The sequence below is a fragment of the Conexibacter stalactiti genome, assembly GCF_033542075.1.
Classification (GTDB): domain Bacteria; phylum Actinomycetota; class Thermoleophilia; order Solirubrobacterales; family Solirubrobacteraceae; genus Conexibacter; species Conexibacter stalactiti.
On sequence record NZ_JAWSTH010000022.1, the window covers coordinates 1 to 56,151 of the forward strand.

At 73.9% G+C, this 56,151-nt stretch carries 50 protein-coding genes (1 of these 50 only partly in view); 16 read left to right on the forward strand and 34 right to left on the reverse strand.

Annotated elements, in window-relative coordinates; genetic code table 11:
* The 3 genes from R7226_RS10500 to R7226_RS10510 all read right to left on the reverse strand — a co-directional run.
* Positions 1 to 1,073 (reverse strand): polysaccharide pyruvyl transferase family protein (locus tag R7226_RS10500; protein WP_318597078.1); only part of this gene is annotated, 1,073 nt, incomplete at its 3' end.
* Positions 1,033 to 2,229 carry a glycosyltransferase gene (locus R7226_RS10505; protein WP_318597079.1) on the reverse strand — a complete coding sequence of 399 codons (1,197 nt, stop codon included), beginning with the start codon at positions 2,227 to 2,229 and terminating at the stop codon, positions 1,033 to 1,035. The genes R7226_RS10505 and R7226_RS10500, both read right to left, overlap by 41 nt.
* The gene (locus R7226_RS10510) at positions 2,216 to 3,034 is read right to left on the reverse strand and encodes a glycosyltransferase (RefSeq protein ID WP_318597080.1); all 819 of its coding nucleotides are present in this window, start codon (positions 3,032 to 3,034) and stop codon (positions 2,216 to 2,218) included. Before R7226_RS10510 ends, R7226_RS10505 begins: the two co-directional genes overlap by 14 nt.
* A 285-nt stretch (positions 3,035 to 3,319) precedes the next feature.
* Here R7226_RS10510 and R7226_RS10515 point away from each other — a divergent pair, with 285 nt between their 5' ends.
* Complete coding sequence (locus R7226_RS10515) at positions 3,320 to 4,096, forward strand: IclR family transcriptional regulator (protein WP_318597081.1); 777 nt, start codon at positions 3,320 to 3,322, stop codon at positions 4,094 to 4,096.
* Here the strand turns inward: R7226_RS10515 and R7226_RS10520 are convergent, their stop codons facing one another.
* The 6 genes from R7226_RS10520 to R7226_RS10545 all read right to left on the reverse strand — a co-directional run bounded on the left by R7226_RS10520 (position 4,097) and on the right by R7226_RS10545 (position 9,478).
* A complete protein-coding gene (locus R7226_RS10520) occupies positions 4,097 to 4,828 on the reverse strand; it encodes an ABC transporter ATP-binding protein (RefSeq protein WP_318597082.1) in 732 nt (243 codons plus the stop codon). It lies immediately after the preceding gene.
* Entirely contained in the window at positions 4,825 to 5,628 is an 804-nt protein-coding gene (locus tag R7226_RS10525) for an ABC transporter ATP-binding protein (RefSeq protein WP_318597083.1), read from the reverse strand. The genes R7226_RS10520 and R7226_RS10525 overlap by 4 nt, the downstream gene beginning before the upstream one ends.
* On the reverse strand, positions 5,621 to 6,580 hold the full coding sequence (locus R7226_RS10530; RefSeq protein WP_318597084.1) for a branched-chain amino acid ABC transporter permease: 960 nt from the start codon (positions 6,578 to 6,580) through the stop codon (positions 5,621 to 5,623). Before R7226_RS10530 ends, R7226_RS10525 begins: the two co-directional genes overlap by 8 nt.
* Complete coding sequence (locus R7226_RS10535; protein ID WP_318597085.1) at positions 6,577 to 7,614, reverse strand: branched-chain amino acid ABC transporter permease; 1,038 nt, start codon at positions 7,612 to 7,614, stop codon at positions 6,577 to 6,579. Before R7226_RS10535 ends, R7226_RS10530 begins: the two co-directional genes overlap by 4 nt.
* Positions 7,615 to 8,946, reverse strand: a complete 1,332-nt coding sequence (locus tag R7226_RS10540; RefSeq protein ID WP_318597087.1) for an ABC transporter substrate-binding protein — start codon at positions 8,944 to 8,946, stop codon at positions 7,615 to 7,617.
* Between the two features lie 70 nt (positions 8,947 to 9,016).
* Complete coding sequence (locus R7226_RS10545; protein WP_318597088.1) at positions 9,017 to 9,478, reverse strand: YtoQ family protein; 462 nt, start codon at positions 9,476 to 9,478, stop codon at positions 9,017 to 9,019.
* Positions 9,479 to 9,594: 116 nt separating this feature from the next.
* On the opposite strand from R7226_RS10545, the gene R7226_RS10550 reads away from it, so the two are divergent.
* The 5 genes from R7226_RS10550 to R7226_RS10570 are packed head-to-tail and all read left to right on the forward strand — an operon-like array spanning position 9,595 to position 14,693.
* Positions 9,595 to 10,788 carry a S1C family serine protease gene (locus R7226_RS10550; protein WP_318597089.1) on the forward strand — a complete coding sequence of 398 codons (1,194 nt, stop codon included), beginning with the start codon at positions 9,595 to 9,597 and terminating at the stop codon, positions 10,786 to 10,788.
* The gene (locus R7226_RS10555; RefSeq protein WP_318597090.1) at positions 10,785 to 11,747 is read left to right on the forward strand and encodes a VWA domain-containing protein; all 963 of its coding nucleotides are present in this window, start codon (positions 10,785 to 10,787) and stop codon (positions 11,745 to 11,747) included. The genes R7226_RS10550 and R7226_RS10555 overlap by 4 nt, the downstream gene beginning before the upstream one ends.
* Positions 11,748 to 11,770: 23 nt before the next feature.
* Positions 11,771 to 12,814 (forward strand): AAA family ATPase, encoded by a 1,044-nt coding sequence (locus R7226_RS10560; protein WP_318597091.1) that lies wholly within the window; start codon positions 11,771 to 11,773, stop codon positions 12,812 to 12,814.
* 8 nt (positions 12,815 to 12,822) lie between these two features.
* A complete protein-coding gene (locus tag R7226_RS10565; RefSeq protein WP_318597092.1) occupies positions 12,823 to 13,731 on the forward strand; it encodes a DUF58 domain-containing protein in 909 nt (302 codons plus the stop codon).
* Positions 13,728 to 14,693, forward strand: coding sequence for a VWA domain-containing protein (locus R7226_RS10570; protein ID WP_318597093.1), 966 nt, complete (start codon positions 13,728 to 13,730; stop codon positions 14,691 to 14,693). Before R7226_RS10565 ends, R7226_RS10570 begins: the two co-directional genes overlap by 4 nt.
* Before the next feature lie 133 nt (positions 14,694 to 14,826).
* Here R7226_RS10570 and R7226_RS10575 read toward each other — a convergent pair whose 3' ends face one another.
* Positions 14,827 to 15,933: an AAA family ATPase gene (locus R7226_RS10575; protein ID WP_318597094.1), complete on the reverse strand. Its 1,107-nt coding sequence runs from the start codon at positions 15,931 to 15,933 to the stop codon at positions 14,827 to 14,829.
* A 53-nt stretch (positions 15,934 to 15,986) separates the two neighbouring features.
* Positions 15,987 to 17,441, reverse strand: a complete 1,455-nt coding sequence (locus tag R7226_RS10580; RefSeq protein WP_318597095.1) for an alpha/beta fold hydrolase — start codon at positions 17,439 to 17,441, stop codon at positions 15,987 to 15,989.
* Between the two features lie 207 nt (positions 17,442 to 17,648).
* Between R7226_RS10580 and R7226_RS10585 the strand changes: the two genes are divergently transcribed.
* Positions 17,649 to 18,044, forward strand: coding sequence for an acyl-CoA thioesterase (locus R7226_RS10585; RefSeq protein WP_404827812.1), 396 nt, complete (start codon positions 17,649 to 17,651; stop codon positions 18,042 to 18,044).
* Here the strand turns inward: R7226_RS10585 and R7226_RS10590 are convergent.
* The 7 genes from R7226_RS10590 to R7226_RS10620 all read right to left on the reverse strand — a co-directional run bounded on the left by R7226_RS10590 (position 18,031) and on the right by R7226_RS10620 (position 24,169).
* Entirely contained in the window at positions 18,031 to 18,309 is a 279-nt protein-coding gene (locus R7226_RS10590) for a YciI family protein (protein ID WP_318597098.1), read from the reverse strand. The genes R7226_RS10585 and R7226_RS10590 overlap by 14 nt on opposite strands.
* A 34-nt stretch (positions 18,310 to 18,343) precedes the next feature.
* Positions 18,344 to 18,628 carry a hypothetical protein gene (locus R7226_RS10595; RefSeq protein WP_318597099.1) on the reverse strand — a complete coding sequence of 95 codons (285 nt, stop codon included), beginning with the start codon at positions 18,626 to 18,628 and terminating at the stop codon, positions 18,344 to 18,346.
* A 352-nt stretch (positions 18,629 to 18,980) separates the two neighbouring features.
* Complete coding sequence (locus tag R7226_RS10600; RefSeq protein ID WP_318597100.1) at positions 18,981 to 20,006, reverse strand: sulfate/molybdate ABC transporter ATP-binding protein; 1,026 nt, start codon at positions 20,004 to 20,006, stop codon at positions 18,981 to 18,983.
* Positions 20,003 to 20,809 (reverse strand): sulfate ABC transporter permease subunit CysW, encoded by an 807-nt coding sequence (gene cysW, locus R7226_RS10605; protein WP_318597101.1) that lies wholly within the window; start codon positions 20,807 to 20,809, stop codon positions 20,003 to 20,005. Before cysW ends, R7226_RS10600 begins: the two co-directional genes overlap by 4 nt.
* A 3-nt stretch (positions 20,810 to 20,812) precedes the next feature.
* The gene (gene cysT, locus R7226_RS10610) at positions 20,813 to 21,673 is read right to left on the reverse strand and encodes a sulfate ABC transporter permease subunit CysT (RefSeq protein ID WP_318597102.1); all 861 of its coding nucleotides are present in this window, start codon (positions 21,671 to 21,673) and stop codon (positions 20,813 to 20,815) included.
* Between the two features lie 6 nt (positions 21,674 to 21,679).
* A complete protein-coding gene (locus R7226_RS10615; protein ID WP_318597104.1) occupies positions 21,680 to 22,711 on the reverse strand; it encodes a sulfate ABC transporter substrate-binding protein in 1,032 nt (343 codons plus the stop codon).
* A gap of 186 nt (positions 22,712 to 22,897) precedes the next feature.
* Positions 22,898 to 24,169 carry a glycoside hydrolase family 3 N-terminal domain-containing protein gene (locus R7226_RS10620; protein WP_318597105.1) on the reverse strand — a complete coding sequence of 424 codons (1,272 nt, stop codon included), beginning with the start codon at positions 24,167 to 24,169 and terminating at the stop codon, positions 22,898 to 22,900.
* Between the two features lie 78 nt (positions 24,170 to 24,247).
* Here R7226_RS10620 and R7226_RS10625 point away from each other — a divergent pair, with 78 nt between their 5' ends.
* Entirely contained in the window at positions 24,248 to 24,826 is a 579-nt protein-coding gene (locus R7226_RS10625) for a universal stress protein (protein ID WP_318597106.1), read from the forward strand.
* On the opposite strand, the gene R7226_RS10630 is transcribed toward R7226_RS10625, so the two are convergent.
* On the reverse strand, positions 24,823 to 25,554 hold the full coding sequence (locus R7226_RS10630) for a Rid family hydrolase (RefSeq protein ID WP_318597107.1): 732 nt from the start codon (positions 25,552 to 25,554) through the stop codon (positions 24,823 to 24,825). The two genes, R7226_RS10625 and R7226_RS10630, sit on opposite strands and share 4 nt — an antisense overlap.
* Entirely contained in the window at positions 25,551 to 27,188 is a 1,638-nt protein-coding gene (locus R7226_RS10635) for a flavin monoamine oxidase family protein (protein ID WP_318597108.1), read from the reverse strand. Before R7226_RS10635 ends, R7226_RS10630 begins: the two co-directional genes overlap by 4 nt.
* Before the next feature lie 213 nt (positions 27,189 to 27,401).
* Here R7226_RS10635 and R7226_RS10640 point away from each other — a divergent pair, with 213 nt between their 5' ends.
* The 3 genes from R7226_RS10640 to R7226_RS10650 all read left to right on the forward strand — a co-directional run bounded on the left by R7226_RS10640 (position 27,402) and on the right by R7226_RS10650 (position 33,587).
* A complete protein-coding gene (locus R7226_RS10640; RefSeq protein ID WP_318597110.1) occupies positions 27,402 to 30,290 on the forward strand; it encodes an ATP-binding protein in 2,889 nt (962 codons plus the stop codon).
* 82 nt (positions 30,291 to 30,372) lie between these two features.
* Positions 30,373 to 30,633 (forward strand): hypothetical protein, encoded by a 261-nt coding sequence (locus tag R7226_RS10645; RefSeq protein WP_318597111.1) that lies wholly within the window; start codon positions 30,373 to 30,375, stop codon positions 30,631 to 30,633.
* Entirely contained in the window at positions 30,633 to 33,587 is a 2,955-nt protein-coding gene (locus tag R7226_RS10650) for a helix-turn-helix transcriptional regulator (RefSeq protein ID WP_318597113.1), read from the forward strand. Before R7226_RS10645 ends, R7226_RS10650 begins: the two co-directional genes overlap by 1 nt.
* A gap of 21 nt (positions 33,588 to 33,608) precedes the next feature.
* Here the strand turns inward: R7226_RS10650 and R7226_RS10655 are convergent, their stop codons facing one another.
* Positions 33,609 to 34,682: a PQQ-dependent sugar dehydrogenase gene (locus R7226_RS10655; protein WP_318597115.1), complete on the reverse strand. Its 1,074-nt coding sequence runs from the start codon at positions 34,680 to 34,682 to the stop codon at positions 33,609 to 33,611.
* A 110-nt stretch (positions 34,683 to 34,792) separates the two neighbouring features.
* Between R7226_RS10655 and R7226_RS10660 the strand changes: the two genes are divergently transcribed.
* Positions 34,793 to 35,983 carry an ATP-binding protein gene (locus tag R7226_RS10660; RefSeq protein ID WP_318597116.1) on the forward strand — a complete coding sequence of 397 codons (1,191 nt, stop codon included), beginning with the start codon at positions 34,793 to 34,795 and terminating at the stop codon, positions 35,981 to 35,983.
* Here R7226_RS10660 and R7226_RS10665 read toward each other — a convergent pair.
* Together R7226_RS10665 and R7226_RS10670 are read right to left on the reverse strand one after the other, a co-directional pair.
* The gene (locus R7226_RS10665; protein ID WP_318597117.1) at positions 35,980 to 36,915 is read right to left on the reverse strand and encodes a D-alanine--D-alanine ligase family protein; all 936 of its coding nucleotides are present in this window, start codon (positions 36,913 to 36,915) and stop codon (positions 35,980 to 35,982) included. The genes R7226_RS10660 and R7226_RS10665 overlap by 4 nt on opposite strands.
* A complete protein-coding gene (locus R7226_RS10670) occupies positions 36,912 to 38,177 on the reverse strand; it encodes a D-alanine--D-alanine ligase (RefSeq protein WP_318597118.1) in 1,266 nt (421 codons plus the stop codon). Before R7226_RS10670 ends, R7226_RS10665 begins: the two co-directional genes overlap by 4 nt.
* 28 nt (positions 38,178 to 38,205) lie before the next feature.
* Here R7226_RS10670 and R7226_RS10675 point away from each other — a divergent pair, with 28 nt between their 5' ends.
* From R7226_RS10675 to R7226_RS10690, 4 genes are all read left to right on the forward strand, one after another.
* Positions 38,206 to 39,018, forward strand: coding sequence for an alpha/beta fold hydrolase (locus R7226_RS10675; RefSeq protein ID WP_318597119.1), 813 nt, complete (start codon positions 38,206 to 38,208; stop codon positions 39,016 to 39,018).
* A complete protein-coding gene (locus R7226_RS10680; RefSeq protein WP_318597120.1) occupies positions 39,015 to 40,628 on the forward strand; it encodes a UDP-N-acetylmuramoyl-tripeptide--D-alanyl-D-alanine ligase in 1,614 nt (537 codons plus the stop codon). Before R7226_RS10675 ends, R7226_RS10680 begins: the two co-directional genes overlap by 4 nt.
* 41 nt (positions 40,629 to 40,669) lie before the next feature.
* Entirely contained in the window at positions 40,670 to 42,397 is a 1,728-nt protein-coding gene (locus R7226_RS10685) for an FG-GAP repeat domain-containing protein (protein WP_318597121.1), read from the forward strand.
* A 99-nt stretch (positions 42,398 to 42,496) separates the two neighbouring features.
* Positions 42,497 to 43,516: a mechanosensitive ion channel family protein gene (locus R7226_RS10690; protein WP_318597123.1), complete on the forward strand. Its 1,020-nt coding sequence runs from the start codon at positions 42,497 to 42,499 to the stop codon at positions 43,514 to 43,516.
* Here R7226_RS10690 and R7226_RS10695 read toward each other — a convergent pair.
* The 11 genes from R7226_RS10695 to R7226_RS10745 form a co-directional block, all read right to left on the reverse strand.
* On the reverse strand, positions 43,513 to 44,946 hold the full coding sequence (locus R7226_RS10695; RefSeq protein ID WP_318597125.1) for an APC family permease: 1,434 nt from the start codon (positions 44,944 to 44,946) through the stop codon (positions 43,513 to 43,515). The genes R7226_RS10690 and R7226_RS10695 overlap by 4 nt on opposite strands.
* A gap of 103 nt (positions 44,947 to 45,049) precedes the next feature.
* On the reverse strand, positions 45,050 to 46,180 hold the full coding sequence (locus R7226_RS10700; RefSeq protein WP_318597126.1) for a hypothetical protein: 1,131 nt from the start codon (positions 46,178 to 46,180) through the stop codon (positions 45,050 to 45,052).
* The gene (locus R7226_RS10705) at positions 46,177 to 47,412 is read right to left on the reverse strand and encodes a hypothetical protein (protein WP_318597127.1); all 1,236 of its coding nucleotides are present in this window, start codon (positions 47,410 to 47,412) and stop codon (positions 46,177 to 46,179) included. Before R7226_RS10705 ends, R7226_RS10700 begins: the two co-directional genes overlap by 4 nt.
* Complete coding sequence (locus tag R7226_RS10710) at positions 47,409 to 48,008, reverse strand: RNA polymerase sigma factor (RefSeq protein WP_318597128.1); 600 nt, start codon at positions 48,006 to 48,008, stop codon at positions 47,409 to 47,411. The genes R7226_RS10705 and R7226_RS10710 overlap by 4 nt, the downstream gene beginning before the upstream one ends.
* 43 nt (positions 48,009 to 48,051) lie before the next feature.
* Positions 48,052 to 48,690, reverse strand: a complete 639-nt coding sequence (locus R7226_RS10715; RefSeq protein ID WP_318597130.1) for a hypothetical protein — start codon at positions 48,688 to 48,690, stop codon at positions 48,052 to 48,054.
* A 74-nt stretch (positions 48,691 to 48,764) separates the two neighbouring features.
* Positions 48,765 to 49,544 (reverse strand): cyclase family protein, encoded by a 780-nt coding sequence (locus R7226_RS10720; protein WP_318597131.1) that lies wholly within the window; start codon positions 49,542 to 49,544, stop codon positions 48,765 to 48,767.
* An 18-nt stretch (positions 49,545 to 49,562) separates the two neighbouring features.
* Positions 49,563 to 51,275 (reverse strand): thiamine pyrophosphate-binding protein, encoded by a 1,713-nt coding sequence (locus R7226_RS10725; protein WP_404827811.1) that lies wholly within the window; start codon positions 51,273 to 51,275, stop codon positions 49,563 to 49,565.
* Between the two features lie 63 nt (positions 51,276 to 51,338).
* Positions 51,339 to 52,478: a carboxylate-amine ligase gene (locus R7226_RS10730; protein WP_318597133.1), complete on the reverse strand. Its 1,140-nt coding sequence runs from the start codon at positions 52,476 to 52,478 to the stop codon at positions 51,339 to 51,341.
* A complete protein-coding gene (locus R7226_RS10735) occupies positions 52,463 to 53,944 on the reverse strand; it encodes a circularly permuted type 2 ATP-grasp protein (RefSeq protein WP_318597134.1) in 1,482 nt (493 codons plus the stop codon). Before R7226_RS10735 ends, R7226_RS10730 begins: the two co-directional genes overlap by 16 nt.
* A gap of 5 nt (positions 53,945 to 53,949) precedes the next feature.
* Positions 53,950 to 55,728, reverse strand: coding sequence for an N-acetylglutaminylglutamine amidotransferase (locus R7226_RS10740; RefSeq protein WP_318597135.1), 1,779 nt, complete (start codon positions 55,726 to 55,728; stop codon positions 53,950 to 53,952).
* On the reverse strand, positions 55,728 to 56,151 hold the 3' end of the coding sequence (locus tag R7226_RS10745; RefSeq protein WP_318597136.1) for a gamma-glutamyl-gamma-aminobutyrate hydrolase family protein. It continues 431 nt past the right edge of the window; the window shows 424 of its 855 coding nt (coding positions 432–855); its start codon lies off the right edge, out of view; it ends in the stop codon at positions 55,728 to 55,730. The genes R7226_RS10740 and R7226_RS10745 overlap by 1 nt, the downstream gene beginning before the upstream one ends.

The following is a 56,151-nucleotide window of genomic DNA, read 5'->3' on the forward strand; positions in this document are numbered from 1 at the left end:
GGCTGCGCGAGCGCATCGGCCAGCGCACGCGCCAGCTCGGGCGCGGGCGCGTCGGCGCGGACGGCCGGCTGACCGAGTCGCCGCGCCAGGCCGGCGAGCTTCTGCTCGTGCGCGAGTGCGAGGAACGGCACGCCGGCGGCGGCGGCGACGACGGTCGCGTGGAAGCGCGTCGCGACGACCAGCCGCGCGCCGACGACGAGGTCGCGCGCGTCCGGCAGGCTCGCCGGCGGCGGCACGACCTCGGCGCGGCAGCCGCGCCGACGCAGCGCGGTCGCGAGCACGTGCGCGTGCAGCTCGTCGTCCTGCCCGGCCGCGTCGTCGCCGACCTGCCACGGCTGGATCCGCACAAGCACGCCGCGATCCGCATCAACCGCGCGCCGATCTGCGCCAACCGCGCCGCGATCTGCGACAGGTGAGCCGCCGGCGACCGCTGCCAGCGCATCGGCCAGCCGCGCGACGAGGTCGCTGCCGCCGCCATGGCGACCGAGCGCGACGACGATCGCGTCGCCACGAATCGCGTCGCCGCTGTCACGCCGCGCGTCGCGCGGCCCGGGCAGCGGATCGAGCAGGCCCCAGGCCGCGTCGGCGCCGACGCGGAACGGCGCGGGCGCGCCGATCGCGGCGAGCGTCTCGGCCGACTCCTCGTCGCGCACGACGAGCAGGTCGGCGCTGCGCACGAGCGTGCGCGCGAGCCGCTGGGCGCCGGGGTCGTCGAGCCGCCCGGCGCCGACGCCGAGCAGCGCGACCGGGCGGCCGCGCATGCGTGCCAGCAGCGTCAACGCGAGCGCGTTGCGCAGCAGCGCGCGCGGCGGGCGACCGGTCGAGGCGGGCAGCGTCTTGAAGACGGTCCCGCCCGCGATCACGAGCGCGTCGCAGCGCAGCAGCGTGCGCACGACCGCGAGCGGGTCGCGCGACTGCACCGCGCCGACGCCGTGGCGGGCGCGCGTGCGCGCCGGCTCGCAGCTGGTCGCGACGCAGCGCCAGCCGGGCAGCTCGCGCACGAAGGCGTCGAGCAGGGCGTCGTCGCCCGGATTACGCTGCCCGAAGGCGCCGGCGAGCAGAACGCTTTCCACGCTGCACCTCCTCGTACAGTTCGAGATGTCGGCCGGCGACGGCCGGCCAGGCGCGGTCGCGCGCCACTGCGCCGGCCGCCTCACGCAGCCGCTCCAGCTCACCCGGCGCCGCCGCCAGCCCATCCAGCAGCGCCGCCAGCTCTCGCGCGCTCGCCGGCGCGGTCAGCGCCAGCGGCGCCGCCGTGCACGACGCCAACTGCGGCGAGAGCAGCACCGGCGTGCGGTGGGCGAGCGCAAGCGCGAGCGGTCCGCTCGCCGCGAACGGACGCGGGTACGGGAACAGCGCCACGTCGGCGGCGGTGAACCAGGTCGAGACCTCCGCCTCCGGCACCCGCCCGACGAAGTCGGCGTGCGCGCCGTGGCGCTCGCGCAGCTCGTGCGCGTAGGGGTCGCCGTCCTCGACCAGCCGCGGGTGCGGACCGCCGGCGACGACGAGCCGCACGTCGGGTCCGGTCAGCGCGGCGGCGTCGAGCGCCAGCTCCAGCCCCTTGTACGGCGCGAGGAAGCCGAAGCAGAGCACGGTCAGGCGGTCGTCGAGGCCGAGCGCGGCACGCGCGGCGGCGCGCTCGCCCGCATCCGGCGCGGGGCGCGCGGGCAGGCCATGCGGCACGACCTCGGCCTCCGGCACGATCCGCGCGAAGGCCGGCTCGTGCACGATCACGGCGCCGGCGCGCCGGCGGATCGTGCGCTGCACGCCGGCCAGTCCGGCCTGCGCCACGCGCCGCGGCGCGTGCACGCGGTGCAGGCGCACGAAGTCGTCGTCGACCGTCGCGGGGTCGACGACGTGATGCATCGTCACGACCGCGTCTCTCAGCGCGCGCAGGGCAGGCGCGAGCGCCGGCACCGAGCTGGGCCCGCCGTAGAGGAACAGCTCGTGCTGCACGTGCGTGACGGCGGCGCCGCTGGCGCGCGCGGCGTGGGCCGCGCGCAGCAGCGCGCCGGGGCCGCGGCGAAACGGCCGCTCGACGCGCACCGGCCCGTCGGCGGCGAGCAGCGGGGCGTCGTCCTCCTCGGGTGCGAGCACGGTCACCTCGGCGCCGTGGCCGGCGAGCGCGTGGGCGAGCGCGGCGCCGTAGGCGGCGACGCCGCTGCGTCCGCCGTGCTCGTCGCCGGGCGCCGGGTAGGGCGTGATCAGCGCGACGTCAGCCGGGGGCATGAGCAGCCTCCCGAGCGGCAGGAGCTTCCAGAACCTCGGCGGCGACCTCTGCGGCCCCGGCGGCGACCGCGTGGGACGCGGGCGCGGCCCGCCGCCCCATCCGCCGTCGCCCCATCCGCCGTCGCAGCCACAGCGCCAACAGCGCGCCGCCCATGCGGCGGCTGTCGGCGACGGCGTCGATGCGCGAGCCGTCGCGGTCGACCCATATCGTCGGCACCTCGACGACCTCGCAGCCGAGGTCGCGCACGGCCAGCAGCAGGTCGACGTCGAACAGCAGCCCGCGGGCGGTCAGACGCGGCAGCGCGGCGCGCGCCACGTCGCCGCGCAGGACCTTCGCGCCGCACTGCGTGTCGGCATACGGCAGCCGCATCAGCGCCCGCACGCCGCCGGCGAAGCCGGCGCTGGCGACGCGCCGCCGCAGCGGCCGCCGCACCGGCAGCACGGAGGCGGGATGGCGGCGGCTGGCGATCGCGCCGCCGGCGCGGCTGGCGACGCGCGCCAAGCGCAGCAGCTCCCGCGGCGGGGTCGCGCAGTCGGCGTCGACGAAGCCGACGAGGTCGGCGTCGCTGCGTCCGAAGGTCTCGATGATCACGCCGCCCTTGCCGAGCTTCGGATAGGAGAAGGCGCGGACACGCGGGTCGCGGCGGGCATGGTGGCGCACGATCGCGGCGGTGCGATCGGTGCACTGGTCGAGCGCGACGAGAAAGCGCACGTCACGATCGGTCAGCACGCGGCGGTACGACTGCAGCGTGCGTCCGATCCGGCGTTCCTCGTTGTGCGCGGGGATGACGATGTCGAGCCGCAACGGGACCTCCTTGCGGGATGGTGCGTCGGGGGATCTGTCCTGCGGCGCGGTGCGCCGCCTGCCGCCAGCCGCGCGATCGGCTGGCGTGGCGAGCCGAGCGGTCCGCCGGGGGTCAGTGCTCGGCTCTTGTCTGTCGAAGCCGTCGGCTTGCCCGGCCCCACCCCGGGCCTAACGTGAGATCACTCTCACTGTGAGAACGCTCACACGACCGCGCGTGCGTCTCCCACCAAAGCTCCTCATCGCTGATCACGCGGCGACACGCCGCGGCCCGTAGGATCCGCGGCCATGCCGCCGGTGAGAGACGGGCACGAGAGCGTCGACCGCGCGCTGCGCGTGATCGAGCAGCTCGGCACGAGCGGGAGCGGCTACACGCTCGAGGAGCTGGCGGCCGCGACCGCGATCCCGAAGACGACGCTGCACCGCACGCTCGCCGCGCTGAAGGCGCGCGGCTTCGCCGCTCAGCCGCGCGCCGGCGGCCCGTACACGCTCGGGCCGCAGCTGCTGGCGGTCGCGTTCGGCTTCCACGAGCGGCTCGACGTGCGCGGGCTCGTCCACCCGCTGCTGGTGCGCGCCCGCGACGACTTCGGCGAGACGGTCCACATGGGAGTCCTCGACGGCCCCGACGTCGTCTACCTCGACAAGGTCGAGTCGCTCAAGCCGCTGAAGATGACGAGCGTGATCGGCGGCCGCAACCCCGCGCACGCGACCGCGCTCGGCAAGGCGCTGCTCGCCTGGACGCTGCCCGACGACGCCGCCGTCGCCGTGTGGGCGCAGGCCAACGGCCCGCTGCCCGCGCGCACGGCGAACACGATCGTCGACCCCGACGAGCTGGCGAAGGCGCTCGCGCAGGTGCGCCAGCGCGGCTGGGCGAGCGAGTTCGAGGAGAGCGAGCCGGGCGTCCGCTGTCTCGCCGTCCCGGTCTTCCTCGGCCGCGCGCAGCCGGCCGCCGCGATCAGCCTCGCGGCGCCCAAGGAACGCCTCAGCGATCGCCAGGCGCGCGAAGTCGCCCCGGCCCTGCGCGCGATCGCGGCCGAGGCGTTCGGCGCCCCGCCCGGCGCCTAGTCAGCCGCCGCCCCGCCCGCCCAGATACAGCTGCGCCACTCTCGGATCCTCCAGCAGCTCTCTGCCCGGTCCCTCGAAGCGGTTGCGGCCGAGGTCGAGCACGTAGCCGCGGGCCGACATCGCCAGCGCCCGCCGCGCGTTCTGCTCGACCATCAGCACCGTCACGCCGTGGCCGTTGATCTCGGCGACCTTCTCGAAGATCACGTCGACGAACTGCGGCGAGAGGCCGGCGGAGGGCTCGTCGAGCAGCAGGATCTCGGGCGCCGGCATCAGCGCGCGCGCCATCGCGACCATCTGCCGCTCGCCGCCGGACATCGTGCCGGCCGGCTGCCGTCTGCGCTCGGCGAGGCGCGGGAACATCTCGTACATCGCGGCGGCGCGCGCGCTCGCGTCCGATCCGCGGCGCGCGAGCGTGCCGAGGTCGAGGTTCTCCTCCACCGTCAGGCTCGGGAAGACGTTGGACAGCTGCGGCACGTAGCTGACGCCGGAGCGCGATATGTCGTGCGTGCGACCGCCGGCGATGTCGCGCCCGCGCAGCACGATCCGCCCGGCGCGCGGCTTCAGCAGCCCGAAGACGGCCTTCAGCAGCGTCGACTTGCCGGCGCCGTTGGGGCCGACGATCGTCACGACCTCGCCGGCGCGCAGCTCGAGGTCGACGCCGCCGAGGATGTCGACCTCCGGCACGTAGCCGGCGACCAGGCCCTCGGTCCGCAGCAGCACCTCGTCGCTCATGCCGAGCCGCCGCCGAGGTAGGCGTCGATCACGCGCGGGTCGTTGCGGACGGCCTCCGGCGCGCCCTCCGCGATCACCGCGCCCTGCGCCATGCAGACGACGCGATCGGAGTGACCCATCACGACCTCCATGTCGTGCTCGATCAGCAGGAAGGTCGTGCCGTCGCGCTCGCGCAGCGCGTGCACGTGCTCCAGCAGCTTCCCGCCGAGCGTCGGGTTGACGCCCGCCATCGGCTCGTCGAGCAGCACCATCCGCGGCTCGGCCATCAGCACGCGCGCCAGCTCCAGCAGCTTGCGCTGGCCGCCCGACAGCGTGCCGGCGTAGTCGTCGCGTTTGGCCGCCAGCCCGAACGTCTCCAGCAGCTCCCCGGCGCGCGCCTCGATCTCGTGCTCACGCCGGCGCGTGGCGCGCGGGCGCACCAGCAGCGTCGCGATGTGCTCGCCCGGCTGGTGCGGCGCCGCGAGCGTCATGTTGTCGATCACGGGCATCGCCGCGAGCGCCTTCGTGATCTGGAAGGTGCGCACCAGGCCGCAGCGCGCGATCGCCCACGGCGGCCGCCCGAGGATCGCGCGTCCGTCGTAGACGACCGTGCCGCCGTCGCCATGCTGGAAGCCGGTGACGACGTTGAAGAGCGTCGTCTTGCCGGCGCCGTTCGGCCCGATCAGCGCGGTGATCGAGCCACGCTCGACGGCGAAGCTGGCGTCGTCGACGGCGCGCACGCCGCCGAAGCGCTTGACGACGTGCTCGACCCGCAGCAGCGGCGGCGACAGCGTCGCGGACGGGGGCCCTGGCTCACTCACGCAGCACCATCTCCTGCTTCTTGCCGAGGATCCCCTGCGGGCGGAAGGCGACGAGCACGATCAGCGCGACGCCGACGATCACGAACCGCAGCGCCGCGACCTTCTCCGCCGCCAGCGGCAGCTCGATGAAGCGCGTCACCTCCAGCAGCGTCCAGATGATCAGCGAGCCGAGCGCGACGCCGACGTAGCTGGCGAGGCCGCCGAGGATCAGGATCGTGAAGCCGATGAAGGTGAACTGCGGCTCGAACGACTCCGGGCTCAGGAACGACAGGTTGAGCGCGAGGAAGTAGCCGGCGATCGCGCCGAGCGCGGCCGCCAGCGCGATCGACTGCAGCTTGTACGCGAGCACGTTCTTGCCGAGCGCGCGCGCCGCGTCCTCGTCCTCGCGGATCGCTCGCAGCACGCGCCCCCACGGGCTGCGCTGGAGCAGGATCAGCAGCACCGTCAGGAGCGCGACCGTCACCCACACGACCAGCAGCAGCGGCAGCAGGAACTGGTCCTGCCACGCCTGCGGCAGCCAGCCGAGGATCGTGTCCGAGAGGTCGAGCCACTGGTCGTCGAAGCCGAGCAGGCCCTGGTTGCCGCCGGTCAGCCCGCGCGCGTTCTGCGCGACGTAGCGGACGATCTCGGCGAAGGCGATCGTCACGATCGCGAAGTAGTCAGCGCGCAATCGCAGCGACGGCAGCCCGAGCAGCACGCCGGCCGCCATCGCGGTCAGCGTCGCGACCGGCAGCGCCGCCCACAGCGACCACTCCGCTCTGACGACCAGGATCCCCATCGTGTACGCGCCGATCGCCATGAAGCCGGCCTGGCCGAAGTTGACGATCCCGGTGTAGCCGACGTTCAGCTGCAGCCCGAGCGTGAAGATCGCGTAGGTGCCGGCGAGCACGCCGACGCCGATCCAGAAGTCTGCCGCGGTCAGCGCGTCGAAGCTGATCGCGAAGACGGTCATGCGGTCCGCTCCCCGCGCCCGAACAGCCCCTGCGGCCGCACGATCAGCACCAGGATCAGGATCGCGAAGCCGACCGCGACCTTCCAGCGCGCGTCGATCACGAGCGTCGACCACTCCTGCGCGAGCCCCAGCAGCAGCCCGCCGGCGAGCGCACCGTAGGCGTTGCCGATGCCGCCGAGGATCACCGCCGCGAACAGGCTCAGCAGCAGGAAGAAGCCGAGGTTCGGCGTCATCGTGCCGATCGCCGCCGTGTACAGCACGCCGGCGAGGCCGGCGAGCCCGGCGGCGAAGATCCACGTCGCGACGATCACGCGATCGGTGTCGATCCCCGTCACCTCGGCGAGCGCCATGTCGTCGGCGAGCGCGCGCATCTGGCGGCCGAGCGACGTCACGCGCAGCATCAGCCCGACGGAGAGCAGGGTCACGAAGCCGACGACCACGACGATCAGCTCGGTGCGGCCGATCCGCAGGCCGAGGAAGCTGACCGACGCCGTCACGTCGACGTCGAGCCGCCGCGGCAGCGTGCCCCAGATCATCTGGATGCCGTAGCGGATCACGAACGCGAGCCCGAGCGTCATCAGCATCAGCTGCAGCAGACCGGCCCCTCTGCCGCGCATCGGCCGCCACATCACGCGCTCGCTCAAGACGCCGAGCGCGGCCGTCACGACGACGGAGAAGAGGACCGCGACGACGATCGGCAGCCCCCACGTGACGTTCGCCAGGAAGGCCATGTACGCGCCGAAGGTGAGCAGGTCGCCGTGCGCGAAGTTGACGAGCCGCAGCGTCCCGTAGACGAGCGTCAGCCCGACTGCGCCAAGCGCGAAGTAGCTGCCCGAGACGAGCCCGTTGACGCCGCGCTGCGCGACGTCGTGGAGGCCGTAGGCGATCGTCAGCACGAGCGCGACGGCGACGACGAGCGCGAGCGTCACCAGCAGCGGCCCGCGCCCGGCGCCGCCGAGCCCGCCGAGGCCGCCCGCGACCCGGTCCAGGCGCTCGCGCCCGGGCCGAATCGCGGTGTCGGCCGATTCGCTCATCTATCTCTCGGCGGCACTCGCCTCGAACTGCCGCTCGACTCTGAGGACGCCGTCGGCGCCGTATCTGTAGACCTCGTAGGTGGCGGCGGTCGGGTCGCCGTTGTCGTCGAAGTCGATCGGGCCGGTGACGCCGTCGAAGTCGACCTCCTCACCGGCGGCGATCGCTCTGATGCCGTCGGCCAGCTCGAGGAACGTGAATCTTCTGCCGGGCGGGCCGGAGACCGCCTGCAGCTGCTCGGCGATCTCGGCGCCGTCAGCCGAGCCGGCCGCGAGCGCGCCGAGGTAGCAGAGCATCGTCGCGTCGAAGTGCTGCGCGTCGAAGGTCTGCCGCGGAGCGCCGCCGGCCGCTCTGTAGATTCTCGCGAACTCCTCCACCGTCGCGCCGGACTCCGGCGCGCCGGGCCGCGTCCCGCGCGCGCCCGCGAGCGCTCTGAGCGGGATCGTGTCGGGGATTCTGTCGGATGCCAGGCCGTCGGCCGTGAACAGTCTGCCGGCGTCGAACTCGCCCGTGCGCACGAGCGAGGCGCCCATCTTCCCGTACGTCTCGAAGAAGTCGATGATCACGTACGCGTCGGGGTTGCCGGCGACGATCTCCGCCGCCTCCGAGTTGTAGCTCGGCTGCTCCGGGTCGTAGAGGACGGGGCCGGTCGTTCTGCCGCCCTTCTCCTCCCACGCCGTTCTGAACTTCTCGATGAAGCCCTGGCCGTAGGCGTCGTTGCGCGCGGCCAGCGAGAGCGTGAAGTCGGTTCCGCCCAGCTCTCTCTCGACCGTGTCGGCGAGCGCCCGCGACTGCAGGTTGTCCGACGGCGCGGTGCGCCAGACGAAGCCGTCGTCGTCGAGGTCGGTGATCGCCGCGTCGGTCGACGACGGCGAGATGATCGGCGTTCTCTGGCGCGAGGCGACCGACTCCGCGACCGCCAGCGTCTCCGACGAAGCCCACGGCCCGGCGAGGCATGCCGCCCCGCCCGAGATCATCTGCCGCGCCGCCTGCACGGCCGACTGCGGGCTCGACTCGGTGTCTCTGTGCTCGATCGAGACGGTCGTGTCGACGCCGGCCTCTCTCACCGCCTCCTCGATCTGCGAGATCGCGAGATCGGCCGACTTGCGCCCCGGCGGGCCGAATGGCGACAGGTCGCCGGTCAGCGGCACCAGGTCGCCGATCGTCAGCTCGAACGACGTGTCGGCCGGCGCCTGCGCGGCGCCACCGCCTCCGGTCGTCGTCGTCCCGCCCCCTCCACCGTCGTCGTCGTCGCTGCCACAGCCGGCGAGGCCGAGCACGAGCGCGCCCGCACCGACCGCGAGCAGGCGCCGTGTGCGCGCTGCTGCGTACATGGGGACCTCCTCCTCGTTCCCCAGGGGTCTACCCCGAGAAGCGGTGCGTCGACCCCCATGCGCTGGCGCGTCAGCGGCGCTTCGGCAGCTTTCCGTTGAGCACGTAGCGGAGGACGTCGACGATCTGCTCCGGCTCGCGCGCGACGGCGAGCGCGGCGCGGTCGACCTCCTTCAGCGCGTGGTCGTGCTGCTCGGGGTGGAGCGTGATCAGCGGCTTGCCGAGCGCCGCCGCGTAGCCGGCGTCGAAGGCGGCGTTCCACTGCTTGTACTCGTCGCCGAAGCGCACGACGACGACGTCGGACTGCTCGATCAGCGTGCGCGTGCGGATCGCGTTGAGGCCGGCGCCGACGTGGTCGCGCCAATAGTCGCTCGGCTGCTCGCCGAGGATCGCGACCCCGCCGCCGTCGCTGTTGGCGTGGTTGGTGACGGGAGCGCTCAGCTCCACGTCGAGGTCCTCGTCGAGGATCGCGTTGGCGATCCGCAGACGCCAGTCGCTGTGGATCTCGCCGGAGAGGTAGACGTGCCAGGGCATTGCTTGATCCTACGCGCCCGCGCGCGAGCGCCTCGCGCGCCTCCGCGCCGCTCTCATCCTGAGCGGGGGAAACGTTAAGTTGGCCTTTGGGTCCATGGGTAGCCTCATCTCTACCGATGGGGTCACCGAGACATCTGTGGACCGGCGAGTGGCGCGCCGAGTCCGATCAATCACGCGACGACGGCGCCACCGCGCTGCACCGCACGCCGCCGCCGCGCCCCGCGGGCGCGCCTGAAGAGCCGCCCGCACCGCCCAGGCGCCGCCGCTCCACCTTCGTCCTCGGCCTGCTGGTCGTGCTGCTCGCCGTCGGCGGCGGGGTCGCCGCGGGCGTCTATCTGCTCGACGGCGGCGAAGACGGCACCGACCCGCTCCCCGCCCTCTCCAGCAGACCGATCAGACCGGCCACCGGGGAGACGCGCGCGGGCGCCATCTACGCCGCCGCCAGCCCCGCCGTCGTCTCGGTCCGCACCACGACCGGCCAGGGCACCGGCTTCCTGATCGACGACAGAGGGACGGTCGTCACCAACTACCACGTCGTCGGCGACAGCAGCCACGTCGTCGTCAAGTTCGGCCAGGACGGCGCCTCGATCGACGGCGACGTGCTCGGCACCGACGAGTCGTCCGACCTCGCCGTCGTCTCGATCGAGTCCGACCGGATCCCCAACGGCGTCAGACCGCTCGCCTTCGCCGACTCGCGCAACGTCGCCGTCGGCGACTTCGCGGTCGCGATCGGCAACCCGTTCGGCCTCGACCGCACGGTCACCGAAGGGATCGTCTCCGGCCTCGGCCGCTCGATCACGGCGCCCAACGGCTTCGAGATCGACGAGGTGATCCAGACCGACGCCCCGATCAACCCGGGCAACTCGGGCGGTCCGCTGCTCGACAGCGGCGGCCGTGTGATCGGCGTCAACTCGCAGATCGCGACGAGCGGGATGGGCCAGCAGGGCAACATCGGCATCGGCTTCGCGGTGCCGTCGAACACGGCCCGTCAGATCGTCCCGCAGCTGCAGAGGGGCGAGAGAGTGTCGCGCCCCTACCTCGGCATCAGAACGTCGCCGACCTCGCTGACCGGCAGCTCGCAGGGCGCGAGAGTCGTCGACGTCGTCAGAGACGGCCCGGCCGCGAGAGGCGGGCTGCAGAGAGGCGACGTGATCACGCGCGTCGGCGGCATGGGCGTCGACGAGCCGGCCGACGTCGCGAGAAACATCAGCGGGGACCAGCCGGGGGACAGCATCCAGGTCGAGATCGAGCGCAACGGCAGAGAGCAGACGCTCGACGTGACACTGGGAGACCGCGCAGACGCGCCATGAGCTTCGCCGCGCCGCTCGTCCTGCTGGCGTTGGCCGCCGTGCCGCTGCTGCTCGTCTGGTACCTGCTCGCGCAGCGCAACCGGAGCGCCGCCGCGTCCGCCTTCGCCGCCCCGCGCATGCAGGCCGCCGTCGCGCCGAGCCGGCCCGGCTGGCGCCGGCACGTGCCGATGCTCGCCTTCCTGCTCGCGCTGGCGACGCTGATCGTCGCCGCCGCGCGGCCGCAGCGGACCGAGGCGGTGCCGGTCGAGCGCGCCTCGATCGTGCTGCTGACCGACGTCTCCGGCTCGATGCTCGCGACCGACGTCGAGCCCAACCGCCTGATCGCCGCCAAGCGCTCCGCGCGCCGCTTCGTCGACGAGGTGCCCAGAAGCGTCAACATCGGCGTGATCGCCTTCAACACGACCGCGACCGTGCTGCAGAGCCCGACGCGCGACCGCGCGAACGTCGAGTCGGCGATCGACCGCCTCCAGGTCAGCGGCAGCACCGCGACCGGCGACGCGATCAGAACGGCGCTGACGGTGCTGCGCAACCAGCCGGGCGAGAACGGCAGACGGCCGCCGTCGGCGATCGTGCTGATCTCGGACGGCAGATCGGTCCGCGGCGAGGATCCCGTCAACGTCGCGGGCGAGGCGTCGAGACTGAGAATCCCGATCTACACCGTCGCGTTCGGCACCGACGCCGGCACGATCACCGTGCCGGACGCGAGAACGGGCGACGACAGAACCGAGCCGGTCCCGCCCGATCCGGCGGCGCTGGCGCAGATCGCCGAGGTGACCGGCGGCGAGACCTACACGGCGGCGAGCGCCGACCGCCTCAACACCGTCTACGAGAGATTGGGCTCGCAGCTCGGCACGAGAGACGAGGAGCGGCAGATAACGGTCGCCTTCGCCGCCGGCGGCCTGTTGCTGCTGCTCGCCGGGGCCGGCCTCTCGCTGCGCTGGTTCGGCCGGCCGATCTGACCTTTCGAAAGGAGCCACCCGACGTGACGTTCGACATCCCCCAGCAACCCCAGCCCGAGGAGCAGCGCTTCCCGCGCAGGGAGGATCCGCGTGACGCGCTCGAGGAGGCGCTGCACGAGATCAAGCGCGTGATCGTCGGCCAGGACGCGATGCTGGAGCGGCTGCTGGTCGCCCTGCTCGCCGGCGGCCACGTGCTGCTGGAGGGCGTCCCGGGCCTCGCCAAGACGCTCACGGTCAAGACGCTCGCGCAGGTCCTCGGCGGCTCCTTCAAGCGGATCCAGTTCACGCCCGACCTCGTCCCGGCCGACCTGATCGGCACGCGTGTCTACCGCCCCGACACGGGCAGATTCGAGACCGAGCTCGGCCCGGTGTTCGGCAACTTCCTGCTCGCCGACGAGATCAACCGCGCGCCCGCGAAGGTGCAGTCGGCGCTGCTCGAGGTGATGCAGGAGCAGCAGGTGACGATAGGCGGCGAGACCCACCCGACGCCGCGCCCGTTCCTCGTGCTCGCGACGCAGAACCCGATCGAGTCGGAGGGCACCTACCCGCTGCCGGAGGCGCAGATCGACCGCTTCCTGATGAAGGTGATGGTCGACTACCCGACGATGAGCGAGGAGGCGGCCGTCGTCGACCGCTCGCTCGGCCGTGTCGCGGAGCCGCGCGAGCGGCTCTCGATCGCCGACCTCGACCGCTTCTCGGAGGCGGCGCAGAGAGTGCTCGTCGACCGCGAGGTCGTGCAGTACGCGGTCACGCTCGCCGACGCGACGCGGCGGCCGGAGAAGTACGGCCTCGACGACGTCGCCCCCTACGTCGAGTTCGGCGCCAGCCCGCGCGGGCCGATCGGGCTCGTGCAGGCGGCGCGCGCGCTGGCGCTGCTGCGCGGCCGCGGCTACGTCGCCGTCGCCGACGTGCGCGACCTCGCGCCCGACGTGCTGCGTCACCGGATCGTGCTCTCCTACGACGCGCTGACCGAGAACGTCAGCGCCGACGACGTGCTCGGGCGCGTCTTCGCCGCCGTCGACGAGCCACCGGCCGACCACCTCCGTCGCCCCGAGGCCGCGGCCTAGGCGATTCGATGACCGCGCCGCGTCTGATCCGTCCCGCCGGCCGCCAGGGCCCCGGCCCGATCCCGCACGGGCTGCTCGAGTCGCTCGACCTGATCGTCGCGCGGCGCGCCTCGGGCGCGCTGCCCGGCGACCGGCGCGCGGCCGGGCTCGGCTCCGGCACCGAGCTGGCGCAGCTGCGGCCGTACGAGGTCGGCGACGACGTGCGCCAGATCGACGCCGCCGCGACCGCGCGCACCGGCATCCCGCACGTGCGCCTGCACGTGCCGGAGCGGACGCTGACGACCTGGATCGCGCTCGACCTCTCCCCCTCGATGGCGTTCGGCACCGCCGACCGGCTGAAGTCCGACGTCGCCGAGGGCGTCACGCTGACGCTCGGCCGCCTCGCGATCCGCCGCGCCGGCCGCGTCGCGCTGATGACGTTCGGCGCCGGCACGCCGAGGCTGCACCCGCCGCGCGCCTCCAAGCCCGGCGTCGTCGCGCTGCAGCGCGCGCTGGAGGAGGGCGTCGCGCCCGACGGCCACCACGAGCCGGGCGCGCTGGCGGGTGCGCTGCGGCGGATCGGTCGCGTCGCGACACAGCCGGGGCTCGTCGTCGTGATCTCCGACTGGCGTGACGAGGACGACTGGACGCGCGCGCTCGGCGCGCTCGCGCAGCGGCATTCCGTGATGGCGATCGAGGTGCGCGACCCGCGCGAGTCGGCGGTGCCGGCGGTCGGGCGGCTCGCGCTCGTCGACCCCGAGACCGGCGAGCGCGTCGAGGTCGACACCTCGCGCAGATCGGTGCGTGACCGCTTCGCCCAGATCGAGGCCGACCGCCGCGCCAGAGTCGCGCGCGAGCTGCGCCGGCTGCAGGTCGAGCACATCGCGCTGTCGACCGAGGGCGACTGGCTGCAGGCGCTGGGACGGCGGCTGTCATGACGATCTTCGCGCTCTCGTTCGGCTCGCCGATCTTCCTGCTGGCGCTGCTGGCCGTGCCGGCGCTGATCGCGCTGCAGGTCGCCAACCGCCAGCGCGGCAAGAGATACGCGGTGCGCTTCACCGGCGTCGCGGCGCTGAAGCTTGCGGCCGGCACGGTGCCGGCGTGGAAGCGCCACCTGCCGGTCGCGCTGCTGCTGGCGGCGCTGGCCGCGCTCGCGCTCGCGCTCGCCAGACCGGAGCGGACGGTCGCGGTGCCGATCGAGAAGGCGTCGATCATGCTCGTCACCGACCACTCGCGCTCGATGCTGGCGCAGGACGTCGAGCCCGACCGCATGACGGCGGCCAAGAGAGCGGCGCGCCGCTTCCTCGACCAGCTGCCGCCGACGATCAGAGTCGGCGTCACGACCTACTCCGACGTGCCCGACGGCACGCAGACGCCGACGCGCGACCACGACCTGATCCAGGCGACGATCGACGCGCAGGTCGCCGACGGCGGCACCGCGACCGGCGACGCGCTCCAGGTCGCGCTCGACACGCTGGAGCGGCAGGAGGACGAGGGCGAGAGAATCCCCGCCGCGATCGTGCTGCTGTCCGACGGCGCGACGACGATCGGCCGCGACCCGGTCGGCGTGGCCCAGCTCGCCGGCGAGCAGAGAATCCCCGTCTACACGGTCGCGCTCGGGACCAGAAACGCGACCGTGCCGAACCCCGGCTTCGGCGCCCCCACGCTGCCGGTCCCGCCCGATCCGGAGACGCTGGAGCAGATCGCCGACGCCTCCGGCGGCCGCGCCTTCCAGGCCCAGGACGACCAGCAGCTGTCGGAGATCTACGAGACGCTCGGCTCGCGCCTGGGCACCAGAGACGAGCAGCGCGAGGTCACGGCCGCCTTCGCCGTCGGCGGCATGCTGCTGCTGCTCGGCGCCGGCGCCGCCGCGATGCACTCGGCGGGGCGGCTGCCGTAGGCGTCCGATCGGCCGCGCGAGCGTGGCCGGATCGTGGATGCTGGGCGCGATCCGATCTCGTGATCAGCCGGGTCGTCTTTGAACGAGATCGGATCGTGTCCAGCGCCGCGAGACGGTTCGCTCGCGCGGCCGATCATTCGCCGCGCAGCCAGGCGGCGAGAAACGGGTCGACGACGCGCCAGCCGGTCCGCGTCGTCTCGTCGGCGACGAGCGTCCCGTCGCGCACGAGCCGCTCGACGGCGACCTGCGTCGAGCCGCTCTTGGCGAGGCCGAACCGCTCCTGCGCCTCCTTGCCGGTCAACGGGACCGTGCGGTGGGCGATCGTCTTCAGCACCCGTCGTTCCAGATCGCTGCAGAGATCCCACACGATCTGGATCTCGCCGTGCGCCTCGCGTCGCGCCGCCGCGTGCGCGCGCGTCCACGTGACGAGGTCGGCGATTCTGCCCTTCGGCGTCGCGCTGTAGAGGTGGTGCGCGAGCAGCATCGTGCGCTGCGGGTGCCCTTCGGAGGCGTCGAGCAGCGGCGCGAACGCGTCGCCCAACTCGCGACCGCGTTCCGCGAAGCGGTCCCCGAGGAAATCGGCCAGCTCGACCGGCGGCAGCGGCCCGACCTCGATCGGCGCCGCCTGCCCGAAGAAGGCGTGGCGGCGGTCGGAGAACAGCTCACGCATCAGCCCGGGATGGGAGCCGCAGAAGAGATAGGCGGCGGCGTGGCTGTTGCCCTCGATGACGGAGCGGAACGCGCCGGGCAGCGCCGGGTCGATGCGGAAGACCTCCTGGAACTCGTCGAAGGCGATCACGCACGTGCGCCCGTCGCGATCGTGGAGCCGGCGTGGAAGCGCCAGCCGTTCGAGCAGGCCCGGCGACGAGACGCGCGGTTCGGCGCTCACGCCGACGCCGCCCGGAGCCGCGCTGATCGTGGGCCGCCACGTGCGCGCGAGCGCGTCCAGCCATCGCTGCAGGCGCCGGTCGAGCTGCTCGCGGTAGGCCAGCTCGATCCGCTCGGCGACGTCGGACGCGGTCACGCAGCCGAGAAAGTTGACCTCGATCGCGATCGCCCCGTCTCTGCGCGCGGCCTCCAACACCGCCCGCAGCAGCGAGGTCTTGCCGAAGCGGCGCGGGCCCTCCAAGCGGCTGTTGCGGCCGTCGAGCGCGTGGTCGCGCAGCAGCGCCAGCGTCTCCGCCCGCCCGACCAGCATCCCCGGGTCCAACGGCTCGTCGTAGACAAATGGGCTCGTCACGGTTCTAAAATTAGCACCGATTCAGCACTATTTCTAGCACCAACCCGTGGCGACTACCTCACCGGCAGTCGCATCGTTCCCTTCAGCCATGGGACCACCGTGGCGACGAAGGCGCTGCGCTCGGGCGCGGCCAGCAGCGGGTCGAGGTGGGAGTAGGTCGCCGAGCGGTCGACGTAGGTGACGCTGGGGATCCGCGACAGCCGCTTGTACCGCTGCGAGGCGGTCTTCAGCGCGCCGTCTCTGCCGGCGAGCGCGGCTCCGAAGGCGTACAGCGGCACGTCGACGTCGCCGACGTGGCGGATCCGCAGGCCGAGCGTTCTGGCGGCGGCGGTCGTACGCAGCGACGAGCCGGCGCCGACGTCGATCGACAGGCGCGCCGGGTAGTACCACTCGATCGCGCCGAGCGGTTCGAGCGAGAAGGCGTCGGCGAGGTTGGCGATCGGCGTCGGCTGCGCCGGGTCGTCGACCCAGTCGCGCGAGTCTCCGGCGGGCGCCAGCGCGCCGGAGCGGACCTGGATCAGCGACAGGCCGGGCGGCGAGGTCTTCGCGTCGAAGGCGTAGCCGAGCTGGGCGCGGTTGGTGACCGCGACCGGCGCTCTGAAGATCGGCGGCAGCAGCAGGAAGCTCTGGCCGACCGACGGCGCCGTCGGCGCGACGTGCGCGGCGAGCGCGCTCAGCTCGCCGAAGGCGCCGGCGATCCACGGCAGTCTCAGGCCCAGCAGGTCGGTGAAGGGGCCGTCGCTCTCCAGCCTCGCGAGCTGCGTGCGCGCCTCCTTCGCTGTCGTGGTGGCGCCGCTGCGCAGGCCGCCGGCGCCGCCGTCGATCGCGACGATCCCGGCGAGGTCCTCGACCCCGGCGCGACCGTCGAAGTCCCACGCGGCGTACATGCCCGCGACCGAGCCGCCGAGCGAGTGACCGCCGAGGATCACGCGCCGCGGCGGCTGCTTGTCGCCGGCGTCGCGCGCCGCCTGCACGACCGCGTGGAGGTCGTCCATCGCGACCCGCAGGCCCCAGCCGCCGACGAAGGCGTAGTCGGCCGGGTCGAGCGGTCTGTAGTGCGGCGTGACCGGCTTGGCGAGCCAGCCGAGGTAGTAGTCGAACGCCTGCTGGACGGTGACCTCGCCGGCGCGGGCGCGCTCGAGCATGCGCGTGTCGTGCAGCGCGCCCTCGCGCCGCATCTGCGCCCACACCTGCAGGCCGGGGATCCGCGCGACGAGCGCCGGCGCGACGACGTGGAAGTCGGCCGCGCCGCCGAGCGTGCCCGGCACCAGCACGAGCACCGTTCTCGCGCTCGCCGGCCCGTAGCGGCGCACCTGGACGCGGTCGTATCTGCGCGGCGTGCCCTCGACGTGCGGCGCTCTGAACGTGAGGACCTTCGAGCTGGTCGCCGCGAGGCGCGCGGCGGGGACGGGGCCGGAGGCGGCGTCGGCGGCTGGCGCCACCAGCGCGGTCGTCGCCGCGGCGAGCGCGGCGAGGGCGAGCGCCCGAGGTGCGGGGAGGCTGGGCATGGCCCAACCTACCCGCAAGTCGGTCCGCCGCGCCAGTGTGAGGATGGGAAGTCTGCTGCTGCCTGACAGCAGCAGGCTCGCGGTGCTCTGGTCGCGCGGGCGTCAGCGGCGCGGCGCGCAGCCGTTCGCCGCACCGCCGTGCGCCCGCTTGCTACGTTGCTGCGCGTGCCGAAGGTCACGCGCGAGGACTACCCCCACCGGCTCGACATGCCGACCCGCTGGGCCGACAACGACGTCTACGGACACGTCAACAACGTCGAGTACTACGCCTTCTTCGACACGATCATCAACACCTTCCTGATCCGCGAGGGCGGGCTCGACATCCTCACCGGCGGCGTGATCGGCGTCTGCGCCGAGTCGTCCTGCAGATACCACGCCTCGCTCTCCTTCCCCGAGACCGTCGAGGGTGCGCTGCGCGTCGCCCACCTCGGCAGATCGAGCGTCCGCTACGAGATCGCGCTGTTCAAGGCCGGGATGGAGCATCCGGCCGCCAGCGGCACCTTCGTGCACGTCTTCGTCGACCGCGAGCAGCGGCGCCCGGCGGAGATCCCGCCGGGCCTGCGCGCGGCGCTGGAGCCGCTCGTCGTCGTCACAGAGGAGTGACGACCAGCCACGGCTCGGCGCGGTGGCCGGCGACCAGCCCTGCCGCGACGTAGGGATCCTCCGCGATGAACGCCTCGACCGCGTCGGTGTCGCGCAGCACGAAGACGCCCTTGTCGACGGGGTCGCCGGCGGCGCCGGCCATCAGCATCGTGCCGGCCTCGTGCAGTCGCGCGATCAGCGCGAGGTGACCGTCGCGGTGCGGACCGCGGCGCTCGAGGATGTCGGGCACGTAGTCATAGATGAGGAGCTGCACGGTCTCGGGCATGCGCGAACGGTACCCGCGCGCCCCGGAGCTCGTCCTACGCCGCGACGAGCGCCCGCTTCCGCAGCCGCGCGCGCTCGGCGGCGCACTCCGCCAGCACGTCGGCGGCGCGCTCCTCGCGGTCGAGCGCGGCGCGGTAGGCGACGTACGCGGCCGCGGCGTCGTCGCTGCCGCGCACCAGCTCCCAGCCGCGCAGCGCGCGCGTCGCGTCGCCGGCGGCGAAGACCCACGCGTCCCACAGCTCCAGCTCGAGCGTGCGGTCGACGGTGCGGCGGAAGAGCGATCTGCTGTTACGTGTTGTTCTCGGTGAGTTGATCGACATGACTGCCTCCTGTGCGTTGTGGTCGGCACAGGCGGTGCGGGAGTTGAGGTCTGTTCACCAGACCCTCACGCTCCCTCACCGATTTCCAACAGTCCGACGCGTCCGATTCTGCATGTGGGCGGCTCAACCCTCCGCGACGTTGCCGAGCACGCGCTCGATCGCGTCGGCGAACGCGGCGCGTTCGCGCGCTCCGAGGCCTGCGAACGCCCTCGGCGTTGAGCGCGTCTCCCCCGCCCGCTGCCGCGAGCGGCTCGACGCGCTCGGCCTCGACGCGGAGGCCGAGGCGCTCTTCCCGCACGGAAACGCGCGCCGCGTGTTCAGGCTCTCCTGAACACGCGGCGGCGTCCGCGGCTCAGCTCTGGCTCGGCTGCGTCGCCTCGGCGGCGTCGACCGCCTCCGGCGTGCCGGCGGCGGGGACCTGCTCGTCGACGTGCAGCGCGGTCGTACCGGCCGCGCGCAGCCAGACGATGTCGCCCTGACCCAGCTCCAGCTCGTCGGCCTCGGTGCGCGTGATCTGCGCCGTGACCGCCTCGCCGCTGGTCAGCATCAGCTCGACGCGGACCTCGAAGCCAAGGTGGATCACGCGGCTGACCATCGCCTCGTGAGCGCCGTCCTCCGACTCCGCGCCGAGCGCGATGTCGTGCGGGCGCACGAGCCGGCCGGCCAGCTGGCTGACCTCGCCGAGGAAGCCCATCACGAAGGCGCTCGACGGGTTGTCGTACAGCTCGCGCGGGTTGCCGACCTGCTCGATGTGAGCGTTGTCCATCACGGCGATGTCGTCGGCGATCGACATCGCCTCCTCCTGGTCGTGCGTGACGAGCAGCGTCGTCACGTGGACCTCCTCGTGCAGCCGCCGCAGCCACTCGCGCAGCTCGGTGCGGACCTTCGCGTCGAGCGCGCCGAACGGCTCGTCGAGCAGGAGCACTCTCGGCTCGACCGCGAGCGCGCGCGCCAGCGCCATCCGCTGGCGCTGGCCGCCGGAGAGCTGGTTCGGGTAGCGCTTCGCGTAGCCGGCGAGGCCGACGATTCTGAGCAGTCTGTCGACGCGCTCTGCGACTTCGGCCTTCGGCTTTCTGCGGATCGTCAGACCGAAGGCGACGTTGTCGCGCACGGTCATGTGCTTGAAGGCCGCGTAGTGCTGGAAGACGAAGCCGATCTCACGCCGCTGCGGCGGCACGTTGGTCGCGTCGACGCCGTGGATCTCGACGCTGCCGCTGTCGGCGGTCTCGAGGCCGCCGATGATCCGCAGCAGCGTCGACTTGCCGGAGCCGCTCGGTCCCAGCAGCGCGGTCAGCGAGCCGTCGGGCACCTCCAGCGAGACGTCGTCGAGCGCGACGTAGTCGCCGAACTGCTTCGACACGCCCTTGACGGAGATCATGCGTCCTCCCGTTTGCGGTTCAGGAAAGTCATCAGGACCAGCGCGATCAGCGCCAGGAACATCAGCACCGTCGACGCGGCATAGGCCCCGAAGACGTTGTGGTCGTCGATGTAGCGCGCATGCACGAGCAGCGTCAGCGTCTGCGACTCGCCCGGCACGTTGCCGGAGACGACCAGCACGGCGCCGAACTCGCCGAGCGCGCGCGCGACCGTCAGCACGACGCCGTAGGCGAGGCCCCAGCGGATCGACGGCAGCGTGATGCGCCAGAAGGTCTGCCAGCGCTTCGCGCCGAGCGTCGCGGCGGCCTCCTCCTGGTCGTCGCCGATCTCATGCAGGACCGGCTCGACCTCGCGCACGACGAACGGCAGCGTGACGAAGATCGTCGCGAGCACCATCCCCGGCAAGGAGAAGATGATCTGGATGCCGGCGTCGGCGAGCCCGCCGAACCAGCCGTTGACGCCCCACAGCAGCACGAGCGAGACGCCGACGACGACCGGCGAGACGGCGAACGGCAGGTCGACGACCGCCTGCAGCAGTCCGCGGCCGGGGAAGCGCCCGCGCGCCAGCGCGATCGCCGTCACCAGCCCGAAGATCACGTTCACCGGCACGACGATCGCGACGATCAGCAGTGACAGCTGGATCGCTGAGATCGACGCCGGCGTCGTCACCTGGTCCCAGAAGGCGCCGAGCCCGTTCTCGAAGGTGCGGAAGAAGATGATGCCCAGCGGCACCATCACGAGCACGAACAGGTAGCCGAGCGCGAGCGCGCGGAGCGAGAGGCGCGAGGTGCGGGTCAGCTCCATCGGTCAGCCTCTCTCATGGCGTTGGGTGCGGGCGGCCGCGACGCGCAGGATGAACAGCACGGCGAAGGCGATCACCAGCAGTGCGACCGAGACGGCGGCCGCGCTCTCGGGCCGGTCGATCTCGATCTGCTTGGCGATGTACTGCGAGGCGACCTCGGTCTCGCGCGGGATGCCGCCGCCGATCAGCACGACCGAGCCGAACTCGCCGATCGCGCGCGCGAAGGCGAGGCCGGCGCCGCCGAGCAGCGCCGGCACCAGCGCGGGCAGCACGACGCGGCGGAAGATCGTCCAGTTGCCGGCGCCGAGCGAGGCGGCGGCCTGCTCAGCCTCTCTGTCGACCTCCATCAGCACCGGCTGGACCGAGCGCACCACGAACGGCAGCGTCACGAACAGCAGCGCGATCGCGACCGCCGGCTTGGTCGCGTAGAGGTCGATGTCGACCGGGCTGTTGGGGCCGTAGAGCGACAGCAGCACGATCGACGCGACGATCGTCGGGAGCGCGAACGGCAGGTCGATCAGCGCGTTGACGAACGCCTTGCCGCGGAAGTCGTCGCGCACCAGCACCCACGCGATCAGCGTGCCGACGACGACGTTGACCAGCGCGACGATCGCCGAGACGGCGACCGTGAAGAGCAGCGCGGCGCGCGCCGACGGAGCGTTGATCGCGTCCCAGAGCCCGGCGGGGCCGTCGTCGAGCGACTTCGCCAGCACAGCGGCGAGCGGGAGCAGGACGATGATGCTCAACCACAACGTGGCGACGCCGATCCCGAGGGGACCGACGCCGCCACCGTAGGAACGGGAACGGCGGCGCCCGCTTCTGCGGACGCCGCCTTCCCGTCTTGCGTCTTGTACGACGGTCGACATCGTGAGCTAGCTCGTCGCCTCGTCGTAGATTCTCGCCACGGAGCCGTTCTCTTCGTCGAACAGCTCGTCGTTGACCGGGCCCCAACCGCCGAGGTCGGCGATCGTCCAGAGCTTTCTCGGGTCCGGGAACTTGTCGGCGAACTCGCCCGCGACGGTCGTGTCGACCGGGCGGAAGCCGGCCTCGGCCCACAGTCTCTGGGCCTCAGGCGTGTAGAGGTAGTCGACGAACGCCTGCGTCTCTCTCGGGTGCTCGCTTCTGTTGACGGCCGCGACCGGGTTCTCGATCTTGAACGTCACGTCGGGGTTTATGTGCTCGACCTCTTCGCCCTGCTCCTCCATGAAGTACGCCTCGTTCTCGTAGGAGAGGAGGACGTCGCCGGTTCCCTGGAGGAACGTCTCGGTCGCCTCACGGCCCGATCTCGGCTGCACTCTGACGTGGTCGCCGATCAGCTGCTGGAGGTAGTCGAGACCGGCCTGCACGTTTCTGCCGCCGTCGCTCTTGTCGGCGTACGGCGCGAGCAGGTTCCACTTCGCCGAGCCGGAGCTGAACGGGTTCGGCGTCACGACCTCGACGCCGTCTCTGAGCAGGTCGTCCCAGCCTCTGATGCCGAGCGGGTTGCCTCTGCGCACGACGATCGAGACGACGGAGCCGAAGGGGATGCCTCTGTGCTCGTTGGAGTTCCAGTCCTCGTCGACGAGACCGGCCTCGACGAGGCGCGTCACGTCGGGCTCGACGGAGAAGTTGACGACATCGGTTCTGAGGCCGGATTCGACCTTGCGCGACTGGTCGCCGGAGGCGCCGTACGACTGGCTGAAGCCGACGCCTCTGCCCTCGGGTGTCGCTTGGAAGGCGGGGATCACCTTGTCGAAGCCGACCTTCGGCACGGCATAGGCGACGAGCGACAGCTGCGTCTCCGCATTGTCATTCGCGCCGCCGTCACCGTCGGCGCTGTCGCTCGATCCACCCCCGCACCCGGCGATCACCAGCGCGACGAGCGTGGCGATGAGGGCGAGTGCGGCGGGGGTGCGTGATTTCACAGGTTCCTCCCAGAAACGGTCGAAATCGGATAGGGATTCGCAGTATTGCAGAATCCGCACCATTCTGGTCGGCATAACAATCTTGATGTCGTATCGATGCGGTGAGGATGCCCGCTTCACAGAACGTTCTCAACCGCCGTTTGGAGAAAGGCGTCTGGACGTGCGTGCGGGCGGACGCTGGCGGCGCTAGTCGCCGGCCAGCCGCGCGCGCAGCTCGACGACGCGCGCGGCCGACTCGGCGACGCGGGCGCGGATCGCCGGGTCGGCGCGGGCGGCGGCGATCAGCGCCTCGCGCGCGAGCGGGAAGGAGCCCGGCCCGGTCAGCAGCAGCAGGTCGTTGCCGGCGGCGAGCGAGCGGACCGCGGCGAGGCCGACGTCGGCGTCGCCGGGCGTCGCGGCGTCGACCGCCTCGGCCTCCAGCGAGTCGGTCATCGCGACGCCGTCGAAGCCGAGCCGCTCGCGCAGCAGGCCGGTCACGATCGCGCGCGACTGCGAGGCGATGCGGTCGCCGTCGATCCGCGGGTAGCGGGCATGACCGACCATCACGATCCGCGCGCCGGCGTCGAACGCGGCGCGGTAGGGCACCAGCTCGCTGGCGTCGAGCTGCGCGACGCCGCGCCCGATCGAGGCGCTGCCGAAGTCGGTGTTCTGCGTCGCGGCGCCGACGCCGGGGAAGTGCTTGGGCGTCGACTCGATCCCCGCTCTGCGGTAGGCGCCGACGGCCGCGGCGACCGAGGCCGCGACGGCGCTCGCATCGCCGGGGAAGGCGCGGCTGGCCATGAACGATCCGGCCGTCTCGGCGACGTCGGCGACCGGTCCGAGCGTGACGTTGACGCCGACGTCGCGCAGCGCGGCGGCGGTCGTGCGCGCGCTGCGGCGGGCGGCGGCCGGCGTCGGCTGCCCGGCCTGGCCGGTCTGCGGCGGCGCGAACGCGAGCGTGCGGATCTCGCCGCCCTCCTGGTCGAGGCTGACGATCGCATCGCCGCCGGCGGCGCGCTGGAGGCTGGCGCTGAGCGCCCGCACCGACGCGGCCGACGGCGCGTTGCCGCCGAACAGGATCGCCCCGGATGCTCTGCCCGCGCGCAAGGCATCGGTCGCGTAGGAGGGCGCGGTCGTCCCGGAGAAGGAGATCACCAGCAGCTGCCCGACCTGGCGCGGCAGTGCCATCCGCGCGACGCGCGCTCTCGCCCGCTCGGCGGCGGTCGGGGGCGCGGCGGGCGCGCTGTCATCGGCGCTTCGGTCGCCATCCGCCCCGTCGCCGTCGGCGCCCGGAGCGCCGTCGCCGGCCGCCCGCCCGTCGCCGGTCGTCGCGGGCGCGCCGGCCTGCGTCGTCCCCTCGTCCTCCCCACCGCCCGCGCCGACGGCGACCCCGGCGACGAGCGCGAGCAGGGCGAGCAACAGCAGCGCCAGCCGGCGCCGCCGGATCGCGGTCGGACCGTGGGAGGAGCGGCGAGGCATGACCTGGACCCTATGGGTTGCAAAGAGACGCTGCGGTCTGTCACTTTTCCGCTGTTCCCGGTCGGGCACAATGGAGGCATGAGCGCGAGTGCGAGATCGGTCGAAGAGGTCGGAGCCGTGAGCCGCGAGGCGGTCGACGCCGCGCGCGAGCCACGCCGCGAGCTGACCGAGCTGGCCGCGCGCAACGTGCTCGTCGCGGTCGACGGGACGCCGGAGGCATGGGACGCGGTCGGGCTCGGCGTGCAGATCGTGCGCGCGACGAGGGGCCGGCTGACGCTGCTGACCGTCGTGGTGCCCGCGCCCGCGTGGACGCAGGTCGGGCTCTTCGCGCCGCCGGCCGACGGCAGCGCCGAGCGCGCCGCCGAGCAGCGTCTGCGCGAGCTGGCCGACGCGATCCCCTCCGACCTGCCGGTCACCACCCAGCTGCTCCACGGCGACGCCGCGCACCTGATCGCACAGCGCGCCGAGGAGGGCAACCACGACCTCGTCGTGCTCGCCGCGCACGAGCACGGGCCGATCGGCGCCGCGATCGAATCGGTCCAACGGCGGCTGCTGAAGTGCACCCGCGTCCCGGTGCTGGCGATCCGCCGCCCGCAGCGCGCCGACGCGCCCGACTGCGGCGACCCGCCGCCGGGCGCGGCCCCGAAACCCGCCTAGCGGCCCCACCCCCCGCCGTGGCCGCCGCCGCGCTCGTTCTTGAAGCGCGCGACCGCCTCGACCTCGACCAGCCACCCCGCCGACGGCAGGCTCGCGACCTCCAGCGCCGTGCGCGACGGCCGCACCGGGTTGACGACCAGCGGCGGCCCCGGCTCGCCGCTCCCGCGCGGCTGCGGCAGCGTCGCGCCGGTCTGCAGGTCGACGTTGGCGAAGAACTGCCGGTAGGCGCGGTTGAGGCCGGCGAAGTCCATCGCCGGCTGGCCGGGCGCGTTGTCGAGGAAGATCCGCAGCGTGATCACGTCACGCGGGGACAGGCCGACCGTCGCGAGGTTGTCGGTGATCCGCGCGAAGGCGTTCATCGCCTGCGCCTCGGTGATCGTCACGCCCGGCGTCAGCGTCCCGCCGGGGAACTGCGCCGGGTCGACGAACCGCTCCGGCGTGCCCGCCGGCGCTGCGGCGTTGAGCCCCGCCGGGCCGATCCCGCTGGAGAAGTAGAGCCCGACCTCGCTGCCGACCGAGACGCCGTTGGAGATGAACGGGTTCGCCTGGTCGGTCGCGACGTTGTGGATCACTTCGTCGTCATCGGGCGGAGGTGCGCTCGGGCGCGGTCTCGACCCGCCGCTGAAGTCCCACCCGGGCGCCAACCCGGCGCCGTGCGCGACGACGCCGGCGGCGAAGGTGAGCGACAGCAGCGCGGCGAGCGCGAGGGCGAGACGCAGGCGGCTCATCCGTTCACCGCCCGCGCGTGCAGCTCCCGCACGACCTTGCGCGCCGACTCGATCGCCCCTGCCTGCCAGGCGATGTAGTAGCTGAGGTGGTCGCCGGCGAACCAGACGTTGCCGTCCGGCGCCAGCAGGCGGTCGTAGTGACCGCTCGTGCGCGACGGCCACGAGACCCAGCCGCCCTCGCTGTATCTGATCTTCTGCCAAGCGACCGAGAACGAGCTCGCCAGCTCGCGCTCATAGGAGTCGCCGTGGATCTTCTTCCCCTGCGCGACGGCGCGCGCGAGCCGTCCCTCCGGCGGCAGGTCGCCGTACGCGACGGCGTTGGCGCCGAAGTTGTAGTAGCCGACGATCGTGCCGCGCTCGCCGAGGTAGCCGTACGACGGGTACCAGATCGTCGACAGGTCCATGTTCGTGTTCGTGATCCCGCCGATCAGCTTCTCGTCCTCCTCCCAGAAGCGCCGCCGGTACTCGAGCGCGATCTTGCCGACGGAGTTGGGCACCGCATACGCGAGCGCCTCTCTGACCGGCGCGGAGAAGTTGCTCGTCACGTTCTTGAGGACCTGTGGCGGAACGGTGCAGACGGCGTAGTCGCCGCGCAGCACGCGCGGCCGCCAGCCGCGCTGCTCGCCGACGGTCACTTCGACGCCGTCGGGCGTGTTGACGATCTCGCTGACGGGCGTGCCGTAGAGGATCTGCCCGCCTTGGCGCTGGACCGCTCTCGCCAGCGCGTATGGGATCTGGTCCATTCCGCCGACCGGCTGGAACATCAGCATCGCCTGGTCGTAGGAGAACTCGAACGAGAAGTAGTTGCCGACCTGGCTCTGCAGCACGTCAGTCAGCGAGAACGGCGGACCGAGGACGTCGCCCTCCTGGGTTCCGGCGCCCGGGTCGAGCGTGTAGCCGCGACGCGAGCCGCCCGTGTAGGCGTACGAGCCGGCGGGGTCGCCCGCTCTTCTGGCCCCGATCGCGCCGAAGTTGCGCAGGAACGCGATCAGCCGGTCTCTGTCCTCGGCGGTCAGGCGGCCGTCGAGCGCGCCCTGGTCGGTCGACTTCGCCAGCAGCTCGGAGACGTAGCCGTAGACGTCGGCCTTCGCGGTGCGGTGACGGATTCTCTGCCCGCTGAGCCCGCCGACCTCCTCCTGGTAGTAGTAGGCATCCTCGTTGGCGTTCGTGAAGACCTCGATCGGGACGCCCAGCTCGCGGCAGTAGTCGACCGTCACCATGTGCTGCGCCAGCCGTGCCGGCCCCGCGTTGAGGTACTGGCCGTCGCTGAAGCGGGCTCGCTGCGGGCTGCCGCCGAGCTCGGTCTCGACGGTGCCGCCGCGCACCGTCCAGTTGCGCCCGCCGGGCCGCTCGCGCGCCTCCACGAGCGTCACGCGGTAGCCGGCCTTGCCGAGCTCGTAGGCGGTCACGAGCCCGGCGATGCCGGCGCCGAGCACGAGCACCCTTCTGCGGCCGCCATGGCCGCGCAAGCCGAAGTCCGACGCCGACGGGGGCTGCCACGCCCGCGTCTCGGCGGCCCACGCGGCCGGCGCGTTGGTCGGCGAGGCGACCAGGCCGAGCGCGTCCATCGTGGTGTAGAGCGCGCCGGCGCCCCCGGCCAGTCCGACCTTCGTCAGGAAGTCACGCCGCCGCATGGGCGGGATCGTCGAATCCGCGTCTGACACGAGTCCTCCAGTGGGTAGCGACCGGCCCGCAGTCTCGCCAGCGGAGGCCGGCGCGGACATGGCCATCGGGCATGACGAACGCAAGCGTTCGTGCGCCAGCCGTCTCGTTTCGAGCGGGCGCCGGAGGGGTTGCCTCCAAACCTTCCTCATCCCTCGCCGCGCGGGCGCATACGATCCGGTGTGATGACCGCTGAGCTGCCCAACGCGCCACGTCCCGTCGGCGAGCCGCTGGTCGAGCGCGAACGCGAGCTGGCGCTGCTGCGCAGCCTGCTCGCCGAGGCGCTCGCGGGCGACGCGCGCGTGGCGCTGATCGAAGGGCAGGCGGGGATCGGCAAGAGCCGTCTGCTGGCTGAGCTGCGCAGCGAGGCGACCGCGGCGACGCCGGCCGTGCGCGTCTGCTCGGCGCGCGCGAGCGAGCTGGAGCGCGAGCTGCCGTTCGGCGTCGTGCGGCAGCTGTTCGAGCCGCTGCTGGCGCAGCCCGGCGCCGAGCGCTGGCTCACCGGCGCGGCCGCGAGCGCGCTGCCGGTCGTCAGCTCGATCGCCGAACCGGCCTCCGGTGAGGCGCCGCAGGACCCCTCCTTCGCCGTGCTGCACGGCCTCCACTGGCTCGTCGTCAACCTCGCCGCCGACGGCCCGCTCGTGCTCGCGATCGACGACCTGCACTGGTGCGACCGGCCGTCGCTGCGCTTCCTCGCCTACCTGCTGCGGCGGCTGGAGCAGCTGCCGGTGCTGGTCGCCGCGACCATGCGCGTCAACGAGCCCGGCAGCGACGCGGCGATCCTCGGCGAGATCGCGCACGACCCGGCCGCCGTCGCCGTGCGGCCCGGTCCGCTCAGCCGCGCGGGCGTGCGGGCGCTCGTGCGCGCGCGCCTGCGCGACGACGCCGACGACCGCTTCTGCGACGCCTGCGGCGAGGTCACCGGCGGCAACCCGCTGCTGCTGCGCCAGCTGCTCGTCGGGCTCGCCGCCGACGGCGTCGAGCCGACCGCGGCGGGCGCCGCGCTCGTCCACGACGTCGGCCCGCGCGCCGTCTCGCGCACGGTGCTGCTGAGCCTCGCGCGGCTGCCGCCGGGCGCCGCCGCGGTCGCGCGCGCGGTCGCGGTGCTCGGCGAGAGCGCCGACGTGCGCGCGCTCGCGGCGCTCGCGCAGCTCGACGAGGCGGACGTCGGCGCCGCCGCGACCACGCTCGTGCGCGCCGACCTGCTGCAACCCGAGCCGCCGCTCGCGTTCGTCCACCCGCTCGTGCGCGAGGCGGTGTACCAGGAGCTGGGGCACGCCCAGCGCGAGCAGCAGCACGCGCGCGCCGCCGCGCTGCTGCGCGACGCAGGCGCGCCGGCTGAGCACGTCGCGCAGCAGCTGCTGGCGGTCAATCCGCGCGGCGAGCAGTGGGCGGTGCAGCAGCTCCACGACGCCGCCCGCTCGGCGCTGCGCAAGGGCGCGCCCGACAGCGCCGCGACCTACCTGCGCCGCGCGCTGGAGGAGCCGCCGGCGCCGCAGCTGCTGCCGCAGACGCTGTTCGAGCTGGGCGTGACGGAGGCGCTGACGAGCGGCCCGGCCGCCACCGCCCACCTGCGCGCCGCCTACGAAGGCTTCAGCGAGCCCGGCGCGCGCGGACATGCCGCCGTGATCTACGCGCGCACGCGGCTGTTCACCGGCTCGCCGCGCGCCGCCGGCGAGCTGGCCGAGGCGGCCGCCGCCGAGCTGCCGGACGAGTTCGTCGACCTCAGACAGGCGCTCGGCGCGATCGGCGCCGTCGCCTACAGCAGCGGCGCGGCCGACTGGCCGGCGGCCGGGCGCGCGCTCGGCCCGTTCCTCGACAGACGCGTCGGTGACGGCCCCGGCGCGAAGATGGCCGCCGCGATGGCCGGCTTCGTGCGCGCCGTCAGCGGCCAGATCGACGCCGCGGAGGGCGCGACGCTGGCGCGCGAGGCGCTCGCTGGCGGCGAGCTGATCCCCTACGACGGCAACCACGTCGGCGTCGGGACGATGTTCCTGCTCGCGCTCGCCGACGACGACGAGGCGCTCGCCGACCTCGACGCCAAACGCGCGTGGGCGCACGCCCACGGCTCGATCTTCGGCGTGATGGGCACGAACCTGTGGGGCGGCTGGGTGCTGCTGCACCGCGGCGAGCTGCGCGCCGCCGAGGTCGAGGAGCGTCGCTCGCTGGAGCTGCAGACCGCCTGGCAGGAGACCGGCATCGGTCGCGCTTACGGGCTCGCGTTCCTGTCGGAGACGCTGATCGAGCGCGGCGACCTCGACGGCGCGCAGGGCGTGATCGACCAGCACACGCGCGGCCCGGCCGACGCCGAGGGCGGCCGCTTCGTGCTGCGCAGCACGATCCTGCTCGCGCTCGCGCGCGGCGACGGCGCGCGGGCGCTGGAGCTGGTCGCCGGCTACGGTCGCCGCGAGGGAGCGATCCTTCACCCCGCGTGGGAGCCGTGGCGCTCGCTGCAGGCGCGCGCGCTCGGCTTGCTGGGCCGCCACGACGAGGCGCTGGAGCTGCTCGAGCCGGAGCTGGAGGCCGCCCGCCGCTGGGGCGCGCCCGGCATCGTCGGCGCCGCCCTGCGGATACGCGGTGAGCTGCTGGCGGGCGCCAGCCGCGACGAGGCGGCCGAGCAGCAGCTGCGCGAGGCGGCCGCGCTGCTGGCCGGCTCGACGCGTCGGCTGGAGCAGGCGAAGGCGCTCGCCGCGCTCGGCGAGCTGCTGCGCGAGCGCGGCGGCCCCGACGGTCGGGAGCAGGCGCGCGAGCCGCTGCGCGGCGCGCTCGCGCTGGCCGACGAGTGCGGCGCCGACGGGCTCGCCGAACGGGTCCGCACCGCGCTCGGCGCGATCGGCGCGCGGCCGCGGCGCGCGGCGATCGAAGGTGTGGCGGCGCTGACGGACAGCGAACGGCGCGTCGCCGAGCTCGCTGCGGCCGGCGACAGCAACCGCGCGATCGCCGCGACGCTGCACGTCACCCCCAAGACCGTCGAGGTCCACCTGACCAACGCCTACCGCAAGCTGGGGATCCGCTCACGGCGCGAACTTGCAGGTTTCTTGGGGGATCTCAGCCCCGCGGACGAGACCCCTTAGTCCCCTAGGGGCCAAAGTTTGGGGTCGCCGTCTCGGGGTCTCCTCGATGTGCGGGGCCGGGCGATCCCCGATGCTCCGCAACATGGACCGCCCCACGCCCCTGACACTCACCCTCACGGTGCAGCTCCAGCTCGACGAGGATGCCTTCACCGGACGCGCCCTCGACGACCTCGGCGCCGACCGCGAGTTCAGCGGCTGGCTCGGTCTGATCGCCGCGATCGACGAGCTGATCGACACGGCGCCGGCACGCTCACGCGACGACCGCGATCACAACGGCGGCACAAACGACGCCGACGACACCGACGCAGCTTCCGACGAGAGAGGCGTTGAGACCTCATGCTGATGACCGATCCAGCCCGCCCCGAGCCGCTCGACGCGCTGCTGAGCGCCGTCGCGGCGCCGCCCGCGCTGCGGCGCGAGAGCTTCGGCACCGTCCCCGGCGACGGGCCGCGTCCGCTCGTCGGCCGCGCCGCCGAGCTGGCCGCGGTCACGCGCGCGGTCGGCGGCGTCAGCGCCGGCGACGCACGCATGCTGACGATCATCGGCGAGGCCGGGATCGGCAAGAGCGCGCTGCTCGCCGCCGCGCGCCGCCAGGCCGAGGAGGCCGGTGTGCTGGTGCTGGAGGGCCGCGCTGCCGAGCATGAGCGCGACGTCCCCTTCGGTGCGATCGTCGACGCGCTCGACGACCACGTCGCGGCGCTGCACCCGCGCCGGATCGAGGAGCTGGGACCGGAGCTGGCGGCGATCCTGCCGGCCGCCGCCGCGCACTCCGACGGGATGACCGCGATCGCCGTCCCGACGACGGCCGCGGAGCGCTTCCGCTACCACCGCGCGCTGCGCGCGCTGCTGGAGCAGCTCGGGCGTGAGCGGCCGGTCGCGCTGCTCCTCGACGACCTCCACTGGGCTGACGACGCCTCCGTCGAGTTCGTCCTGCACCTGCTGCGGCGCCCGCCGCGCACCGCCTGCCTCGCCGTCTTCGCGCTGCGCCCGCTGGCGCCGGCGCCGCAGCTGCTCGACGCCGCTCGCAACGCGCCGCGCTGCGAGCAGCTCGCGCTCAGCCCGCTGTCGCACGAGGCGTCGCTGACGCTGCTGGAGGCGGTCTCCGACCGCGAGCTGAAGGAGCGGATCGTGCGCGAGGCCGGCGGCAACCCGCTGTTCCTCGAGGAGATGGCGAGAATCATGCGCCACCCCGGCGCGTCGCTGCCGCCGACGCTCGTCGCCGCCGTGCAGCTGGAGGTGCAGTCGCTGCCGCCCGCGTCGCGGATGCTGATCGACGGCGCCGCCGTCGCCGGCGACCCGTTCGACCCGGAGCTGGCCGCGGCCGCCGCCGCGCTCGACCCGCTCGACACGCTCTCGCTGCTCGACGAGCTGGTCGCCGCCGACCTGCTGCGGCCGACCGGCGGCCGCGCCTTCCGCTTCCGCCACCCGCTCGTGCGGCGCGCCGTCTACGACGCGGCGCCTCCCGGCTGGCGGCTGGCCGCGCACGAGCGCGCCGCGGTCGCGCTGGCGCAGCGCGGCGCCTCCCCGACGGCGCGCGCCTACCACGTCGAGCAGGCCGCCCGGCCCGGCGACGAGAGCGCGATCGCGCTGCTGGCTGAGGCCGCCGGCACCGCCGGCGACACCGCCCCTGCGACCGCCGCGCGCTGGTATGGCGCGGCCGCGCGCCTGCTGCCGCATGACCAGCCCGACCGCCGCGCGACGCTGCTGGTGCCGATGGCGCTGGCGCTCGCCAACGCGGGCAGGCTCGACGACGCGCGCGGCGTGCTGATCGAGGTGCTGACGCTGCTGCCGGCCGGCCCGACGCCGACGCGCCTGGCTGTCATCGCCGCCTGCTCGGGCGTCGAGCAGACGCTCGGCCGTCACGTCGAGGCGCGCCGGCGGCTGCTGGTCGCGCTCGAGGACGCGCCGCCGGAGGCCGAGGCGATGCTCTCCTACGAGCTGGCGCTGGGCTGCTTCCACATGGGCGACGACAGCGGCCTGCGCACCTGGGCCTCGCGCGCGCTGGAGCGCGCGACCGACGCCGAGCCGGCGCTGGTCGCCGGCGCCGAGGCGATGGTCGGCGTCGCGCAGATCCGCGCCGGCGAGCCGGCGACGGGGCTGGAGCTGCTGAGCGCCGCGACGGACAGACTGACCGCGCTCGACGACGACGCGCTCGCCGCGCGGCTGGACGCGAGCTTCCTGCTCGGCATGTGCCTGCTGCTGGCCGAGCTCCCGCGCGACGCGAAGGGCATCTTCGTGCGCGCGCTCAACGTCGCCCGCGCGACCCGCCAGGGTCACATGCTGGCGCCGCTGTCGACCGGCCGCACGATGGGCCTCGTCGGCCTGCTCGACCTCGACGCGGCCGCCAGAGAGGCCGAGGAGGCGGAGGAGATCGCCCGCCTCCAGGGCGTCCAGTACCAGCTCTACTGGTCGCTGTGGACGCGTGCGTGGGTCCACTGGGAGCGCGGCGAGACGACCGCCTGCGAGCGCGTCAGCAGCGAGTGCGCGCAGATGGCGGCGACGCTCGACGACGAGAGCGTGATGATCCGCACCGGCCGCTGCAACATGGCCGCGCTGCGCGCCGCGCAGGAGCCCGAGGCCGCGATCGAGCAGATGCTCGACGCCGGCGGGCCGCTGCTGGAGCAGGTCGACACCGAGTGGTCGTCGTGGCTGCTGCTGCAGCTCGTGCGCGCCGGCGTCGCCGCCGGGCGGATCGAGGACGCGCAGCGCTGGAGCGACCACCTGACCGCGCACGCGCAGAGAATGGGGATCGCCGGCACGACCGCGCGGGCGCTGATGGCGCAGGCCGAGCTGGCGCTGGCGGCGGAGGACGGCCGCGCGGCCGCGCTGCTGGCGCACCAGGCCGCGACGCACGGCGCCGCCGTCGGGCTCCAGCTCGACGACGTCGGCGCGCGCCTGCTGGAGGGCCGGGCGCTGGCGCTGGCCGGCGACCGCGACGCGGCGCTGACGGTGCTGCACCGCGTCGTCGCCGACGCGGCCGCCGCCGGCGCGATGCGCCTCCATGACGCCGCCGCGCGCGAGCTGCGCCGCCTCGGCGCGCGCGTTTCCGCCGAGGCGCGCCGCGCGACCGACGGCGCCGCCGGCAGCGGCGCCGGCCGGATCGAGTCGCTGACCCCGCGCGAGCGCGAGATCGCCGAACTGGTCGCGCAGGGCCAGGCGAACAAGCAGGTCGCCGCGACGCTCTTCCTCAGCGAGAAGACGATCGAGCACCACCTCTCGCGCGTCTACGCGAAGGTCGGCGTCCGCTCCCGCACCGAGCTGGCCGCCGTCTTCGCGCGGGCGACCGGCGGGGAGTAGCCGCCACCCCGCAACCCCCGGCTACGGCGCGATGCGGATGATGCGGTCGTCGCCGTCGCGGGGGTCGCCGCGGCCGTCGGTGTTGGAGGTCGCGACCCAGAGGGCGCCGTCGGGAGCGCGGACGACGGTGCGGAGGCGGCCGTAGCGGCCGTCGAGCGTCGCGCGCGGGCTGCCGGTGGAGGCGCCGCGCAGGGGGACGCGCCACAGCCGCTCGCCGCGCAGCGCGGCGACGAACAGCGTCGAGCCGGCGATCGCGGCGCCGGAGGGCGAGGCCTCGGAGGTCGGCCACGTGACGAGCGGGTTGACGTAGCGGCCGCCGTCAGTCGAGCCCCTGCCCTCGACGACCGGCCAGCCGTAGTTGCGGCCGGGTCTGATCAGGTTGACCTCGTCGAAGCGGTCCTGGCCGAACTCGGTCGCCCACAGGCGGCCGGCTCTGTCCCACGCCAGGCCCTGAACGTTGCGGTGGCCGAGCGACCACACGAGCGAGCCGGGGATCGGGTTGTCGGACGGCGCGCTGCCGTCCGCGTTCATCCGCAGGATCTTGCCGTTGCGCGAGTCGCGCTGCTGCGCGAGGTCGGGGTCGGCGGCATCGCCGACGCCGGCGTACAGCTTGCCGTCGGGGCCGAAGGCGATCCGCCCGCCGTTGTGGTTGAAGGCGCGCGCCAGGCCGGTCACGATCGCGCGCGGTCTGCCGCCCAGTCTGAAGCGCACGATGCGGTTGTCGCGCGCGGAGGTGAAGTAGGCGTAGACGAGCCGGTCGCGCGCGTAGCCCGGCGAGACGGCGAGGCCGAGCAGGCCGCCCTCGCCGGCCCCGGTGTCGACGCCCGGCACCGTCATCACCGTGCGCGCGCTGCCGCCGCCGGCCGGGATCCGCTTGATCCGCCCGGTCGTGCGCTCGGCCACCAGTGCGTCGCCGCCGGGCAGGAAAGCGATCCCCCACGGCACCTCCAGGCCGGTCGCGATCGTTCTGACCGCGGCGCTCTCGGCGGCCGGTGCGGCGGCGTCGTCCGATCCGGAGTCGGAGTCCGACGCGCACGCGGCCGGCGCGAGCGTGAGTGGAGTCAGCAGGAGGAGCGTGAGCAGGGAGCGGCGCATCTCATGACCCTGCCCGCTCGCGGCGCGCAGCTCACGTTGCGGATGAATGGAGTTCCTCGACAAATGTGGTAGCTCTATGCGAGTAGTGCTTATAGAGTTCATATTTCGATATGGACCGCGCGACGAACCCGTACACGCCAGGCGCTGGAACGCAGCCCCGGGCACTCACCGGCCGCGAACAGGAGCTTGACGACTTCCGCGTCCTGCGCACGCGGTTGTCGCACGGGCTTCCGGAGCGCAGCATCGTCCTGTGCGGCCTGCGCGGCATGGGCAAGACGGTGCTGCTGCGCGAGATGGCACGCGAGGCGCGCGACGACGGCTGGCGCGTCTCGTTCATAGAGGTGCGCAGAGGGACCGACCTGCGCGACGCGTTGACCGCTGCCGCGCTCGAGCAGCTCGCCGGCCTCAGCATCCGCGAGCGTGCGCTCGGCGCGTTCTCGCGCGCGATGGGGCTGATCCGCGCGATCCGCGCCACGGTCACGCCAGAGGTCCAGGTCGACTTCGATGCGACGGAGCTGCTGACCGTGGGACGCTCGCTTGAAGCCGACCTCGGCGAGCTGCTGGCGCGGCTCGGCGCGCTCGCGCGCGACCAGGGGATCGGCGTCGCGTTCGTCGTCGACGAGCTGCAGGAGCTGGAAGGCGAGAGCCTCGCGGCGCTGTGCGCGGCGATGCACCGCGTCAACCAGGAGGAACTGCCGATCGCTCTGGCGGCAGCAGGCCTCCCGTCGCTCCCCGGGCTGCTCGCCTCGGCGAAGTCGTACGCCGAGCGGCTGTTCGCCTACCCGCGGATCGGGCTGCTGCCGGACGCGGCCGCGCAGCGGGCGATCGTCGAGCCGCCGCGCACGGTGCTCGGCGATGCCGCTCCCACCCTCGACGGCGCGGCAGTCGACCGCATGGTCGCCTTCGCCGCCGGCTACCCGATGCTGCTGCAGGCGATCGGCAAGCATGCGTGGAACCGCGCCAGCGGCGATCGAATCACGCTCACCGACGTGCGCGCCGCCGAGCACGACGCCTTCGACGACCTCTCGCGCGAGCTGTTCCTCGCCCGTTGGCAGCGGGCGACGCCGCGTGAGCGCGACTATCTCGTGGCGATCGCGACGGTCGGCGAGCCCTGCAGTTCGGCGGCGGCTGCCCACGCCGCCGGCTTCGCCGACTCGACGGCGGCGAGCGTCTCGCGCAACCAGCTGATCGCGAAGGGCCTGCTGTGGGCGCCCGAGCGTGGGCGGATCGCGTTCACGATGCCGCTGTTCGACCGCTTCGTGCTCGCCCGCGACGAGCACGAGCCGACCGCGCCGGCCTAGCTGACAGCTACGCGGGCGCTGATCCGCTCGATCAGCTGCGCGAAGGTGTGGCCGGCGTGCTCGGCGGCGAGCGGCGTCGGACCGGTCTCGGTCAGGCCCGGGATCGTGTTGATCTCCAGCACCCACGGCTCGTCGCCCTCGAGGCGGATGTCGACGCGGGCGAAGTCGCGACAGCCGGCGGCGCTGTAGGCGTCGGCGGCGACCTGTCTGACGCGCGCGTCGACGGCGTCAGGCAGGCCGGCGAGGCGGACCTCCGACTGGCCGATCTCGTAGTGAGCCTGGAACGAGTAGTACTCCTCGGAGGCCATCACGATCTCGACGACCGGCAGCGGCTCGGGCGCGTCGGCAGGGCCGAGGACGGTCACGGCCAGCTCGCGGCCGGGCACGAACCGCTCCAGCAGCACGCGGTCGTCGTAGCTCATCGCGCCGAGCACGGCGCCGCCGAGCTGGGAGCGCTCCTGCACGACCGACAGCCCGAACGACGAGCCCTGGCGGGCCGGCTTGACGACCATCCGGCCGTCGAACTGCTGCCACACCGCGTCGAGCGTCTTGCCGGCGCCGTAGTCGGCGAACGCCTGCTTCGTGAACGAGTGCCACGACGGCGTCGGCACGCCGCGCAGCTCGCAGAGGCTCTTGAAGGTGTGCTTGTCGAGGCAGATCGCCGAGGCGAGCGCGTCGGAGCCGGTGTACGGCACCTGCAGGATCTCCAGCAGGTCCTGGACGGTCCCGTCCTCGCCGCCGACGCCGTGCAGGGCGATGAAGACGAAGTCGGGCTTGGCCCGCTGCACGATGTCGACGAAGTCGGCGCCGACGTCGACCAGCTCGACCGCGTGGCCGAGCTGCTTCAGCGCCTTCGCCGCCTGCTGGCCGGAGCGCGCGCTGACCTCGCGCTCGAGCGACCGTCCGCCGTAGGCGACGAGCGCGCGGCTCATGCCGCGTTCGCCGCGTGGCGGTCGATCAGGGCGGAGGCGAAGCTGCGCGTCGTCGAGCGCTCCTCGCGCGCCTCGGCGAGGCCGATCGCGAGCAGCTCGTCGAGCAGGTCCGGGAAGGCCAGCCCCTTCGGTTCGAAGAGGTAGAAGGCGAACGAGCCCGGGACCGTGTTGGGCTCGTTGACGACGATCCGCTCGGGGGTGTCACCGTCCGCCGGCAGCACGAAGAAGTCGTAGCGCACGACGCCGGCGACGCGCAGCGCCCGGTGCGCCTTCTCGGCCTCGTGACGGATCCGCTCGCGCAGCTCGGGGTCGACGTCGGCGGGGATGACGCGGTCAGCCGAGGCCATGCCCGCTCCGCTCTCAGACGAACCGGCCGCGCCGGCCTTGCCGCCGCCGCCCTTCGCCCCGCCGCCCTTCGCACCGACAGCGCCCTTCGCGCCGGAGCCGCCGGCCGACAGGTACTTGTCCTCGAAGGTCAGGCCAGCCTCGCCGCCGAGCGGCCGCTCGACCTCCGAGACCGTCAGCTCGCCGCCGGGGCGGCCGAGAACGGCGCAGTTCAGCTCGGTCGCGCCGGTCGCGAACGGCTCGACGACCGCCTGGCGGTCCAGCTCGAAGGCCAGCTCCAGCGCCTCCTCGACCTCGGCGGCGCTGCCGCAGCGGGCGACGCCGATCGAGGAGCCGAGCGTCGCCGGCTTGACGACGACCGGCGGCGGGAACGCGGTCGCGAGGTCGGTCAGCACGGCGGCGCGATCGGCCTCCCATTCGCCGCGCTCGATGCGGCGGTGGGGCAGCACGTCGATCCCCGCCTCCTTCAGCACCGTCTTGGCGAGGTGCTTGTCCATCCCGACCGCGAACGCCGCGACGCCGCGCCCGGCATGCGGGATCGCGGCCAGCTCCAGCGCGCCGAGCAGCGCGCCGTCCTCGCCGCCGGTGCCGTGGATCGCGTTCAGCACGATCGAGATCGGCAGCGCTCTGTCGCCGCGCAGGCGCGAGGTGGAGGGCTCGAAGAAGGGGCCGTCGGCGGCGCCGAGGCGCAGTTCCAGCGGCCGCGCGCCGCGCGGCGGCGACTGCGTGAAGGCGGCCACGTCGCGCAGCTCCTCGCCCGTCCACCAGCGGCCGTCCTTGCCGACGTAGAGCGGGATCACCGTGTGGCGCTCCGCCAGCACGGCCATCGCCTGCTGCGCGGTGATGATCGAGACGTCGTGCTCGACCGAGGGTCCGCCGAAGACGACGCCGACGGTCTGTCCGGAGGGGAGAGGCATGGGGCGGAAGGGTATCGTTCGCCCCTCCGTGAACGCGACTTCCGGCACCACCACCACGCTCACCGTCGACGGCCTGCGCATCCGCGTCGCGCATACGAGACCCGCCGGGATCGACGATCCGCCGGTCGTCGTCGTGCTGCACGGCTGGGGCGCGTCGATCGACGCGGTCGGCTCGATCATCGCCGGGCTCAGGGACAAGGCCGAGGTCGTCGCCGTCGACCTGCCCGGTCACGGCGAGTCCGACATGGTGCCGGCGGCGTGGGGCAACGCCGACTTCGCCGCCTTCGTCATCAAGGTCGCCGACGCGCTCGACCTCACGCGCTTCGCGCTCGTCGGCCACTCGCGCGGCGCCGCCGTCTCGATCGTGCTCGCCTCCGACCCGGCGACCAGCGGGCGGATCGAGCGGATGGTGCTGACGGGCGCCGCCGGCATCAAGCCGAGACGCAAGCCCTCCTACTACGCGAAGGTCGCCTCGGCGAAGTTCGGCCGCGTCGTCGGCGCCGTCGGCGGCCCGCCCGGCAAGCGGCTGCAGCAGAAGATCCGCGCCCGCGCGGCCTCGGCCGACTGGCTCGCCGCGCCCGAGGCGCTGCGCGGCACGCTGCGCAACGTCCTCGCCGACGACGTCTCCCCCCTGCTGCCGCGGGTCGCCGTGCCGACGCTGCTGATCTGGGGGCCCGACGACGACGCGACCCCGGTCTGGATGGGCGAGCAGATGGAGCGCGAGATCCCCGGCGCCGCGCTGATCGTGCTGAGAGGCGGCGGCCACTTCGCCTATGCCGAGCTGGCCGGCGAGTTCAACGTGATCGCCGCCCACTTCCTGATGCAGGCTGGAGCCAGATGACCGTCCTCGCATCCGCGCTGATCGCGCTCGGCGCGCTGATCGCGCTCGGCGGCGCAAGCCACCTGCTGCTGCACGTCTTCCAGCAGGAGCACTACGAGGCCCGCCGCCTCTACCTCTGGATCGGCCAGGCGACGGCGATCCGGCTGGCGCTGCCGGAGGCCGGCCTCGTCTTCGTCGCCGCGGTGGCGACCTCGCTGGCGGGCGCCTCCAACGACGCCTTCGGGATCGTGCTCGCGGTCGCGCTCGTCGCGATGACGGCCCGCGCCGCCCGCGTCGTCTGGACGCGTGAGCAGATCAAGCCGCTCGTCTTCACGCCCCGCGCCAGACGGCTGTTCGGCCTGCAGCTGACGGTCGCCGCGCTCGTGCTCGCGATCGTCGTCGCGGTCGGCGGCGACCAGGAGTGGGCGCCGGCGGTCACCGGCGCGGTCGGCGCGCTGCTGCTGGTGGTGGCGCCGTGGCTGCTCGGCGACGTCGTCAACCGCATGCTGAGACCGGTCCAGCAGGCCGACAACCGCCGCTTCGTGCGCAGAGCCGAGCAGCGCCTGCGCGACGTCAGACCGCTCGTCGTCGGGATCACCGGTTCCTACGGCAAGACGACGACGAAGGCGTGCGTGACCGCCGTGCTCGACCTGCTCGGCCCCGCCTACCCGACGCCGGCCTCGTTCAACAGCCAGCTCGGCGTCGTGCGCGCGATCAACGAAGGGCTGCTGCCGACGCACCAGTCGTTCGTCGTCGAGATGGGCGCCTACCGCACCGGCGACGTGAAGGAGCTGTGCGACCTCGTGCACCCGCGCGTCGGGGTGCTGACGGCGATCGGGCCGGCCCACCTGGAGCGCTTCGGCTCGCTCGAGGTGACCGAGCAGGCGAAGGGCGAACTGGCCGACGCGATCCCCGCCGAGGGCCTCTTCGTCACGCGCGCCGACGACGAGCGCACGCTTCGCGTCGCGCGCACCCGCGCCGCCGGCCGCGTGCTGTTGTTCGCGCCCGCAGCGCATCCGGAGGCGGATTTGTGGGCCGAGGACGTGCGCCTGCAGGACGGCAGAACGATCTTCACGCTCGTGCTGAGAACGGGCGAGCGGGCCGAGGTGCGCGCCCGCCTGCTCGGCGAGCACAACGTCGCCAACCTGCTCGCGGCGGCGGCCGTCGGCGTCGGCCAGGGGCTGGCGCTCGCCGACGTGGCGCGCGCGCTCGGCCGCGTCGCGCCGCCCGACCACCGCCTCTCCCCGATCGTCAACAGAGCGGCCGGCGTCGTCGTGATCGACGACTCGTACAACGCCAACCCGGAGGGCGCGGCAGCCGCGCTCGGCGTGCTGCGCGACCACCCGGCGACGCGCCGCCTGCTCGTCACGCCCGGGATGGTCGAGCTGGGCGAGCGCGAGCGCGAGGAGAACCGCCGCCTCGGCGAGCTGGCCGCCGGGGTCGCCGACGTGGCGGTGCTGATCGGCCCGCGCGGCGCGGACGTGCGCGACGGCATGCTCGCCGCCGGCGCCTCCGCCGACCAGCTGCACCACTTCCCCGACGGCCCCAGCGCCCACGCGAAGGTCGCCGAGCTGACGCGCGCCGGCGACGTCGTGCTGTTCGAGAACGACCTGCCCGACGTCTACGCGTAGCTACTCCGCTACTTCGCCGAACCTGGCGCGTTTGCGCTTCTATGTTCACCCACCGTTTCTCGCGGCTGGCGCTGCCCGTCGGCGTCGTGCTGACGCTGGCGGCGACGGCGCCGGCGGCCCACGCGCTCGGCTTCGCCGAGGCGCCGGGATCGCCGTATCTCAGCACCGTCGCCCCCTCCGAGAGCGCAACCGCCGACTTCGATGGTGACGGCAACGCCGATGTCGTCACCGCGTACGCGACGCCCTACTACACGCCCCCGCGTGTCGGGGAGATCGTCGTGCGGCTCGGCGACGGGAACGGCGGCTTCAGCGCCCAGGCCCCGATCGTGCCCGCATCGCCGCCGGAATCCCTGATCGTCGGCGACCTCGACGGCGACGACGCCCCCGACGTCGTCACCGGCGACGCCGACGGAACGCTGACGGCGCTGCTCGGCGACGGCGACGGCGGCCTCACGAGAGCCTGGACGAGCGGATTCCTCGGCAGATGGACCCAGGCCGCGATCGCCGACGTCGCCGGCAGCCCGGCCCCTGACCTGCTGGTGACCGTCCATGACGCCGGCCCGAACGTCCAGGTGCTGGTCGGCGCCGGAGACGGCACCTTCGCCCCCGGCGGCACGATCACCGTCAACGACGGCCCCAGCCGGCCAGCGGTCGCCGACCTCGACGGCGACGGCACCAAGGACGTCGTCACGACCGGCTTCAGCGGATCGGGGTACTTCTCGCTGGCGGTGCAGCTCGGAGACGGCGCCGGCGGCTGGAGCGAGGCGCCCGGCTCGCCCTACGCGACCGGCACTGCGCCGAGCCGGCCGTACATCGCCGACTTCAACGCCGACGGCACCCCTGACATCGCCTACCCGAACGTCTTCTCCCATTCGATCGGCGTCCTGCTCGGCGACGGCGACGGCGGCTTCGCCGCGGTCCCCGGCTCGCCGATCAGAACCGTCCCCTGGCCCGCGCGAATCGCAACGGCCGACTTCGACGGCAACGGGACGACCGACATCGCGGCGGTCAACAACGACGGCCACGAGATCGCGGTCCACCTCGGCGACGGCAGCGGCGGCTTCACGGATGCTGCGGGCGGTCCGTTCGCGACTGCCGGCACCGGCTGGGCTCTGGCCCCGGCCGACGTCGACGGCGACGGCCTCACCGACCTCGTGGTGACCGGCTGGCACGAACTGTCGGTGCTGCTCAACCGCATCACGACGCCCGACGCGCCGTGGGAGCCGAGAAGAGAGCAGCCGGGTGACGAGGAGCAGCCCGGCGGTGAAGAGCAGCCTGGCAACGAGCCCGGCAGAGAGCAGCCCGGCGAGGAGGAGCCGAAGCCGGAGGATGTGCCGGCAATCTTGCACGAGCCCGGCCCGATCAGCGGTCTCGCCCCGCACCCCCGTCCGCTCGGCGAGATCGGCGACCTCTCGCCCGTTCGCCCGGTCGCGCGGGCCGGTGCCACGACCTCCTTGCCGCGGATCCTCTCGACGACGCTGCGCGTGCGGCGCGGCACGGCTGTCGTCCGTATCGCCTGCCCGGCCGGCTCGCATCGCTGCGCCGGCGCGGTCCGACTGCGCGCAGCCGGTCGCAATGGCGCGCTGCTGGGCAGCGGCCGTCTCACCGCCGGCGGTGCCCGCAGCGCCAAGGTCACGCTCAACCGCCTCGGACGGCGGACGCTCGGGCGGCAGCGCACCGGCGCGCTGCCGGTCCGCATCGTCGTCGTCCTCGAGCGCACGGCCGCGACCTCGCGCCAGGTCGTCGAGACGCCCGGCTCGCTGCGCTGAGACGGGGCCGTCGCGCCGCGCGCCCGCCGGCGCGCGGCGCGGCGCGGCGCGACCGCCGGCACGACGCCGCGCCCGCGCTCCTTGCTACGGTCGTAACCCGTGCTCGTGCTCGCAGACGTCTCCCCGGAGCGTCTGAGATCGGTGTGCGGAGACGATCCGGGTCGCATCTGCCGGACCGTCCTCGACGCCACCGACAACCGGACGCTCGCCGAGCTCGGTGACTGGCTGGTGGGACCGCCATTGCGGATCCTGCTGATCCTGCTCGTCGCCGTGATCTTCAACCGCATCGCCCGCCGGGCGGTGAAGCGGATGCTGCGCGGAATGGCCTCCGGCGCGATGCGCGAGCGGCTCGGCGCCGTCCGCAAGCGCACTCCGGCGGCCTTCCTGGAGACGCAGGAGACGAACCTGCGCGCCGAGCAGCGCGCCAACGCGCTGTCGGGCGTGCTGCGCTCGATCGTCTCCTTCGTGATCTTCGCGATCGCCGGCTTCATGGTGCTCGACGAGCTGGGCGTCAACCTCGCGCCGCTGCTGGCCGGCGCCGGCGTCGTCGGCCTCGCGATCGGCTTCGGCTCGCAGGCGCTCGTGAAGGACTTCCTGTCGGGGATGTTCATCCTCGTCGAGGACCAGTTCGGCGTCGGCGACGTCGTCGACCTCGACGGCACCAGCGGCACCGTCGAGGCGATCTCGCTGCGCACGACGCAGCTGCGCTCGGTCGAGGGGACGGTCTGGCACGTGCCCAACGGCGAGATCCGCCGCGTCGGCAACATGTCGAAGCACTGGTCGCGCGCGGTGCTCGACGTCGAGGTCGCCTACGGCACCGACATCGAGCAGGCGCGCGCCGTCATCAAGCGCGTCGCCGACGAGGTCTGGAGGGCGAGCGGCGACGTGCTCGAGGAGCCCGACGTGCAGGGCGTCGAGAGACTCGGCGCCAGCGGCGTGACGATCCGCACGCTCGTCAAGACGACCCCCTCCCAGCAGTGGGAGGTCAGCCGCCTGCTGCGCGAGCGCATAAAGGCCGCCTTCGACGCGAACGGGATCGAGATCCCCTTCCCGCAGCAGACCGTCTGGCACCGCAGCGAGGAGCCGGCCGCGGCTGGCTCGGGCGGCGACGCGAGCTAATCCTTCCCCGGCGACTCGACCTTCTGCAGCCGGCTCGTGTCCATGTCGACCGGACCGGTCGCGAGACGGCTGACGAAGTAGAGGACCACGCCGAGCAGCATCAGGCCGCCGGCGAACGGGAACGACGAGCCGGGCTGCTGGGTCAGCAGGACGGCGCAGACGCCGGCGCCGACGACCGGGATCAGGCTCGGCGCTCTGAAGTGGTCGTGGTCGACGCGATCTCTGCGCAGCACGAGCACCGAGACGTTGACGAGGATGAAGACGCACAGCAGGAGCGTCACGGTCGTGTCGGCGAGCTTCTCCAGCGTGCCGATCGCGATCAGCAGCATGCACAGCGCCGTCGTGAAGACGATCGCGGCGAGCGGGGTGCGGCGGTCTCTGTGGACGCCGCCGAAGAACCTCGGCACGATCCCCTCGCGGCTCATGCCGTAGACCAGCCGCGACGCCATGATCATGTTGATCAGCGCGCCGTTGGCGACCGCGAACAGCGCGATCGCGGCGAAGACCTTCGTGCTGATCGCCAGCGGGCCGACCTGCGCGACCTCCAGCAGCGGGCCGCTGGAGCTGGCGAGCGTCCCGGTCGGGACGGCCATCGAGGCGAGCACGGTGACGGTCAGGTAGATCACACCGGCCGCGATCAGGCCGCCGAAGAGCGCACGCGGGTAGTCGCGCTGCGGGTTCTTCGTCTCCTCCGCGACGTTGACCGAGTCCTCGAAGCCGATCAGCGCATAGAAGGCGAGCGCGGCGCCGGCGAGGATCGCGATCGGGACCGAGTCGCCGCTCTTGAACTCCATCGCGCGGCCGGGGTCGCCGTCGCCGTTGAAGACCGCGGCAGCCGCGATCACGGCGATCAGCAGCAGCCCGCCCAGCTCGATGCACGTGAGCGCGATGTTCAGTCTCACCGACTCCGAGATGCCGCGGAAGTTGATCAGCGCGACGATCGCGATGAAGACGAGCGCGGCCGTCACCGTCGGGACCGAGATGAACTGCTTCAGGTAGTCGCCGCCGAACGCCGTCGAGAGCGTCGCGGCCGAGGTGATGCCCGAGCACATCACCGCGAAGGCGACGAGAAAGGTCAGGAACGGCGCGCGAAAGGCCTTGTTGACGTACAGCGCCGCGCCGGCCGCCTTCGGGTACTTCGTGACCAGCTCGGCGTACGCGAACGCGGTCATGAAGGCGAGCGCCAGCGCAACCGCGAACGACGTCCAGATCGCGCCGCCGACACGGCCGCCGACCTCGCCGACGAGCGCGTAGATGCCTGCGCCGAGCACGTCGCCGACGACGAAGAACAGCAGCATGTTGCGGCCGATCGCCTTCTTCAGGCCGCCCTCGGCGCGCTCTTGCGCCTCCGCCTCGACGCCGGCGGTGCCGCCGGCGTGCAGCGGCCTGCGCCCCGCACCGGGATGCAGGGTTCTCCTGATCGCTCCCATGCCACGACGCTACCCGGCTTCCGGTGCGTCCAATAGCGTCCTCGCCCTGCCGCGCGTCCAGCGTTCCGGCGCGCCGATCGGCCGAATGGCGCGTTTGCGGCGCTCAGGAGCGCCAGACCCATGCCCGCTGGACCCGCACGCTGCCGTCGCGCATCCGCGCCCGCAGCAGCAGCGAACCGGTGGGGAAGGTGCCGTCCCAGACGACGGCGAAGACGCGGTCGCGCGGCGACGGCGTGATCGTGCGCACGTCGCGCGGGCCGCTGACCGTGATCGCGACGACCTCCGGATGAGCACGCCCGACGAGCGTCGTCAGCCCCGGCAGGGTGCGGGCGATACGGCGGTCACGCGGGGAGCCGACCTGCGACTGCGGCTGACTCGTCACCCACGTGAAGAGCGGCCGTCGGCGCGTCAACGGCTCGTTGCCGTCGTTGTTGGGGCAGAAGCCTTCGTAGCGAACGGCGCTGACGACGTCGAGCGTCATGTCGACCCGGCCGGGCCGCGCCCCGACGAGCTGCCCGAACGACGTCAGGCAGGCGCTGCCTCTGCCCTCATCGCGCGGGAAGCCCCACGGCAGTCCGCCGCCGGGGTCGGCGACGCGGTACTCGGCACGCGCGGCCCGCTCCCGCGCCGCGCCGCCAACCGCCAGCAGCGGCGCTTCCCCCGCTCTACTGGGGAGCGCCCACTCGACGGTCTGCAGCGCCTGCGGTTCGCCGCCGCGGCGCGGATGCGTGATCCGCGTCAGCCGCTGCACCGTCCGCGGCCATGACAGCGCGCCCACCGGCGGCCCGCACTGCTCTGGCGCGCCGGGCGCCGCGGGCGCGACTGGACGGAAGACGTTGGCGCCGTCGACCCAGCCGAAGCGGCCGTCGAGCAGGCGGCCGAGCTGCATGCAGTCGTTGCGCGGCCGCACGAGCACGCGGCCGTCGCGCTCGCGCCAGGTGCGGCGCAGACCGTAGGCGCGGATCGCCCACGCCGGTCCCCCATCGGGATCGCCCGCCCGCGCCGCGATCCGCAGGTGACCGACGATCCGGTGGTCGCGGCGGCCGTCCGGCGGACGTGGCGCGACCGCGGAGACACGCGGCGCGGTCCCAGCCGGCGCCGCCACGCCGCCGCCGGCGAGCGGATCGGCGGCGGACGCGGCCGAACCGTGATCGGACGGTCGCAGCGCCAGCGCCAGCACGACCGCGACGGCCGCGCCGCACAGCGCCCCGAGCAGAAGCGTGCGCAGCCTCATCCGCGCCACCTCCCAGCGGTCAGCCCGGTGTCGCCGCGATGCTCGCGCACGCTCCCGTCTCTCAGCGTCACGCGCACACGCAGCGCGCGCGGGTCGACGGTCGCCGGGAAGAGCGCGAGGAAGAGGTGGCGTCTGCCGAGCGCCGGCACGCGTCGCTCGCCGCCGGGTCCGAGCACCTCGATCCGCGCGACGTCGTTCGCGAAGCCGCCCCACAGCGCCGTGCGCGCGGGATGGTCGCCCCACCAGCCGTGGCCCCGTCGCCATGCCGACCGGCCGCCGCTGCCGGGTTCGATCCGGCGGGCGCCGAAGTAGACGCCGGTCGGCGGCATCCCACGGCGGGTGCGACCGCAGAGCGCCGGGCTGGTCGGCGGCTCGGCATGAAAGAGGTCGAGCGTCCGTGACGAGCGCGCGGGCCGGAACTCGACGCAGCGGTCGCGGTCGGAGGACTCGCTCGCGAGCGAGACGTCGACGCGCCAGGCGCGGCCGCCCTCGGGATCGGGCACGACCGCCGGGTCAGTGCCGAAGTCGTGGCGCTCCACGGCGCCTCCGGCGAAGCGCAGCTCGACGCGCAGGGCAGTGTCCTCCGGGTAACCGCGCAGCGCCGTGACGAAGGTGCCGCCGGCGCCGAGCGGCACCGCGCGCCGGCCGTCCGCGAGCACGAGCGTGGCCCCGCGCAGCTGTGAGCCGCCGACGCCGTTGACGACGGTGCGCACGTCGGCGTGGCGGTCGGCGTCGAAGATGCGCGCCCCGACGAGCGAGGCGCGTGCTCCCGCGACCCGCTCGCCGCAGGAGTCGACGATCCGCTCGCTGTAGACGCGGAAGCGGCCGTCGAGACCGACGAGGCCGAAGCGGCCGTCGTCGACCTGGCCGGTCGTCGTGCAGAGCAGGCCGGTCGAGCTGCGCGCCAGCCGCAGCGTCCACGGCGGCGCGGCCGGATCGGGATCGGGCGTGCGCAGCTCGCTGACGCGCGCGCTCGCCGGCAGCGGCAGCTGGTCGCGCGGCGTGTCGCGCGCCGCGGGGCCGCTGATCACGCTCGCGCGCAGCACGGCGAAGGTCGCCCCCGCGGTCGCCGCGCCGACGAGCACGACCAGCAGCGCGGCCAGCCCCGTGTGGCGCAGGCCGAGCCGCTGTCGCAGCCGCGCGAGCAGCGCGGCGCGGCGGGCGTCGCGGCGCCGCGCGGCGGCCGCGACGAGGTCGCGTTCGAGGCCGTCGAGGAAGTCGAGGTCGCTCATCGCGGCTCCTCTTTGAGCTGGCTGCGCAGGGCCGACAGCCCGCGGCTGACGCGCTGGCGCACGACCGCCTGCGAGACCTTCAGGGACGCGGCGATCTCCGCGTAGGAGCGCTCCTCGACGATCCGCGCCAGCAGCGCCTCGCGCTGCTCGGCCGGCAGGTCGGCGACGAGCGCGGAGGGATCGGGACCGCTGCGCGCGTCGATCAGCTCCTCGATCCGCTCGAGGTCGCGGTCGGTCAGCTCGCGCGGCGGGATCCCGAGCCGGCGGCGCGCGCGATCCTCGACCTGGCCGCGGCGGAAGCCGTCGACCAGCACCGAGGAGCCGATCGCGAACAGCCAGCCGCGCGCCGGGCCGCGCGCCGCGTCGTACTGCGCGGCCCGCTCCAGCGCACGCGCGAAGGTCTCGGCGCAGACGTCGGCGGCCAGCTCGGCGCGGCCGGTGCGGCCGTGCACGTAGGCGAGCACCGGGCCGACGTGGCGGCGGTAGAAGGCGGCGAACGCCTCCGGATCCTCGGCGCAGGCGGCCAGCAGCTGCTCGTCGCTGCGCTCTCCCGCCCGCGGCAGCGGCGGCCGCTGCTCTGTCCCCTGTCGCCCCACACCTCCTATACGAGCAGGTCGGGGCGGTTGTGACGCGCAGGCGCTACCGCGCGGCGATCACCGGTCGCACGTGCAGCGTCCCGCCGACGCATTCGTCGCGATCCTCGGCGACGACGTCGGCCAACAGCGAGCGCCAGCCGAAGCCGGTGCCGCGATCGGACGGCTCGACGTCCTTGACCGCGACGTGGCCGGGCGCCGGCAGCGCCGCCGTCAGGTGGTCGAGACCGCCGCTGCGCGTATGGACGACGCAGGCGTCGAGCGCCCGCGGCAGCGGTCCGGCGAGCAGTTCCCCGTGGAGCTGCCAGACAGCGTGCGCGCCGCGCGCGCGGACCGCGTCGGCAAGCGTCGCGACGAGCGGATCGTGCAGCACGACGACGTCGTCGCGGCCGATCTCGGCGCCGAGCAGCGCATCGGCGTCGCGTTCGGCCCAGTGCTCGCCGAGGTGGCGGCGGCGGGTCGCGACGCCGTCGTCGGCCGGACGGCAGAGGCAGGCGTCGACGGCCTCCGCGGCGAGCGCGCCGGAGGGCAGCGCCGACAGGCACCAGACGGTGCGGCCGGCGAGCGCGTCGGCGGCCGCTTCCCGCGTGAAGTCGAGCACGCGCGCGTCGCGCAGCCGCGCGAAGCTCGACGTGCCGGGTCCGCCGTAGTGCGGTGGGAGTCGGTCCGTTCTCGTCGAGGTCATACCTCGGCGTTGCCCAGCGCCCGCCGCGCGCGAAACCGCGCGCGTCGGACGCTGACATCCGGGTCGGGCGAGCCTCAGGCGGGGACGAGCGCGAGCGCGCGCGTCGGGCTGCCGGTGCCGTCGACGAGCTTCAGCGGCGCGACGACGATCAGCGCCCCGGTGACCGGCAGCTCACCGAGGTTGGCGAGCTGCGTGAGGCCGTAGACCCCGGCGCCGAGCAGGTGGGTGTGGGCCGGGAAGGGCGGGTCGAAGCCGCCCGCCGCGCCGGCATCGGTGCCGACCGTCTCGACGCCGAAGCCGGTGATCGCGCGCTCGTTCGCCAGCCACAGTGCGGCGGCGCCGTCGGGGCCGGGCGTCACCGGTCCGTCGGGGCCGGCGTTGAGGAACGCCTCGGCGTCGGTCGCGCGCGACTCCCAGCCGGTCCGCAGCAGCAGCCAGGCGCCGTCGGGGATGCGGCCGTGCTCGCGCTCGTGCGCATGCAGGTCGTCGACCGTCAGCAGATACCCGGGGTTGCGCTCGACCTCGGCGACCTTGTCGATCACGACCGCCGGGCCGACCAGCTTCGCCGGCGGCACCGACGCGACGTCCTCGCCGTCTCTGCCGGTGACCCAGTGGATCGGCGCGTCGAAGTGCGTGCCGGTGTGCTCGCCCAGCTCCAGCACCGACCACGCCCACATCGGGCCTCTGTCGTCGTATCTGCTGAGCGTGCGACGGCTCAGCGGCGGCGTGTTCTCGAACGGCGGCGGCAGCTGCAGCACGGGCGTGCGCTCGCTCAGCGGCTGCGTCAGGTCGACGACCTTGACGGCGGCGCTGGCGAGCGCGTCGAGCAGCGCGGTGACGGGCGTGGCGGACATCGGCACTCTCCTGTGGGGTCAACCGCCGCGGAAGGCGTCCTCGAGCCAGGCGGCGCAGATGGTGGGATCGACCTTCGCGTCGAGCACGAGCGGCCCGGGCGCGCCGGCGGCCAGCCAGCGCTCGACGGCGGCGAGGTCGCCGAGGTCGCGGACGGTGACGGCCTCCGCCCCGGCCGCGCGACCGAGCGCGGCGACGTCGGCGTCGGGAAACTGAGCGCCGGAGACGTCCTGGCCGCTGGGCGCGAAGTGGTGGACCTCGGCGCCGTAGGCGGCGTCGTCGTAGACGACGACGAGCAGCTTGAGGGCGAGCCGGGCAGTGCTCTCCAGCTCCGGCAGCGCCATGAAGCAGCCGCCGTCGCCGAGCGCGGCGACGGTGATCCGGTCCGGCCGCGCGAGCGCCGCGCCGATCGCGCAGCCGAGCCCCAGGCCGACGGCCTGGAAGCCGTTCGCGAAGACCCACCCGCGCGGGTCGGTCACCGGCAGGTACATCGCCGGCCAGCCGAGGAAGTGGCCGGAGTCGAGCGCGACCGTGCGGTCGGCCGGCAGCAGGTCGTCGAGCGCGATCGTCAGCGCGCCGGGGTGGACGCGCCCCGCCGGCGGCTCGCCCGCGCGTGCGACGGCGGCGTCGAGCGGCTCGTCGCGCCAGCGGCGGCGCGCGATCGTCCGTGCCAGCTCGGGGGTGCGCCAGCCGCGGGTGGCGCCGCTGTCGCCGGCGGCGAGGTCGCCCGCGCGGCCCGCCGCCGCATCGAGTGCCGCGATCAGCGCCCTCGCGACCCCGCCGGCATCCCCGACGACCGTCGCCGCCCGCGGGCCGTGGACGCCCAGCGCCGCTTCGTCGACGTCGACCTGCACGACCGCGGCGTCGCCGAAGAGCGTGCCGCTGCGCGTCGTCCAATGGTTGAGCGCGGCGCCGAACGCGAGCACGAGGTCGGCCTGCGGCAGCAGCTCCTGCGCCAGCGGCGTCGCCAGCCCGCCGGCGATCCCGAGCGCGAACGGCTCACCGGCGAACAGCCCGTGCGCAGGCGCGGAGGTCGCCAGCAGCGCTCCGCAGCGCTCGCCGAGCGCGGCCAGCGCTGGCCCCGCGCCGCTCAGCACCGCCCCGCGGCCCCCGACGATCACCGGCCGCTCAGAGGCAGCCAGCAACTCCACGACCCGCCTCACCGCCTCGGCATCCGGGATGAGGGCAGGTTTGCGGGCGTCTGACGACCTCAGAGCCGCCCTCATCGACGGCGCCGGCGCGCGCTGCACGTCAAGTGGGAGGTTGACCACGACGGGGCGGCGCTCGGCGGCGGCGCGGCGGAGGGCGGCGACGGCGTCAGAGGGGTCGCTCAACCGCACGGCGACCGCCCCCACGGCCTCGACCATCGCGGCCTGGTCGATGCGGAAGTTCGAGTGCAGCGCGGCGGCCGGGGTGTCGGCGGCGAGCACGAGCAGCGGGGTGCGGCTCTTGACGGCCTCGGCGATCCCCGTCATCGCGTTCGTCAGCCCCGGTCCCTGGTGGACCGTGACGACGCCGGCCTCGCCGCTGACGCGCGCGTAGCCGTCTGCCATGCAGGCGGCGCCGCCCTCGTGGCGGGCGGCGACGAAGCGCGCGCCACCGGCGACGAGCGCGTTGGTGACGACGAGGTTGCCGCTGCCGAGCACGCCGAAGACCATCCGCACGCCGGCCGCGGCCAGCGTCGCGCCGACCGCTTCGGCGACCGTCTCCGTCGATCCGCTCACGCGGCGCATCCTAGTGGCGGCGCGCCGCCGCGCGCGGGCCGCGCCACGCCGCGCGAGCCTCGCGGCAAGCGCCTAGAACGCCTCCGCCAGGCCGCGCACGACCTCGGGCAGGTTGCGGGCGCGCTCGGCGAGCGCGCGCTGGCGCGCGGCGCCGGGCTCGGCGGCCAGCCGCGCCGCCTCGTCCAGCTCGTCGCGGCAGCCCAGCTCCTCAGCGTGCGGGCGGGCGGCGTCGAGCAGCCGCTCGAGCTGCTCGCGCGCCGGCACCAGCCGCTCGGCGACCGGGTCGATCAGGTCGGCGTCCATCCCGTCGCGCAGCGCCAGGAAGCGGTTCTCCGCCAGCACCTCCGGTGAGCGGACCAGCTGCCGCGCGACGAACCCCTCCTCCAGCTCCAGCCGCGCGACCGACTGCACCAGCGCGACCAGCGCCGCCGTGTCCTCGACGCGCGTCTGCGCGTCCATGATGCGGATCTCCAGCGTGCCGAGCTTCGGCTGCAGCCGCAGGTCCCACCACAGGAAGGTCGGCTCGGGGATCGCGCCGGCGCGTATCAGCGGGTCGACCGCCCCGACCCAGTCGAGGTAGTCGTCGAAGCGGCGCGGGATGCCGGTGCGCGGGAAGGTCGAGAAGACGATCGTGCGGGCCGAGCAGATGCCGGCGTCACGGCCCTGCCAGAACGGCGAGTTGGCCGACAGCGCCAGCAGCAGCGGCACGTGCGCGCGCATCTGGTTGAGCAGTCTCGTCGCGCTCGCCGCCTCCGCGACGCCGACGTGGACGTGCAGCGCGAAGGTCGGCTCGCGCCGCGCCAGCTCCCGCATCGTCTCGTGGATCAGCTGGTGGCGGCCGGCCGGCGAGACCTCCGTCTCCTTCCACGTCGCGGTCGGGTGGGTGCCGGCGGCGGCGACCGCCATCCCCAGCGCCGCGAGCCCGTCGGAGAGCTGGCCGCGCAGCGCGCGCAGCTGGCCGGTCGCGCCGGCGACGGTGCGGTGCGGCTCGGTCGCCAGCTCGATCGCGGCCTGGTGGGTCTCGGCGCTGATGAAGCCGCCGAGCGACTCGGGCAGCCCATCGAGCGCGTCCTCGATCCGCTGCGCCAGCGACCAGCGCCACGGGTCGAGCAGCATCACCTCCTCCTCGACGCCGAGCGTGTAGGCGGTCGCGGTCGGGTTCCACTCCGCCCATTCGGGCAACGCGCCGACGTCCTCTACCGAAGCACCCATGTGTCCTTCGCACCGCCCTGCTGTGAGGAGTTGACGACCAGCGCGCCGGCCTCCCAGGCGACGCGCGTCAGCCCGCCGGGGACGGCGGTCGCGCCGGTCCTGGTCGCGAAGACGAACGGCCGCAGGTCGATGTGCCGCGGCGCCAGTCTGCCGTCGACGACGGTCGGGTGGTGCGACAGCGCGACCGTCTCCTGCGCGATCCAGCGCTCGGGCCGCTCGCGCAGCTCGTGCACGACGCGCCGCACGTCGGCGGCGTCGGCGTGGGCGCAGACGACGACGCCCTTGCCGCCCTCGCCCGAGCGCGGCTTGACGACGTAGGAGCGCGGGTCGGCGATCACGCGCGCGGCGACGTCCGGGTCGCTCGGGTCGAGCGTCGGGACCGACTTCAGCAGCGGCTCCTGGCCGAGGTAGAAGCGGATCATCCCCTCGACGTGGGCGTGCGCGAGCTTGTCGTCGGCCACCCCGGTGCCGAAGGCGTTGACGACCGCGACGTGACCGGCCAGCCACGGCTCCAGCAGCAGCTCGGCGAGCGCGGTCGGGCGGCCGTCGTCGCCGCGCAGCCGGTCCTCGTCGGCGCGGCGATAGACCACGTCGACCTTCACGCGCCGGCCGCCGGGGAGCGTCGCGACGACGTCGCGGCCGTGGCGGCGCAGGTCGCGCAGCGTGACGGCGGGGATCCCCAGCCAGCGCGCCGCGGTCGCGTGCTCGTACCAGGTGGCGCCGTCCTCGCCCTCGCTCAGCAGCACGACAACCGGCCCGTCGGAGCCGCCGCCGCTGCCTCCTCCGCCGCCGGGGGCGGCGTCGCGCAGTGTCCGCGCGAGCGCCGGCGCGACGCCGGCGGCGAGGTCGTGGCGCGGCGCGCCGACGTGCGGCAGCGCCTCCAGCACCGCCTCCTGCGCGGCGACCGCGTAGGTGAAGCCGGACGGCATCCGCAGGTTGTCCTCCAGCACCCGCAACGTGCCGCAGGTGTCGCGCACGACGTCGAGGCCGGCGACGCCGATCGGGACCGCGCCGTCGGGCAGCCGGCCGCGCAGGTCGGGCTCGTAGCCGTCGGCCTGCTCGATCACGTGCGCCGGCACGACGCCGGCGGTGACGATGCGGCGCTCGCCGTAGGCGTCGCGCACGAAGGCGTTGAGCGCCAGCACCCGCTGCGCGAGGCCGGCGGAGAGCGACGCCCACTCGTCGGCGGCGAGGATCCGCGGCACCGGGTCGACGCCGAACGGCTGCGTCCCGAAGGTCGCGCCGATCGCCTCCATCCGCTTCCACACCTGCGCCCGCAGCGCACCGAGATCGACCTCGGCCAGCTCCCCCAGCAGCCGCTCGTACGGCGCGCGCGGCGACCCCGGCGCGGCGTACGCCTCGTCGTACCCCTCGAGCGCCCCGTGCGGCTCGCCGTGGCGGCCGTCACCGTGGCTGTCCTCGCCGGAGCCGCGCGCCTCGTCGTCGACCGGTTCGAGCACCGTCATCGCCGCTAGATCCCGTGCCCTTGCAGCCACATCTCCAGCAGTCCGACCTGCCACAGCTTCGAGCTGCCGATCCCGGTGCGCGCGCCGACCGGGTCGGCCAGCAGCGCCTCGACGTGCTCGGGCCGGTAGAGGCCGCGGTCGCGCGCGGCGCTCGCCGTCAGCGCGGCGCGCACCCGCTCCAGCGGCTCGCCCTCCAGGTGCGAGACGGCCGGCACGGGGAAGTAGCCCTTCGGGCGGTCGATCACGGTCTCCGGCAACAGCGTCCGCGCCGCGGTCTTCAGCACGCCCTTGCCGCCGTGCGCGAGCTTCAGCGACGGCGGGCAGGCGGCGGCCAGCTCGACCAGCTCGTGGTCGAGGAAGGGCGTGCGCGCCTCCAGCCCCCACGCCATCGTCATGTTGTCGACACGCTTGACCGGGTCGTCGACGAGCATGATCTGCGTGTCGAGCCGCAGCGCGCGGTCGAGCGGGTCGTCGGCGCCCGCGCGCGAGAAGTGGTCGCGCACGAAGCGGCGGCTGACGTCGACCGGCGGCAGCCGTCTGGGATGCAGCAGGTCGGCCATCTCGGCCGGATCGCGGTCGATGAACTCGGCCGCGTAGGCGTCGTCGCCGAGCCCGTCGGCGGCCGCCAGCGGCGGGTACCAGGAGTAGCCGGCGAAGACCTCGTCGGCGCCCTGCCCGGACTGCACGACCTTGCAGCCGGCGCCGGAGACCTCCTGCGAGAGCAGGAAGAAGGCGATCGCGTCGTGCGAGGTCATCGGCTCGCTCATCGCGTCGATCGCGTCGGGCAGCGCGGCGAGGATCTCCTCGCCGGAGACGCGCCAGCGCTGGTGCACGGTCTCGTACTGCCGCGCGACCAGGTCGGAGTATCTGAACTCGTCGCCCTCGACCTCCGGCCCGTGCTCGAAGCCGATGCTGAAGGTCTGCAGGCCGCGCTGGCCCTCCTCGGCCAGCAGCGCGACGATCAGCGACGAGTCGAGGCCGCCGGAGAGCAGCACGCCGACGGGCACGTCGGCGACCATCCGCCGCCGCACGGCGACGCGCAGCGCGTCGAGCACCGCGTCGCTCCACTCGCGCTCGCCCATCCCGTCGTGCTCGGGGCGGCGCTCGAACGGCGGATCCCAGTAGGTCGTCTGTCTGCGCGTGCCGTCGGGCTCGATCGTCAGCACGGTCGCGGGCGGCAGCTTGCGGACGCCGCGCAGGATCGTGTGCGGCGCCGGCACGACCGCGTGCCAGGAGAAGTAGTGGTGCAGCGCGACCGAGTCGAGCCGCGTGTCGACGCCGCCGCCCGCCAGCAGGGCAGGCAACGTCGAGGCGAAGCGCAGCGCGCCATCGGTCTCGGCGAGGTAGAGCGGCTTGATCCCGAGGCGGTCGCGCGCAAGCGTCACGCGGCCGGTGTCGCGCTCGGCGACGGCGAAGGCGAACATGCCGGCGAAGCGCTCGACGCAGGCCGCGCCCCAGCGCTTGTACGCCTTTGCGATCACCTCGGAGTCGCCGGTCGAGAAGAAGCGGAAGCCGTCGGCCTCCAGCTCCGCGCGCAGCTCCTTGTAGTTGTAGATGCAGCCGTTGAAGACGATCGTCAGATCCAGCTCCGGGTCGACGAGCGGCTGCGCGCCGCGCTCGGAGAGGTCGATGATCTTCAGGCGCCGGTGCGCCAGCGCAATCCGCTCGTTGGCCCAGCTGCCGTGGCCGTCGGGGCCGCGCCGCGCCATCGTCTCCGCCATCCGCTCGACGGCGCAGACGTCAGCGGGGCGCTCGAACGCGATCTCGCCGGCGAGGCCGCACATCAGCCGCTCACCGCCTCCACCGCGCGCGGGCGCAGCGTCTCGCCGCCGTCGCGGCAGGCGGCGATGAACGCCTGGAAGAGGCGCACGTGCTCGGGCCAGCCGATCAGGCACTCGGCATGCCACTGGACGCCGACGAGGAACGCACGGTCGGGCGCCTCGAACGCCTCGACGGTGCCGTCGGGCGCCCAGGCAGTCGCGACCAGGCCGAAGCCCAGCTCGTCGACCGCCTGATGGTGGAAGGAGTTGACGGCGCCGTGGCGCCAGCCGAGCACGTCGGTCAGCAGCGAGTGCTCGGCGACTCTGACCTCGTGCGTGAGGTTCTCGGCCCGCTCTCTCTGGCGGTGCTCGACCTCGTCGCCGACGACGTCGGGCAGGTGCTGGATCAGCGTGCCGCCGCGCGCGACGTTGACGAGCTGCATCCCG

Coding starts and splice junctions, on each gene's coding strand:
- R7226_RS10505 (WP_318597079.1), bottom strand. CDS start 2,229: ATGCCCCCGGCTGACGTCGCGCTGATCACGCCCTACCCGGCGCCCGGC.
- R7226_RS10515 (WP_318597081.1), top strand. CDS start 3,320: ATGCCGCCGGTGAGAGACGGGCACGAGAGCGTCGACCGCGCGCTGCGC.
- R7226_RS10520 (WP_318597082.1), bottom strand. CDS start 4,828: ATGAGCGACGAGGTGCTGCTGCGGACCGAGGGCCTGGTCGCCGGCTAC.
- R7226_RS10530 (WP_318597084.1), bottom strand. CDS start 6,580: ATGACCGTCTTCGCGATCAGCTTCGACGCGCTGACCGCGGCAGACTTC.
- R7226_RS10535 (WP_318597085.1), bottom strand. CDS start 7,614: ATGAGCGAATCGGCCGACACCGCGATTCGGCCCGGGCGCGAGCGCCTG.
- R7226_RS10540 (WP_318597087.1), bottom strand. CDS start 8,946: ATGTACGCAGCAGCGCGCACACGGCGCCTGCTCGCGGTCGGTGCGGGC.
- R7226_RS10545 (WP_318597088.1), bottom strand. CDS start 9,478: ATGCCCTGGCACGTCTACCTCTCCGGCGAGATCCACAGCGACTGGCGT.
- R7226_RS10550 (WP_318597089.1), top strand. CDS start 9,595: ATGGGGTCACCGAGACATCTGTGGACCGGCGAGTGGCGCGCCGAGTCC.
- R7226_RS10555 (WP_318597090.1), top strand. CDS start 10,785: ATGAGCTTCGCCGCGCCGCTCGTCCTGCTGGCGTTGGCCGCCGTGCCG.
- R7226_RS10565 (WP_318597092.1), top strand. CDS start 12,823: ATGACCGCGCCGCGTCTGATCCGTCCCGCCGGCCGCCAGGGCCCCGGC.
- R7226_RS10570 (WP_318597093.1), top strand. CDS start 13,728: ATGACGATCTTCGCGCTCTCGTTCGGCTCGCCGATCTTCCTGCTGGCG.
- R7226_RS10580 (WP_318597095.1), bottom strand. CDS start 17,441: ATGCCCAGCCTCCCCGCACCTCGGGCGCTCGCCCTCGCCGCGCTCGCC.
- R7226_RS10585 (WP_404827812.1), top strand. CDS start 17,649: ATGCCGACCCGCTGGGCCGACAACGACGTCTACGGACACGTCAACAAC.
- R7226_RS10590 (WP_318597098.1), bottom strand. CDS start 18,309: ATGCCCGAGACCGTGCAGCTCCTCATCTATGACTACGTGCCCGACATC.
- R7226_RS10595 (WP_318597099.1), bottom strand. CDS start 18,628: ATGTCGATCAACTCACCGAGAACAACACGTAACAGCAGATCGCTCTTC.
- R7226_RS10600 (WP_318597100.1), bottom strand. CDS start 20,006: ATGATCTCCGTCAAGGGCGTGTCGAAGCAGTTCGGCGACTACGTCGCG.
- cysW (WP_318597101.1), bottom strand. CDS start 20,809: ATGGAGCTGACCCGCACCTCGCGCCTCTCGCTCCGCGCGCTCGCGCTC.
- cysT (WP_318597102.1), bottom strand. CDS start 21,673: ATGTCGACCGTCGTACAAGACGCAAGACGGGAAGGCGGCGTCCGCAGA.
- R7226_RS10620 (WP_318597105.1), bottom strand. CDS start 24,169: ATGCCTCGCCGCTCCTCCCACGGTCCGACCGCGATCCGGCGGCGCCGG.
- R7226_RS10625 (WP_318597106.1), top strand. CDS start 24,248: ATGAGCGCGAGTGCGAGATCGGTCGAAGAGGTCGGAGCCGTGAGCCGC.
- R7226_RS10630 (WP_318597107.1), bottom strand. CDS start 25,554: ATGAGCCGCCTGCGTCTCGCCCTCGCGCTCGCCGCGCTGCTGTCGCTC.
- R7226_RS10635 (WP_318597108.1), bottom strand. CDS start 27,188: ATGCGGCGGCGTGACTTCCTGACGAAGGTCGGACTGGCCGGGGGCGCC.
- R7226_RS10640 (WP_318597110.1), top strand. CDS start 27,402: ATGACCGCTGAGCTGCCCAACGCGCCACGTCCCGTCGGCGAGCCGCTG.
- R7226_RS10645 (WP_318597111.1), top strand. CDS start 30,373: ATGGACCGCCCCACGCCCCTGACACTCACCCTCACGGTGCAGCTCCAG.
- R7226_RS10650 (WP_318597113.1), top strand. CDS start 30,633: ATGACCGATCCAGCCCGCCCCGAGCCGCTCGACGCGCTGCTGAGCGCC.
- R7226_RS10655 (WP_318597115.1), bottom strand. CDS start 34,682: ATGCGCCGCTCCCTGCTCACGCTCCTCCTGCTGACTCCACTCACGCTC.
- R7226_RS10660 (WP_318597116.1), top strand. CDS start 34,793: ATGGACCGCGCGACGAACCCGTACACGCCAGGCGCTGGAACGCAGCCC.
- R7226_RS10665 (WP_318597117.1), bottom strand. CDS start 36,915: ATGAGCCGCGCGCTCGTCGCCTACGGCGGACGGTCGCTCGAGCGCGAG.
- R7226_RS10670 (WP_318597118.1), bottom strand. CDS start 38,177: ATGCCTCTCCCCTCCGGACAGACCGTCGGCGTCGTCTTCGGCGGACCC.
- R7226_RS10680 (WP_318597120.1), top strand. CDS start 39,015: ATGACCGTCCTCGCATCCGCGCTGATCGCGCTCGGCGCGCTGATCGCG.
- R7226_RS10685 (WP_318597121.1), top strand. CDS start 40,670: ATGTTCACCCACCGTTTCTCGCGGCTGGCGCTGCCCGTCGGCGTCGTG.
- R7226_RS10695 (WP_318597125.1), bottom strand. CDS start 44,946: ATGGGAGCGATCAGGAGAACCCTGCATCCCGGTGCGGGGCGCAGGCCG.
- R7226_RS10700 (WP_318597126.1), bottom strand. CDS start 46,180: ATGAGGCTGCGCACGCTTCTGCTCGGGGCGCTGTGCGGCGCGGCCGTC.
- R7226_RS10705 (WP_318597127.1), bottom strand. CDS start 47,412: ATGAGCGACCTCGACTTCCTCGACGGCCTCGAACGCGACCTCGTCGCG.
- R7226_RS10715 (WP_318597130.1), bottom strand. CDS start 48,690: ATGACCTCGACGAGAACGGACCGACTCCCACCGCACTACGGCGGACCC.
- R7226_RS10720 (WP_318597131.1), bottom strand. CDS start 49,544: ATGTCCGCCACGCCCGTCACCGCGCTGCTCGACGCGCTCGCCAGCGCC.
- R7226_RS10725 (WP_404827811.1), bottom strand. CDS start 51,275: ATGCGCCGCGTGAGCGGATCGACGGAGACGGTCGCCGAAGCGGTCGGC.
- R7226_RS10730 (WP_318597133.1), bottom strand. CDS start 52,478: ATGGGTGCTTCGGTAGAGGACGTCGGCGCGTTGCCCGAATGGGCGGAG.
- R7226_RS10735 (WP_318597134.1), bottom strand. CDS start 53,944: ATGACGGTGCTCGAACCGGTCGACGACGAGGCGCGCGGCTCCGGCGAG.
- R7226_RS10740 (WP_318597135.1), bottom strand. CDS start 55,728: ATGTGCGGCCTCGCCGGCGAGATCGCGTTCGAGCGCCCCGCTGACGTC.